Source organism: Calditerrivibrio sp., assembly GCA_026415135.1.
In the GTDB taxonomy this organism is placed as follows: Bacteria; Chrysiogenota; Deferribacteres; order Deferribacterales; family Calditerrivibrionaceae; genus Calditerrivibrio.
Genome location: JAOAHS010000026.1, coordinates 1 through 57671, shown reverse-complemented (window position 1 = coordinate 57671; position 57671 = coordinate 1). Strand labels below are relative to the sequence as shown.

Sequence of the window (57671 nt, the reverse complement as noted above, 5' to 3'; positions counted from 1 at the left end):
TGCCGATTGTCTCGTAACCAGCAATCACACTGTCGATATAGTGCAATGCAGTATCACTACTTTCGTAATACGAAGCAGCAAAACCATTTTTTAGTAATGCACTGACAGTCTTTTCTGCTAAAATGCTGTTATGCCAACGTCTAATATCATTCATACATACCTCCAATAGTTTAGATATAGTACATTCCCACAATATAGTCAAAAAAATTTCTCTTGAAATACCAGATATTATGAATTATAATTTAAAAAAGTTACTAAATCAACAAGAGGAGCATATGAGCAAAAAACTTAATATCCAGGATGTTTTTTTGAATTTTGTTAGAAAAAAAAGGATACCTGTAACCATCTATCTGATGAATGGTGTCAAAATGGAAGGGGTGGTAAAAGGCTTTGACAACTTTGTTGTAGTGATCAAAGACGATTCCCAAAAGATGATCTATAAACATGCCATCTCCACAATAGCACCTAATGAAGAGATTCAGGATATAACCAGTTTAGAATAAAATGGTGTTTGGCGGCGGGGCAAGAAGACCCCGTAATGTTATATTGTTTAATGCAGTAATGTACAATTCAGCACTGGGGGATCATTTAGAAAAGTTAAAAGATATTTTTGGGGAGATTATAGATCAAACAGATCATTTCTCCTTTGATCATACAGACTATTATAACAAAGAATTTGGGGAAGATCTCAGAAAGTTTTTTGTTCTTCATAGATTATTTATCCAACCAGACAGAATTGTAGAAATGAAGTTAAAAGCTATACAGCTTGAAGAGCAATACAAAAAAGAAGGCAGAAGAACGATAAATATCGATCCGGGTTATGTTGCCATCGAAAAAGTCGTAGCAGCCAGCACAAAAAATTTTACCCATAGAATTTACATGGGCAAAGGCATCTATGCAGATCTTCAACTTTCAAGAAGAGGCAATAGATACGAGCCACATTCATGGACCTTTGAGGATTACAAAAAAAAAGATGTCTTAGAACTATTTGAAAGAGCAAGAAAACTACTTATGGAAGGTGCCCTATGAACACAAAAACAGTCGCCAACACAATAGGTCTTATTGTTATCGAGGCTATAAAAGACATCAGAAGTAAAAAAATCCCCCTCACTGCCAATACCCTTGCTAACTCTTTGAAAGAAAATGAGGAGTTTAACAAACTTTTTTTAAACTTTTCTGATAGTGAGATATTAGAGGAGATAAAATACTTCCTCATCGATAAATGTACATTCTTTTACTCAGTGCTTAACATACAGGATTTTTTACAGCTCAAGGAAAACCTTGAAAAGGATAAAAACACTGAAAACATAAAAAATTATACTATAAAAACAATATCCCTTGTAGCCGAATACTTAGATAAAGCTATAAACATTCAAAGTAGACTGAAAAGTATTATCGACGAAATAGTGATAAGGTTTGATAAAACTTCTATAACATTAAACAACATTTTAGAAGAAAACAGCACGGTTCTAAAGAAAGACATAGAGGATGATCAAAAGATAGCATCAGAACTTACCACTGTTAATGACCTGATCATAAACGAATCCTCCCTGGAGATACTAAAAGAGATGGTTCTAAGCAGGGTAGATAAATTGTCAAAAGATATCTCCAAAAAGATCGAATTTAAAAATGACGCTCTACAAAATATAGAACAGAAAAGAGCCACCGTTAATAAAGAGCTGTCTGAATACAAAAACAAAGAGCAGGAACTGGTCAAACTAAAAAAAGAAGTTGAAAAATACAAAATGGAATCTGTCACTGACTCCTTGACAGGCTTATTCAATAGAAAGTTTATGAACAAAAGATTAGCAGAAGAGGTAGAAAGAACAAAAAGATACAATACCACCTTTTCTTTAGTTTTTACAGATATCGATGATTTTAAGAAGATCAATGACTTTTATGGTCACATTGTCGGTGATTTTGTACTAAAATACCTTGCTGATATAATCAAATCTGAGCTTAGAAAAGTTGATTATGCTTTCAGATATGGCGGGGAAGAGATGGTTATTCTACTAACAGAAGCAAACCTTGAAAACGCCATCAAGTTTGCCAATAGGCTTCTTGAAACAGTGAGAAACACTGTTTTTAGGTATAAAAATGAGGAGCTAAAAATCACTATAAGTATAGGTGTAGCTGAATATAAAAAAGGTGAATCGATAGAACAACTCATAGAAAGGGCTGATTTAGCTATGCTCAAAGCCAAAAGAGAAGGTAAAAACAGAGTCATAGGTGGTTAACTTGGACAACTTAGCTTTTTCGAAAGAGGCCACCAGTTTTCTAAAACTTTTGAAATTAGATCAGATAACTGAAGAACATCTTGATATATTGGAAAAACATGGTATCGTAAACTTCATAACCAAAGAGCTTCTTTTGAGAAAAAGCTCCGATGAGCAGGTAAAAATGATTCTTTCAGGGGGATTACCAATAGCCCCAAAGGATCTACCCATCGTAACATTTCTTTTGGTAAAAAACTACCAGCACCTTTTTCAGGATATTTTTCAATTCATCATAAAACTGGATAGCACTTCTAAAAAAAATATAGCAAGCTTCCCTCTTTTCGAGGGTGGATATTTGACTTTTTTATGCAAGCTCCTTAAAAATGATCCTTTATTTGTTTCCCATCTGATCTCCTTAAACAAGATCGACTTAGAAATAGTTGATATACTGGCAAACTCAAACGAACCAGAAGTTCTGTACCGCATATCCCACATGAGGCATATTATCCAACATGATCTAAATATAGTAAAAAAGCTTTTGTCCAACCCTTACACCCCTGATGAAGCTTTGACTTATCTTAGACAACTGTATGTAGAACTAAACTACCAAGAAACTGAGGAAGAAGAAAAAGTCGAAACCCATGAAACTGAATCGAAAGAAGAGAACCAAGATATCAAAACCCTTTTTAAAGAGACCCAACATCTACCAAGTAACCTAAAGAGGGAATTAGAAGAAAACTTAGCTCAAAGAATCTCAAAAATGACAACACCTGAAAAGATTAAACTTGCCCTTAAAGGTAACAAATCTGCAAGGATGTATCTTATAAGGGATCCAAACAAACAGATTTCACTTTCCGTTCTTGAAAACCCAAAGATCACAGAAGATGAGATACTCTTCCTTGTTAAGAGCAAATCTACACCTGATCATATCATACGAGAGATAGCCAAAAACAACAATTGGTCTAACAACTACAGTGTGGTAAGAGATATGATATTTAATCCCAAAACACCCCTTGATATCTCTATGAATCTAATAGGAAAGATATCCACTGCAGATTTAGAAAAACTGTCCAAGTCTAAAGAGATTCCAAGTGCACTAAAGAACCAGGCACTGAGGATTTTCCTAGTAAAAACTGGTAAAAAACAATGAGACATCTTATATTCTTATTGATAGTTGCTGGCCTTGTGTTTTATCTTTTGTTTGCAACAAACGGTCTTATACAATATAAGGAATTGATAAATATAAGAGAAAAGTACAGAAAAGAGTCGATGGAGTACGATAAAAAGATATCCCAACTTAAAGAAGAAATTGAACTCTTAAAAAAGAACAGAGACTATCTAGAAATGTATATCAGAAAAGAGTTAAACTATAAAAAAAATGAAGAGGACCTTTATATCATAATCAACCATGATGACAGCTTACACAGTAAAAGAGATAACAAAAAGAATTAAAGACTTGATTGAAAAAAACTTTAATACCCAAATCACCGTTGTAGGTGAGGTATCTAATTTATCTGAATCTCCTAGCAAACACATATATTTTAATCTCAAAGACGATTCTGCACAAATCAAAGTTGTTTTTTTTAAAATGTACAGAAATCCAAGAGAAAATTATGAGCCCAAAAATGGTGATAAAGTTTATGTAACTGGGGACATTACTGTTTATGAAAAGGAAGGTAATTACCAGATAATAGCCAAAAAAATTGAATATGATGCTATAGGGGACTTTTATAAAAAATTTATAAACACTAAAACACTGCTTGAAAAGGAAGGGTTATTCGATCATAAAAAGAAAAAAGATCTACCAAATTTTATCAAGAAGATAGCAGTATTGACATCCCCTCAGGGTGCAGCAATAACAGATTTTCTAAAAATACTCCACGCAAACAAGATAAATATAGAAATAGATCTTTGGGGGGTTAGAGTTCAGGGGAATGAAGCCTTATATGAGATAGTAAATGCACTAAATCAAGCAGGCAAAAATTCAGAGTACGACCTTTTAATCCTTATGAGGGGTGGTGGTTCCCTTGATGAATTGTCGGTATTTAATGAAGAGTCTATAGCAAGAGCTCTTTTTAATTGTGACATCCCCACAATAACAGCCATTGGCCATGAAAGAGATACAACTATAGCTGATCTTGTTGCTGATGTAAGAGCATCTACCCCTACAGATGCAGCAAATAAAATTGTGGAGATATTTAAGAGAATAATTGAAACCTTAGAAAAAAAATCTGAAAAATTAACTAACATTATAAATAACAGTTTATTCAAAAACTCTCAATATCTGGATAACCTGTACACTATTATATTAAAAAACTCCCCCCAGATGAAACTAAATCGCCTTAAGGATTTGATATCCCAATCCCACAAGAATATTCAATACCTTATTAAAGCCAAGATATATTCATTCTCTACCAAGATAGAACAATTAGAAACATTACTACTGAAAAACAATCCATCGATTAAAATCCAACAGTTAAAAAAGGAGATAATATTTCTTGAGAATAAATTACATAGATTGCCAACCAACAGAATAGAAAAGCTTCATCTAAAGATAAACTCTTTAGAATCCATACTTAGAAACCTTGACCCAGACAACATAATAAAAAAAGGTTACTGTATCATAACAAAAGATAAAAAAGTTATTGTTGATGTGCGCGATGTGGCTTTAGAAGATACACTTGAAATAAAAATGAAAAACGGGTATATTCAAAGTTTTGTAACGGGTAAAAAGATATTGGAGGACAAACGTGGATAGAATTCCCATAACACCTGAAGGTTTTGAAAAGATAAAAAAAGAACTGGAGAGATTAAAAACCGTAGAAAGAAAAGAGGTTATAGAGGCTATCAAAGAGGCAAGGGCCCATGGAGATCTCAGTGAAAATGCAGAGTATGACGCAGCTAAGGAAAGACAGGGTCTGATAGAAGCCAAAATAGCGGAGCTTGAGTCAAAAATTGGTCGTTTTGAGGTTATTGATCCCTCAAATTTTAGCGGTGACAAAGTTGTATTTGGAGCTTATGTAGAAATCGAAAATATAGAAACTGGTGAAACAAAAAGGTATAGAATAGTAGGTCCCGATGAAGCAGATATATCAAAGGGGTATATATCGGTCCTTTCACCTATCGCAAAAGCATTGATGGGGAAATCTGTTGGTGATACAGTATTGGTTAAAGCACCTGGTGGTGATAAGGAATATGAAATACTTGATATTTCTATAAAATAAATAATATGCCAACAATACTTATTGTTGATGACGAAAAATCTTTTCGTGAAGTATTAGAGATACTTTTTACTGCTGAGGGCTTTAGCGTTTTGCTTGCTAAAAATATATCAGAGGCAAAAAATATTTTAGATAGGTTTGAGGTAGATATAGTGCTTTCTGACCTCGTCATAGGTAAAGAAAGTGGTCTGGATCTTGCGCGATATGCTAAGGATAAGAATATGAGCATACCTTTTCTTCTTATAACTGCTTACGCTAGTCCTGATACAGCTATGGAATCTGTAAAACTTGGTGTCATAGACTATATATCAAAACCCTTTGATAATGATAAACTCATAAAAATAGTTAAAGACCTTGTCCAAAAGGACAACGAAGATGAAACCATAGAAGAGCTCAACGACATCATTGGCAACAGCCCATTTATAAAAGATTTAAAAAAGAAGATAAAAGATATTGCGAAAGGAGATTCCTCTGTACTTATAACAGGCGAATCTGGGACAGGAAAAGAGCTTGTAGCAAGAGCTATCCATAATCTAAGCAATAGAAAGGTTGCGCCATTTGTCCCCATAAACTGTGGTGCAATACCTTCAGAACTTGTGGAAGCAGAGCTCTTTGGTTACAAAAAAGGGGCTTTTACAGGTGCATATACAGATAAGAGAGGTTTATTCGAAATAGCATCAGGGGGAACAGTTTTCTTAGATGAAATCACAGAACTACCTCTAAATCTGCAGGTAAAGTTATTAAGAGTACTTCAAGACAAAAAAGTAATGAAAGTAGGTTCCACTGAAGAGCTCCCTATAGACATCAGGGTGATATCTGCCACAAATAAAAACATCGCTTTAGAGGTTGAAAAAGGTAATTTTAGAAGTGATCTGTACTATAGGATAAATGTTGTAAATATTGATCTAAAGCCCCTCAGGGAGAGAGTAGAAGATATAGAACCCCTTTCAAGATTCTTTTTAAAGAAGTTTTCTGAAAAGATGAATAAAAGTGTTAAAGAAATCTCTTACCCGGTGCTTGAAATATTAAAATCTTACGATTACAAAGGTAATGTAAGGGAACTACAAAATATCATAGAAAGAGGTGTTGCCCTGGAGAAATCTGACCGTCTTTTACCTGCAAGTATCCTCGAATACTTTTCCCAGAAAACCACCGAACATTCACCACTTCTACCAGAACTAAGACTTGATGCCCCTATTAATTTGGAAAAGATCGTGGACTCCATAGAAAAGAGATACATAAGCTGTGCCTTACAGCTCACCGGTCATAACCAGAGTAAATCAGCAAAACTCCTCGGTATAAGCTTGAGGATGTTGAGATACAAAATGGATAAACATGGTCTTACTTGAGGAATTATGTTATTTGATAAGAGTTTTTTAAATTTACCAAATCAGCTGACAGTTTTAAGGGTAATAATAATCCCATTTTTTATTATATTTCTCTACATGGACAAAGGGGTTACAAACATCATAGCAACAATCCTGTTCGTATTAGCATCCATAACCGACTACGCAGACGGATACCTGGCTCGAAGGTACAAAATCATAACAGATTTTGGTAAAATTCTGGATCCTATAGCAGATAAAATCCTTGTTGCTGCCAGTATGATTGTATTGGTGGAATTAAATAGACTCGCCGGATGGATCGTAATATTGATGCTTGCAAGGGATTTTGCTATAGGTGCACTAAGGAATTTTGCTGCCAGTAAAGGAGTTGTGATTGCAGCTGGGTTTTCTGGCAAACTTAAAACTGTTTTACAAATGATAGGGATAGGATGTCTTATCTTTAAACAGCCTCTTTTGGGGCTCGATATATTTTTTATAGGCATTATATTTATATATGCAGCACTATTTACATCCTTGTACTCCTGTGTAATCTATTATATAAAATTTTTCAAAGATATAAAAAATATTGAGCATGGGGACACCGGCGTATGATCTTTTACTTGGTATCAGCCATAATCGTATATCTGCTCGGGGCAATACCTTTTTCCTATTTACTAGTCAAAATGGTAAAAGGGGTAGATATCAGAACTGTAGGCAGTGGTAATGTAGGTGCCACTAACGCTGGTAGAGTATTGGGTTTTTGGGGTTTTGTCGTTGCTTTTTTGCTTGATATGTTAAAAAGTTTTGTTCCTCTTATCTTACTAAAGCACGTATACAGCGTAAATCAAGAACTTCTACTTATTTTTGGAATGATTTCTATTTTAGGTCATTCCTTTACCATTTTTTTAAATTTTAAAGGTGGTAAAGGGGTAGCAACTGCAGTTGGAGTTTATCTTGCTGTAAGCCCAATAAGTTTGTTTATAGCTTTTTTGGTTTTTATCCTGGTCGCATGGATATTCAAAATGGTTTCTCTAAGTTCCATAATTGCTGCCATATCACTTCTTGTATCAATACTTTTCATCGAACATTCCATAGTCGTTAAAACCGTGACTTTTACAATTGTTATATTTGTTATATACAAACATAAAGATAACATTAAAAGGATTATGAACGGTACAGAAAAGAAGATAGGAGAAAAAATTGGTTAACCCTTTACTGATCTTTGACGAAGCAATACAGTTAGCCTTAATGGGAAAAGGATACACTGGAACAAACCCAGTTGTGGGAGCAATTGTAGTTAAAAATGGCAAAATAATCGGAAGAGGATACCATAAAGCTTTTGGTATGCCCCACGCTGAGATCGAAGCACTCAAAGATTGTGAAGAGTCACCGGAGGGTGCTGATCTTTATGTTACCCTTGAGCCTTGTTCCACTTACGGCAAGACACCTCCATGTACCGAGGCTATAATTAAAAGTGGTATAAAAAGGGTCTTTATAGGCGTTGTAGATCCAAACCCCGATCATAGTGGTAAAGCTGTTGATATTCTAAAAGAATCTGGCGTAGAAGTTTTCATTGGATACAACGAAAAAGTATGTGCAGAGATCATAGAGGATTTTACCAAATTCATACTACTTAAAAAACCATATTTTATTTTAAAAGCAGCCACCACTTTGGATGGTAAATTAGCTACTGTTACTGGAGACTCTAAATGGATCACCAACGAATCCTCACGAATCTACGTCCAGTACCTAAGAACCATTTCTGATGCCATACTTGTGGGTATCAACACTGTACACAAAGATGATCCCATGCTTAACGTTAGAAGCTTTGGAAGGGATAAAGAGCCAATAAAAATAGTTGTTGATTCTCATCTATCCATAGATGAAAACTCAAAACTAGTAAAAGAATTTGGAAGACATCTACTCATAGCCACAACCAATAGAGATGAAATAAAAATATCGAAACTACAAAAATATGGTGTCAAAATCCTTTTATGTGCCAATAAAGATGGAAGAGTAGACCTATCAGATCTTTCAGACAAACTTATAAATATGAACCTACTAAACATATTAGTGGAAGGTGGTAGTAGAATCTTTGGCTCATTTTTAAAAAATGGGCTTGCTGACAAACTCTATCATTTCATTGCACCAAAAGTAATAGGAGGAGATGGTATATCGATGTTTGATACTTTAGGTATAGAGAATATAGAAGGTGCTATTAGTTGTAGTTTGTTATACACAAAAAGATTTGAAGAGGATATCTTAAATGTATATAAATTTTATGATTATACAAAACATACCCTTGAGTTAACAGAAAAAGTACGAAATAGGTGTAAACACAAATGTTCACAGGAATAATAGAAGAGATAGGTACAGTCAAATATATACTCAAAAAAGGGAATAGTGCCGAGATCTCAATCAATTGTTTTAAGGTGCTCGAAGATGCAATGATCGGGGACTCCATAGCTGTAGATGGAGTGTGCTTAACTGTAAAAAACTTTGATAAAAGTAGTTTTTCCGCAGATATCTCCTATGAAACCCTTAATAAAACTACGTTAAGTAGATTGGTACCAGATGATAAAGTGAATCTCGAAAGAGCTCTAACACTTCAGACGAGATTAGGTGGACATATTGTCTTAGGCCACGTGGATTGTGTTGGAATCATAAAGCAGATAAGAAATATAGGTAACAGCATTGAACTCTACATCTCAGATTTTAATCCCATAAAACAGTATATAGCTAACAAAGGCTCAATAGCATTAAACGGTATTAGCCTAACAGTAGCAGAGATAAAAGAGAACATCTTCACTGTTGCAATTATCCCCCATACTTTTGAGATGACAAACCTAAAATACAAACAGGTGGGTGATAGAGTAAACCTCGAAGCTGATATAGTAGCAAGATACTTAGAAAGGTTATTGCAAAATAAAGATAATAATAGTAAATTAATTGATATGCTTAGAAATATTGAACTTTAAAAAATTTCAAGGATAGCTTGATGACAGAAAATGTAAGAATAGGTATTGAAGAAGCAATCCAAGAGCTTAAACAAGGCAAGATGATCATCCTTGTAGACGACGAAGATAGGGAGAACGAAGGGGATCTTGTCATAGCTGCGGACTTTGTAACCCCCGAAGCGATAAACTTCATGGCCAAGTACGGTAGAGGTTTGATCTGTCTGAGTCTAACAGCTAAAAGGTGTGAAGAACTTGGACTAAACCTTATGGTATCAGAAATGGGTAACTCAGCAAGGTTTGGTACCGCCTTTACAGTATCCATTGAAGCCAAAGAGGGTGTCACCACTGGTATATCAGCTTACGATAGAGCAAGAACAATAAAAGTAGCCATAGACCCCAAAACAAAACCATCTGATCTGGTAAAACCAGGGCATGTTTTTCCACTAAGGGCAAGAGACGGGGGTGTTCTTGTACGAGCAGGTCAGACAGAAGGTTCTGTAGATCTTTGCAAATTAGCTGGACTAACCCCAGCAGCAGTTATCTGTGAAATTATGAAAGATGATGGAACAATGGCTCGCATGCCAGATCTCGAAATATTTGCAAAAGAACATGGAATAAAAATAGTCACAATAGCAGATCTGATTGCATATCGATTAAAGAACGAAACAGTAGTCGAAGAATCTGCCACAGCAAATTTACCTACCATTTTTGGCAAGTTTATAATAAAAGGGTTTAGAAATATCATCGATGAACAGGAAGCAATAGCTTTGATCAAAGGGGATATAAAAGCTGACGATCCAGTACTCGTTAGAGTACACTCCCAATGCTTAACCGGAGATGTTTTCGGTTCTTTGAGATGTGATTGCAGATCTCAACTTCATTGTGCCATGCAGATGATAGAAAAAGAAGGTAAAGGTATACTCCTTTATATGTTTCAAGAAGGAAGAGGAATAGGGATATTAAATAAAATAAAAGCCTACGATCTTCAAGATCACGGTTTTGATACAGTAGAAGCAAACCTTCATCTGGGTTTTAAAGATGACCTCAGGGATTATGGATTTGGTGCACAGATACTTAGGTTTCTTGGCGTAAACAAAATGAAGCTCATAACAAACAACCCCAGAAAAATAAAAGCTTTATCTGGTTATGGGATCGATGTAGTAGATAGAGTTCCAATAGTTTGCGAAATAACTCCAGAAAATATAAACTATCTGAAAACCAAAGAGGAAAAATTAGGGCATAAATTAAACATAAAAAAGATAGTAAAAAAATAGGAGAACATTATGGCTGTAAAGGTATTGGAAGGTAAATATGATGGTAAAGGATTAAAATTTGCAATCGTGGCCTCAAGATTTAACGATTTTATCGTAAAAAGCCTTATCTCCGGTGCTGTCGATGCTTTAATCAGGCACAATGTCGACGAAAAGGATATAGATGTTTTTAAAACACCTGGAGCTTTTGAAATCCCACTGCTTTGCAAAAAACTTGCTAAAACTGGAAAGTACGATGCTGTAATTGCCTTGGGAGCTGTTATAAGGGGATCTACACCCCATTTCGATTATGTTGCTGCTGAAGTATCAAAAGGTGTAGCCAAAGCCAGTTACGATACAGAGATACCCGTTATCTTTGGAGTTCTTACCACAGACACCATAGAACAAGCCATCGAAAGAGCAGGAACAAAATCTGGGAACAAAGGAGCAGAAGCTGCAATGGGTGCTTTGGAAATAGTAAATCTTATAAAGGATCAAAATATTTGATGTCTAGTAAAAAACAAAAAAAGATGCGAAAGTATGCCCTCGATCTATACTATATCCATAACCAAACTGGTGATCTTATGGAATATGTTGCTGAAAATCTTATAAAATTTCAAAATTATAACAAAGATATACTAACTAAAAGTATAGGCCTATTAAAGGAAGCCATGAGCAATGTTGATTTTACAGATGATCTGATAGAAAAATATCTAAAAAAAGACTGGTCCATAGACAGACTACCTGTCTTAGATCTTTTAATACTAAGACTAGCCATTTTTGAATTGTTCAGATCAGATGATGTAATAGAGGTAATAGATGATTACGTTTCGCTTGCCAGTAAATATTCAGATCATACAAGCCCTTTTTACATAAATGGCATTTTAGAAAAAATAAAAAACGATTTTGGATTAAATAAAAAATGACCAAACATATCTCTTTACCATATCCCAATGAAAACAGCGAAAAAGGTTTTGACCTCTTTCCAATATTCTTGGATTTTGATTTTCAAAACTTTTTGCCAAGAGGTATAACTGCCAAGATCGATCTACTAAATCCTGGCAAAATGTATAGTTGTATAAGCAAAATAAAAAAACCAAAAGAGATAATATACGTTCTTAAACACGATCTATGCTTTGAGAAAGGTTTTTTTTTAATCGACTTTTTAAAGTTATCCATAGAAAACGATAAATACATAACGTTGCTCAAAGACTTTGAGCACCACTATCTTTACTTTGAAAAATCAAACATTATAGATTTTAAGGAATTATCAGATAGACTGAATAAACATATCTTTGTTGTGGAGTTTTTGTGATGGATAAAACCGTGAAAATCAAATTTATTGCAAATCAAAAACAGATCCTATATATAAATAGTATTTTAGACTCCTATGATGGTATAGGTATAATGAGAACAATAGACAAATCCAAAGGGCAGATAGCAATATACTCCACTCAATCGCAATATGAAAAGGTTTTAAAACTCTTGAAAGCACTTAAAAAAGAGGGTACACACATAGAAAGTATAACATGGGAGTTTAGTGAAAATGTTGATAGTTGGTGATATTATATGGAAATGAATATTAACAAAAAATATTTAATTCTTGAGATCTCAAAAAGTACTACAAAGGATAACAGACCCTACTTTAGGACTGTATTTATCGATAAAGAGGGTTCCCAAATGCATGGGATCATGTTTGATAGCAACAAGCTAAAGTTTGAACCTGAAAAAGGTGATGTGGTCTATGTTCAAGGATCTATCCAAAGCTACAACGGTCAATTTCAGATCAAGATCAGCAACATGGAAAAACTCCCCTCTGAAGAAGCCGCTGACTTCCTTCCCAAAGGAAATTTTGATGAAAATCTGTTATTCGATGAATTTGTTTCCTATGTTGACCATCATCTAAAAGATAAATTCATTAAAGAGCTCTTTAGTCAATTTAAATCAGATAAAGAGATAATACAAAAGTTTAAGAAGATTCCTGCAGCTAAAAATGTTCATCACGCATACATCGGTGGTCTATTAGAACATACCTTTTCTGTGGTAAAATTAGCTGTCATGATGGCCAAATTCTATAAAGTTAACAGAGATCTTCTTATAGCAGGTGCCATTTTTCACGATATTGGTAAAGTTTTTGAACTGGATATATCCAAAGGGTTTGATTACACAGATAGTGGTAAATTGATCGGACATCTATTGCTTGGTATAGAGTTGGTAAACAATTATTGTCTTAAGATAAAAGATTTTCCAGACAACTACAGATACTTAATAAACCATATGGTGGCAAGTCATCATGGAATGTTGGAATATGGTTCACCTAAGAAACCTAAAACATTAGAAGCTATCATACTGCACCACATAGATGATATGGACGCAAAAGTCAATACATTCAGATCTATATTTATAAAAGACAGTGTGGCCGATGGGGGATGGAGTAATTATGATCGCCTATTGGAAAGACAGCTCTATAATCACAATATAGTTTCGGAGGACATAGATGAATGAAGGCTTAGGTATTAGAAAAATTTTATTAGGTATCCAGTTTTTATTTGTTGCCTTTGGTGCACTTGTTTTGGTTCCTCTATTAACTGGTTTGGATCCTTCTATCGCTTTATTCACTGCCGGTATAGGAACTCTCCTTTTCCAGCTGATAACAAGATCAACTGTTCCTGTTTTTTTGGCCAGTTCCTTTGCCTTTATAGCACCTATTCAATACTCTATAAAAAATTTTGGTGTTGGTGAAACATTTGGTGCTTTAGCTGCTGCTGGCATTGCATACTTTTTATTGGCATTTCTTGTTTACAAAGGTGGCATAAAATCCATTGAGAGATTCCTTCCACCCGTGGTTACAGGCCCTGTGATCATGGTTATTGGATTAAATTTAGCTCCCGTTGCAATAAAGATGGCAAAGAGTTTTGATGGATCAGGTAACTTCGATGGTAGAGCCATGATTATATCTTTCATATCTTTGGTCACAGCTATTTTGGTGGTAATGTATGGTAAAAGGATTTTAAACCTTATACCAATTATCATGGGGGTCATCGTAGGGTATATTGTTTCTTTACTCATGGGTGTAGTTGATATGTCCCCCATATCAAAGGCTGATTGGTTCGTCATCCCTTGGATAGAAGCAATAAACAATAAAAGCTACGCTTTACCTGTATTTGATCTAAATGCAATCCTTTTTATATTACCTGTTGCCATAGCACCTGCCATTGAGCATGTGGGTGATATACTCGCCATTTCATCGGTTACCGGCAAAAACTATCTTGAAAAACCTGGACTCCATAAAACGCTGTTAGGTGACGGTCTTGCAACATCTATTGCAAGTCTGTTGGGTGGTCCACCTAATACCACCTATTCAGAAGTAACAGGCGCTGTTGCCCTTACAAAAGCAACTGATGTTGTCTATATGCGTATTGCAGCATTTACAGCCATCATATTAGCCTTTTTCGGAAAGCTCAATGCAGTCCTTAAAACAATTCCTGTACCAGTTATGGGCGGTATTTTGATCCTACTTTTTGGTATGATAGCAGCAATCGGTGTAGGTACATTGGTGAGGAACAGAGTCGATATGGCAAAATCAAAAAACCTTGTCATCGTATCTGTGGTTCTTGTAATAGGAATAGGTAACCTTGTAATCAGCTTAGGCCCAATCACTCTTGGAGGGATAGGTCTTGCTGGTATCGTTGGTATTGTTTTAAATTTTATATTACCAGAAGGAAAATAACCATGAACTACGAAAATTTTATCCTTGTTAAACACCCATTGATTAGTCATAAACTCACATTTATAAGAGATGAAAAAACTTCTAAAAAAGAATTTAAAGAACTAGTGGACGAAGTAGCCATGCTCATGGCTTATGAAATTACAAGGGATTTCCCCTTAGAAGAAGTTATAATCAAAACACCCATAGCTGAAGCAAAATCCTACATCCTATCAGGGAAAAAAGTAGCCTTAGTGCCGATTTTAAGAGCTGGACTTGGGATGGTGGATGGAATTTTAAAGCTCATACCCTCAGCGAGAGTCGGACACATTGGTCTTTACAGAGATGAAAAAACATTAAAGCCTGTAAGCTACTATTTTAAAATACCTTCAGACACAGACAATAGGGATTTTATCCTAATTGACCCAATGCTTGCCACAGGGGGCTCTGCAGTAGCTGCAGTCGATATGCTTAAAAGATCTGGAGCCAAAAGCATAAAATTTATGTGCCTTATAGCCGCCCCTGAAGGTGTGAAAAAGCTATGTACTTCTCATCCAGATGTAAAAGTCTATGCTGCTGCATTGGATGAAAGATTAAACGAAAATGGATATATTGTACCAGGTTTGGGGGACGCAGGTGACAGACTTTTTGGAACAAAATGAAAAAAAACAGACTTTTTTACACAAATTAAGAAATATTTTTATCACTGGACTTTTTGCTCTACTTCCTCTGGTGGTCACTTACTATTTCCTGTCATTTCTTTTAAACAGTATGACAGGCTTTCTGTTACCATATTTTGATCTTATCGATGAAAGATACAGCCTAAACATACCACTTTTCATAAAAAAAGTGGTCTCGTTTATCGTATTCATATTTATAATACTAATAACAGGCCTTTTTACCAGAAACTATTTTGGCAAAAGGGTGATCGTTAGAATAGAAAGATTCGTGGATAAAATTCCACTGGTTAAAACTACATATAATGCAACAAAACAGATTATTGCGACATTCCAGTCCACCAAAACAGACACTTTTAAAAAGGTAGTTCTGGTTGAATACCCCCGCAAAGGTGTCTACTCTGTGGGCTTTGTTACTAACAACAAAAGTATTTTATTCGATGGAAATGAGGAACAGTTTTATTCAATATTTATAGTGACCACTCCAAACCCAACTTCTGGTTTTGTGGTGATTGTGCCTAAAAATGAGGTTATTGTTCTGGATATTTCTATACAATCAGCCTTTAAATATATCATGTCTGCAGGTGTTTTGTTACCACCAGAAAAGGTTTACCAAATAAAAAATGACGATGAAAACCTTTAGAAACTTCGCTCTGATAGGAAAGCCTTTAAAACATTCATTATCACCCATAATACATACGACTTTTCTATATAAAAACAGAATAAATGGCGGTTACTGCTGTTTTGAAGTGGAAGCAGATGAAATATCTGAACTTTTAGATTTTTTCAGGTCCCACAGTTTTTACGGTTTTAATGTTACCCTACCCTACAAAGAAACAGTAATAAAGTTCTTAGATGATATAGATGAAGATGCAGAAAAAATTAGATCTGTTAATACAGTTTTAATAAAAGACAACAGACTCTTAGGTTACAATACTGATATAAAGGGTATTCAAGACACATTCAAATTTTACAACATTGATACATCAACAAAGGAGATTTTGGTAATAGGTGCAGGTGGAGCAACTAGAGGTCTATTATATCAGCTAAAAAAATCTGGCTATAAACATATAACAATCACCAGTAGAACACTGGACAAGGCAAAAAAACTTATAGAGGAATTCTCCATAGAAAAATGTGATATAAAACCATTAAATACATTTGATAAAAAGAAAAAGTATGATATAATAATAAATAGTAGTAGTATAGGAATAACATCGATCGAAGACTCAGATTACTTAAGAAACCTTAGATCTGAGTTTGTATTTGACATGCAGTACAAGATCGATGGTAAAACATTTTTTTTAGATCATACAGAGTATGAAGTAGGAGTAGATGGTTTGATTATGCTGATAGGACAGGCTTTTGAGGCTTTCAAGATATGGAATAATATCGAGTTTGATATTGACTATAATGAGATAATTAACATCATCGGGAGTATAAAATGATTTCCACCAAAATTGGAGCCATTCTTCTCAGTGAAAATCTAATAACCCAAGAACAGCTCAACAAAGCCATTGAGATCCAGAAAAAAGAGGGTGGTAGGCTCGGATCTATTTTAGTAAAATTAGGTTTTATAGACGAAAAAAAGATCGCGGAGTTTTTGAGTCAACAGTACAATGTTCCATACGTGGATTTAAAAAGCAAAGAGTTAGATCCAAAGATAGTCTCTTTAATACCAAAAGATCTTTGTAGAAAATATCTTGTTGTTCCCTTTGATAGAGTGGGCAATACATTGCATGTTGCCATTGCAGATCCTTCAAACGCATACGCCCTCGAAGATCTAAGATTTATAACAGGTTATTCCATCAAACCTTACGTCGCTGTGGAATCATCAATTAGTAAAATACTCGAAACAGATAGTGTAAACGAACTCGCTACAATATCAACAGTAGAAGACACCTTTGAACTTGATGAACTGGAATTTGAAGATGTCTCTGAAAAAGAGGTTTCTGTAGATGCCCTTAAGAAAGAGGTAGAAGATACCCCTATCGTAAAACTGGTAAACTATATACTCCACGAAGCCATCAAAAGAGGTGCTTCCGATATTCATGTGGAACCCTATGAAAAAGAGTTTAGGGTTAGACTTAGGGTAGATGGAGTCCTTTACGACTTAATCAAGCCCCCAAAAAGTGTTAAAGATGCTGTTATCTCCAGATTAAAAATATTAGCCGAGTTAGATATTGCAGAGAAAAGGTTACCTCAAGATGGTAGAATAAAATTGAAACTCCAAAACAAAACTGTAGACATGAGGGTCTCCACTTTGCCTGTTTTATTCGGTGAAAAAGTGGTATTGAGGCTATTAGACAAGAGTAATCTCCAATTGGATCTTGAAAAATTAGGTTTTGAGCCATCATCTTTAGAAAGGTTTATTGCAGGTATAGAAAGCCCCTATGGGATGGTACTTGTTACCGGTCCAACAGGTAGCGGTAAATCCACCACACTATATTCAGCTTTGAGTCGTCTTAACAAAGTTGATGTGAACATCATGACAGCAGAAGACCCTGTAGAGTACAACCTATTTGGTATCAATCAGGTACAGATAAAAGACGAAATAGGCTTAAACTTTGCTGCAGCTTTAAGATCTTTTTTAAGACAGGACCCAGATATTATAATGGTTGGTGAAATTAGGGATTACGAAACAGCAGAAATAGCCATCAAAGCAGCTCTTACCGGTCACCTTGTACTTTCTACTCTTCACACCAATGATGCCCCAAGCACAATAAACAGGCTACTCAATATGGGAATAGAACCCTTTTTAGTTGCATCCTCTACTGTTGTAATTTTAGCCCAAAGACTTGCCAGAAAGATATGCTCAAAATGTTCAGAAAAAGTAAAAATACCCGCTGAAGCACTGTTATCAATTGGTTTCAGAAAAGATGAACTAAACAGTTTCGTACCAATGAAAGGGAAAGGATGTGATGAATGTGGAGGTACAGGATACAAAGGTAGGGTGGCTCTATATGAAGTAATGAGTATTACCGAAGGTATTAGAGAACTGATACTCAGAGGTGCAAACACCAATGAGCTCAAAAAAGCTGCAATTGAAGAAGGTATGATTACCCTTAGACGCAGTGGGCTGGAGAAGATAAAAAAAGGTATTACCACATTAGAAGAAGTCGTAAGGGTGACTTTTGCCGATTAAAGGGGGAATATATGCCAGAGATAAATGAAACAAGTGATACAAAATACTCATTACAAGAACTACTACAAAAAATGATCGAATTAGACGCTACAGATCTACACCTCACCGTTGGTACACCACCCATTTATAGAATTAATGGTGACTTAGTAAGAATAGGCACAGAGATTTTATTACCCAACGATACCAAAAAGATCTGTTATGGCATAATGACCGAAGCCCAGAAAAAAAGATTTGAAGAGGATCAGGAACTTGATTGCTCATTTGGAATAAAAGGGGTCAGCCGCTTTAGAGCCAACTTTTTTATGCAAAGGGGTGCAGTTGCTGCCGCCATAAGAAGGATACCTTATAGAGTATTGGGTTTTGAAGAGTTGGGGCTTCCACCTATTTTAAAAACATTATGCGATAAACCAAGAGGATTGGTCCTTGTAACAGGCCCTACAGGTAGTGGTAAATCAACAACCCTTGCAGCTATGATAGATAAAATCAACTCAGAACAAAAAGTTCATATCATTACCATAGAAGACCCCATAGAGTATCTACATCAGCACAAAGAGGCAATGGTAAACCAAAGGGAAGTAAACGCCGATACTAAATCCTTTGCAAAAGCTTTAAAATATATACTAAGACAAGACCCGGACGTTGTACTTATAGGGGAGATGAGAGATCTGGAAACTATTGAAGCAGCCCTAACTGTAGCAGAGACAGGTCACCTCACATTTGGAACTCTTCACACTAATAGTGCCATACAAACAATAAATAGGATTATAGATGTATTCCCACCTCATCAGCAATCCCAAGTAAGAGCCCAACTATCTTTTGTTTTAGAGGGTGTCGTCTGTCAACAATTGCTTCAAAGAGCTGATGGTAAAGGTAGAGTAATGGTATGTGAAGTACTCATTCCAAACCCAGGTATCCGAAACCTTATACGTGAAGATAAACTACATCAGATATATTCAATGATGCAATCAGGACAAGCAGAACATGGTATGATCACTATGAGCCAATCGCTGTTTAATGCTTATGCTAGAGGATTGATCACCTATGATGAGGCAATAAATAGAGCCATTTATCCTGAAGAGGTAAAACAGATGATAGAGCGTTCAGGGATAAGAAGAAGATAGATTTATTACTATAGCTGGAGGTCAACGTGGCTAAGTTCAATTATATAGCTGTAGATGCCACAGGTAATGAAGTAAAAGGGGTTATAGAAGGTAAAAATAAAGAAGACGTAATAAAGTCTCTAAAAATGCGAAAAATGACCGTTAAAGAGGTCAAAAGAGACTGGAAAAGTATAGAATTGTCTTTTGGTAAAAATATCACAGAAGAAGATATAGTTATTATTACTCGCCAATTGGCCACCATGATCAGTGCAGGTTTACCGATAATGAAAGCACTGGATATCATCGCAAACCAAGCTAGCAAGAAGAGCGTCAAAGAGATGTTTGAGGATATAAAAACTCAAATAGAACAAGGATCACAATTTAGTAAAGGTTTAGAGCGTTATAGAGATATTTTTGGTGATCTCTATATAAACATGGTTAGAGCTGGTGAAGCAGGCGGTTTATTGGATACAATCTTAGATAGATTGGCTGGTTACATGGAAAAAGCCATATCACTAAAAAGAAAAGTAAAATCTGCCATGATGTATCCATCTGTAGTTTTGATTGTAGCTGTAGTAGTTGTTTGGGGATTAATGGTTTTTATTATACCAAAGTTTAAGGAGATGTATGAAGGCTTTGGTGGTTCGTTACCAGCTCTAACTCAGTTTACTATCAATTTGAGCAATTTTTTATCCAGCTGGTATGGTGGTGGACTTATCTTTGCTTTTTTAGTAGCATTATCGATAACAATAAGACTGGTATATAAAAAATCTGAACGGGGGCGTTATGCCATAGATCAATTTTTACTTAAAATACCCAAGATAGGAGACCTACTGAGAAAAGTATCAGTATCAAAATTCTCTAGGACTTTGGGTACCCTATTAAGCAGTGGCGTACCGATTCTGGAATCCCTTGAGATAGTAGCCAAAACAAGTGGTAATAAAGTAATAGAGAAGCATTTATTAAAGAGTAAAATCGATATTGAGGCAGGCAAAACTGTCGTTTACCCCCTTGAAAAAGCCGGTGTATTTCCACCTATGGTTACTCAAATGATAGCGGTTGGTGAAGAAACCGGTGCATTGGATCAAATGTTAACCAAAATAGCAGATTTTTATGATGATGAAGTTGACAGAGCCGTTGAAGGATTAACAAAGCTTGTGGAGCCAATGCTGATGATATTTGTTGGTGGAGCTGTTGGTTTCGTTATAATCGCCATGTATCTACCTATTTTCAAAATGGGAAGCGTTGTGGGTGGATGATTAATCATAAAACCAATTACATCATAATATCCATAAGATTATTCATATATGTAACAACATTTCTCTTTAGCAACATTTTGGCAGAATTCTTCAAAAATGAACTGGATATCTTGCTTTTTACAAATATCGGCATAATGGTAGTTTTCTTCTCCCTTATTTCCGTTTTTTTATCCAAGTTCTTATCACCTATATATATTTTTTATATACAGGCCATATTCGATCTTATTATCACTTCATTTCTTATCTCAAACACCGGCTATCTTGACAGTCCCTATATACTTTTTTATGCAATAATTATCATCTATATGAGTTTTTACGACGGTTTTAATGGTGGCATAAGTGGTGTTTTATCTGTATTAATAATATTTTCTGGTATGGCAATCATGAAAAATGATATCTTCATAACAAGATATTACAACTTTAAGTACCTTCTGATCTTCACCGAGTACCTATTATCTTTTCTTTTAATAGTATTTCTCGTAAGTCTGCTCAATAAAAAATATAAAAAACAGGTTTTGGAAAGCGAATCTTATAAAAATAAATTACTTGAGTTAGCCAATATCCACAGCGCAATCTTAGAAAATATCGATTTCGGCGTAATACTCATAGACCCAAACGGAATAATCTTATCAGCTAATAGTTATAGTAGAAAGATCCTCGAAGTTGATGAGCTAATAGGCAACAATTTAAAAAATATCTTCAACATTGACAAAAAAAGTAACCTTATCAACTTTAAAAATAAATATATAGGTTTTAAATTTACTCCATTTAAAGATCCAAACGGTGTAATAAATGGTGAACTCCTCATCTTCCAAGATGTTTCAGAAAGGGAACAACTTAAACAAAAATTAGAAGAAGAAAGAAGACTCGCAGATTTAGGTCGTTTTTCTTCTGTTTTGGCCCATGAAATAAAAAACCCTTTGGGAGCAATCAAAGGAGCTTTACAGATCCAGTTTAAAAATTTTTCACCTGACAATAAATTAGTTCAGATAATCTTTAGAGAAATAAGTCGCCTTGAGCTATTTCTGGGTAACATGCTTATTATCACAAAAGGTAGAAGTGATAAAAATAACCCTCTAAAAATAAAACATATCCTGGACGATTTTATCTTTTACATAAAAACAAGCGGCATATTCGAAAACCTCTCTTTCAACATTCAGATAGACGATAACTTTACATTGATAATAGATGAAAACGAATTCAAACAGATCATCTGGAACCTGCTTTTGAACAGCTACGAAATAAAACATGATGCGACAATAACCATTTACACCATTGGCAATCTCCTCATTTACCAAGACAACGGCCCAGGTATTGACAGATCGATATTGCACAGCATAGGCAAACCTTTTTTTACTACAAAATCTAGTGGCACTGGATTAGGTTTTTATGCTATAATTAAAATATGTGAAAAAAACAATCTAAGATACAAAGTATACTCTAATGATGAGTTTTCCGGTTTTAAGATAGAATTCAGTCCAACAAAGGAGTAGTTATGAAATTACCTATACTTTTTGGCATACACTGCCACCAACCTGTTGATAATTTTAGTAATATAGTGGATGAAATAATACAAAAAAGCTACCTCCCCTTTGCCCAGATTGCATCACGATACAAAAACTTCAAATTTGCAATCCATTACAGTGGCTGGCTATTTGAGTACATCAAAAACAAAAACCCTCAACTCTTTTCACTTTTCAAAAAACTTTTAGATCAAGGACAAATAGAGATATTTACTGGTGGTTACTACGAACCTATTCTATCTGCCATACCTAAAAGAGATAGGATATTGCAAATTAAAAAGCTGAACAGTTTTATATATGAGAACTTTGGTGTCTCACCTAAAGGTTTATGGCTTACAGAAAGAGTCTGGGATCCTTCAATCATACCTGATGTGGTGGAATGTGGCATTGAGTATCTTGTTGTTGATGATTACCACTTTATCTCAATGGGTTTCCATAAAGATAATCTCTACGGATATTTTATTTCTGAACAGGATGGTTTAGCAATAAAAATCTTTCCGATAGACCAAACATTGAGATACTTTATCCCCTTCAAAGAACTAAATGAAATAGATCAATATCTAAAAGAAATTATCCACAAAGGGGGCAAAGGGGCTATTTTGTTTGATGATGGGGAAAAATTCGGTGTCTGGCCAAAAACCTATGAATGGGTATACGAAAAAGGGTGGCTTGAAAAATTTTTAGATCTATTTACCAGCTCTAAAGATTTTCAGTTTATGCACTATTATGACTTTGTTGAGAAGAATCCACCAATGGGTCTCGCCTATCTACCCCTTACCTCTTACTACGAAATGGGTGAATGGTCTCTTTTTGCCGACAAATTCATTGAGATGGAAAGATTATCCAGCTTTCTTAAAAAAACAGAATTTCAAAATATCTATAAAACCTATTTAAAAGGTGCCCACTGGAAGAACTTCTTTATAAAATATCCTGAAAGCAATCATATCCACAAAAGGTTGCTTGCAATATCGAAAAAAGCTTACACATTAAATGACCCATTATTGAATGAGTACCTTTTCAAAGGGGAATGCAACGATGTCCTGTGGCATGGTATATTTGGAGGTATATATTTGCCAAATCTGAGGGATAACACCTTTAAATACATCATAAAAGCTGAAAAAAGGATTACAGCATTAGAAGGGGATGAAAAGATAAAAATCAGTGATCTTTTGTTTGATGGCTATGGGTGTTGTACATTGAGAAATAGGAATTTGGCAACACTATGGACGATCAAACATGGAGGGCAGCTAAAGTCTCTTGATCTGTTGGAAAGTGAAATAAATCTGTGCAATACCCTCTCAAGAAGGTGGGAAGGTTATCACGATACCCTTCTGAGATCAAAAGAGGAGAGTACTGAAGCCACTACTGGAATAACCACTATCCATGAAATGAATATCACTCTTTCCGAAGAGGTTAAAAACAAAATCGCCTTCGATTGGTACGATAGAAACTCCTTTGTAGATCACATCGTGGAAAATTATACCCCCGAAGAGATAGCTTATACGAGATACAAGGAGATAGGGGATTTCACAAACCAACCCTTTGAACTAATCCCAAAAGATGATCAGATAATATTTGAAAGAAAAGGTGGTATCTATCTCGATAAGATGTATAAGACCAACTTAAAAAAGAGTTTTTCACTAAAAGACAAGGGTATCTCTTTTGAAATAGAAATAAATTCATCATTTACTAAAAATCTTTACTATATTCTTGAATTTAATTTTCACTTTTTCAACTACAATAAACTAAAAGTAAACGGTAAAAAAGTTGGTGACATATTATCGAACAAAAACAATCTCTTTATTATAGATGCCGGTGATACGATGTTAGAAATCAATTTGGATAAAAAAACTGAAGCAATAGTATATTTAGTTAATACAGCCCATCAAAGTGAACAGGGGGTAGATTTTACTACACAAGGAGTATGTGTCGCATTACCATTTAAATTTAGAAAAGAGCTAACAGTTTCAGGTTTTATCAAAGTAATGTAGGGAGAGTGATAATGTCCTTCAGATTCGATCCTATTAGAAAGAGATGGATTATTTTTGCCCCAGAAAGAGGTGAACGGGGAGACTATATTGTATTCCACAAGGAAAAGGAGGACCCAGCTGAATACTGCCCTTTTTGCCCCGGTAATGAGAACTACACAGCAAATAGCCTTTATGAGGAAACAGAGCTAATTGACGGGAAAAAAAGCTGGCATCTTAGGGTCATCCCAAACAAATACCCTATAATGAAAGTCGAGGAGCAATATACAATCAAACAATACGGTCCCTATGCAGCCAGTACAAGACTTGGTGCCCACGAGGTCATTATAGATACAAGAGACCATAATAAAAAGATCTTCGATTACTCAAAAGAGGATATTGTAAGACTAATAAACGCTGCCTCTATCAGAATAGAAGACCTAAAAAGAGATATAAGACTTAAATATATAACCATGATAAAAAATAGTGGCAAAGGTGCTGGTGCTACCATGTCTCACCCCCATTCCCAGATACTGGCTTTCCCATTTATTCCAAATGACATAAAACATATATGGCAAAACCTGTATAATTATTACTTTAGCAATAACAGATGTCTGATATGTGATATCATCCATTTCGAAATGGAAAAAAATGAGCGAATCATTCTCAAAAACGACTTCTTTGTAGCCATATCACCTTTTGCTTCGAAACATTCTTTTGAAGTAGATATCATACCGCTTAAACATACAAACGACTTTTTAAAGATGAGTCAAGTGGAAAAGAATGCCCTTTCTGATATATTAAAAGATATATTCCAAAGGTACAAGACAGCCCTTGATCAACCACCTTTTAATATGAACCTACTAAACACATGTCACAATATAGATAGCCCAGATATGGAGTATTCAAAATATGCCGATAGATTTTTCCATTGGTACGTGGAATTAATACCAAGAATAAACCGTATTGGGGGCATTGAAAAAGGAACAGGGGTATATATAAACCCATTTTTGCCTGAAAGATGTGCAGATATCTTAAAAAATGCACTTTAAACAGACAGATTAAACAGATTTACAAGAATATAGACTGGTAAATTTTTTGCTAAATTCTTATAAAAATATGGTAAAAAAAATAATATATGCTATAATATATATGTAAACAAAATGGAGTGGGAAGAATGAGATCTTTAGAAAATCTAAGTAAAAATGAACTCTACGAGCTTGCCAAAAGCAAAAATATCAAGGGAAGGTCCAAAATGTCAAAAGAAGAATTAATCAATTCTCTAAAACAGGAAATAAATATGGAACAGTTAGTAGAGCAATCTAAGTTTGATCCTGTACCTGATTCTAATATTGGATACGAGTATAAGGAACAGAAGACACCTGTCGTTACTCCCAAAGCAGAAGACTACCCCCTGCCTCAGACCTATGATTACGACATGATTATGTTTTTACCAATCGATGCCAAACGCGCCTACGTATGCTGGGAATTAACCCGAGCAAAGCTTGAAGAATTTATAGGTGGAGATAATATAAACAACCTCAAACTCACCTTAAGATTGGTCACTAAAAACATTGGTGAACTATCTAAGGTAAAAGTAGGCCTTTTTGGCAATTATTTTTTTGTAAACCATTTATTAGAAGATCAGGAGGCGTGGACAGAGATTGGCATTGAGAATCAGGATGGTTTTAAGCCGATATTGGTATCCAATAGTTTTAAAATGCCTTGTGAAAGGATTTCTGATAAAGATGACATTGTGTACATGACAGTAAAATCCCATATTGAGAAGATTATTCATCTATCCCTTTCAGGTTTTGATGGACATTACAGCAGTCTTGACATATACAAAAGATTAGAAAAACAAATTAGTTCCACAAATAACAGTCAGTGGAGATAAAAATGCATGGTTATTGGTTATTAGTACTTCATTCCCATTTACCTTTCGTAAAACACCCTGAGTATGATTATTTTTTAGAGGAGCATTGGCTTTTTGAAGCTATTACAGAATGTTATGTACCCCTTTTAAAATACTTAAGACAACTTGAAGCAAACAAAATAGATTTCAGACTAACAATAAGTATGACACCGCCTCTATGTGAAATGCTAAGAGACCCCATTTTGATAGAGAAATATCAAAAACATTTAGATAGAATGATAGAACTTAGTTCCAAAGAGATAAAAAGAACAAGCTATGATTATCAGTTGAATAAATTATCCTTATTTTACAGGGACCTTTTCCAGTTTACCAAACATTTTCTGGAAGATCTTAATTGGGATATCCTTAAGGAATACAAGCGTTTTAAAGAGCTCGGTTTTATAGAGATAACCACATGTGGTGCCACACATGGTTTTCTACCCTTTATGAGTTTTAACGAAAAAGCAGTTCGTGCCCAGATAGAGATTGCCGTAAACAACTACAACAAACACTTCGGCTGTAAACCTGAAGGTATCTGGTTACCTGAGTGCGCCTATTACAAAGGTTTAGACAAAATACTTGATGAATATGGTATAAGATACTTTTTTACAGATACCCACGGGGTAATCTTTGGCAAACCTAAACCCAGATATGGTGTATATGCACCTGTTTATACTGAATCGGGGGTTGCAGTATTTGCTAGAGACTTTAGTTCCTCTAAGCAGGTTTGGAGCTCTAAAGAAGGGTATCCAGGAGACTTCGATTATAGGGATTTTTACAGGGATATAGGGTTTGATCTGGAATACGACTATATCAAACCTTACATATGTCCGGATGGAACAAGGGTATTCACTGGTATCAAATACCACAGGGTAACAGGAACAAGTGATTATAAAGAATATTACATACGGGAACACGCTTTAGCCAAAGTAGAACAACATGCTAAACATTTCCTAAAAGAAAGAGAAAAGCAGGTATTAGAACTTACAAACTATATGGATAGAAAACCCCTTGTAGTTTCTCCTTATGATGCAGAGCTTTTTGGTCACTGGTGGTTTGAAGGACCAGAATTTTTGTACAACCTGTTCAGATTTATGAGTAAGAGTAATGTTGTAAAAGCCATCACGCCTATGGAATATTTAAATGAATACAACACAAACCAGGTTTTAGAAATAAATCCCTCATCCTGGGGTGATAAAGGGTACTATGGTGTCTGGCTTAATGAGGGGAATGAGTGGATATACAAACATCTGAAAATTATAGCCGATAAAATGGTGGATTATGCTACAAGATTCAAACATTCTTCGGACCCTAATATTCAAAGAGTCTTGAACCAGATGGCAAGAGAACTATTACTGGCACAAAGTAGCGACTGGGCATTTCTAATGACAACCCGAACAGCCACTGAATATGCCACACTGAGGGAAAAGGAACATATTTTTAACTTTCTCAAACTTGAAAACATGTTAAACACCGAAATAGACTTTGAATATCTCACAAAACTGGAACATAAAAATAGTATTTTTCAGGAGATGGACTTCAGAATATACAGCAAATAAGACAATCATACAAGAAATCGTTGATTCTTTTTCAGGAATTTTGTATAATTTTAAAAAATAAAGTGGTGAATTATGTCTAGTGAAATAAATGTACTTGTTGTAGATGATGAAGACTATATAAGGGATAGTGTCAGGCTTATTCTGGAAGAGGAGAAATATGGTTTTTTAGAAGCCTCAAATGGATTTGAAGCACTAGCAATCTTAGACAATAAAGCAGATTCAATAGACGTAATCCTTACAGATATAAAAATGCCTGACATGGATGGCATAACACTTCTAAAACTGATAAAAGATAAGTATCCAGAAAAGATTGTAATCATCATCACTGGATATCCAAGCCTTGAAACAGCAATAGAATCCCTCAGAATGGGAGCCGACGATTACATTACAAAACCTTTTAATGTAAATGACGTAAACTCCAAAATCAGCAGAGCACTCGAATCGAAAAAATTAAAAAAAGAAGTGGCGCTTCTACAGGATGTGATTTCTATATATGAATCTGCCAAATTTCTCTCTTCCACCTTATCCCAAGAGGAGATACTACTTGAAATCCATAAAAAACTGATTGGTGAATTTAACCTTGAAGGTTTTTATATAAAGCTCTTCCATAGAAAAATCAGTTTTCAAAATGCTGACCCTAAAATAATCGAATATATCGATGAAGAGCTTTATGCAAAAAAAGCACTTTTGATATTTAGTACATCTAGTAGTTACGAGTTTATAATTAAAAGAGATACAGGCGGCTTCTATACTGCTATTGTATTTCCGATGTATGCAAAGCAAGGTTTATGGGGTATATTCACAGTATACTTTGACGCAAAGAAAAAATTTAGCAACATCAAAAAACATCTACTAAACACCTATGTGGGACAGGTCTCTTTAGCTCTGCAAAATTCATTATCGTTTCTGGATCTATCTGATGGTTACCTTCAAACAATCCTATCACTATCTAATGCCGTCGATGCAAAGGATAGTTACACCAGGGGACACTCGGAAAATGTCAAGCGTTATAGTATGATGATAGTAGAAGAGATGAAGTTTAACAGCGAGTTTGCAAAATATATGACTTATGCAGGTCTTCTCCACGATATTGGTAAAATAGGAGTAGATACATATATAATTGTAAAACCAGATAAGCTGTCTAGTTCAGAATTTGAGGAAATAAAAAAGCACTCCATATACGGAAAAGAGATCCTTGAGCCCATTAAATTTTTGGGTGATGTTCCTTACTATGTTTTGTTTCATCATGAAAAACTTGACGGGACTGGTTACCCATATGGTCTTACCGACAAAGAGATCCCAATAGGGGCAAAGATCTTAGCTGTAGCTGACTCCTATGACGCCATGACCACAGATAGAAGCTATAGACCCAAAAGGACACCAATACAAGCCATAGAAGAGCTGGATAGGTGCACAGGTACCCAGTTTGATAAAGAGATTGTATTAGCCTTTAAAAGCTCACTTAAAAGGACAAAGATCATATGAAGTCCCTTTTTAAAGAGGAGCTAACCCCTTTAGGCCAAAAAGCATATCAAATAAAAAAGGGGCTTTGGGGTGATAAGGTCTTTTATATCAAAAACATACACATAAACTATACAAATATATGTTTAAATAAATGTAAGTTTTGCGCTTTTGCAAGGGATGATTTTGATGCAGACGCTTATGAGTTTTCCCTCCAGGAGATTGTGGATTACATCAGATCCATCGATATCGATCTTAGAGAGGTCCATATAGTAGGAGGTCTTCACCCAAAGTTAAAATTCGATTACTACTGTATGATGCTTAAGACTATCAAAGAAAACTTTCCTAATATCTCCATAAAGGCTTTTAGTGCAGTAGAGATTGATTACTTCACACAGCTAACTGGTTTTACTACTGAAAAAGTACTCAAAAGATTAAGAGATCATGGGCTGGATATGCTTCCGGGTGGAGGAGCAGAGATATTTGCCGAAGACAAAAGGAAGATTATCTGCCCTGAAAAGATCTCTTCCCAAAGGTGGCTTGAGATTATGGAGATTGCCCATAATATCGGTATAAAAACAAATGCCACAATGCTTTATGGTCATATCGAATCCGAAGATGATATCATCGATCATCTCACAAGGATAAAAAAACTACAACATAAAACAAACGGTTTCAATGCTTTCATCCCTCTATCCTTTCATCCTGAAAATACTTTTCTATCAAATATTAAAAAGTCAACAGGTGTAGAGGACCTAAAAATCACAGCCATTTCCCGTATCTTACTTGATAATATACCCCATATAAAATCTTATTGGGTGATGCTTGGAGAAAGAACGTCCCAAATTGCCCTTTATTTTGGAGCCGATGATCTTGACGGTACAATCGTAAAAGAGAGAATAACTCATTCCGCAGGAGCCACATCTAAAGAGGGATTGACAGAACAGGATCTCATAGATATGATAAAATCTGCAGGTTTCACTCCAGTAGAGAGGGACTCTTTTTATAATGAAATTAGATACATTTGAGGAAATAGTTTTTGTAAACCCTAGTGTAAATCTTAACAAAATTGCTTCTTATGTAGAAAATTATGGCTACAATATAAAACGTGTAAAAACTAACATAAACTTTAAAACAATAGGTAACCGTTTGGTATATAAAGATAACGAGTCTTATACCGTCTTTAGATTCGATATGCTCTCTACTATCCCCCCAGATATATTCTACAGATATTCCGATAATTTTCTAAACAGACTCCTGTATAAAAACTTTTTAAAAAAAAATAATATCACCTCTGCTTTAGATTATTTGATAAAAAACAGATTCCCCCTTTCTGAACCAGCTTTGATATATTATAAAGAAGAGTTAGACAACCTCAGGTATCTTAACAATAAAAAACTATACCTCACCTCTTATCTAACAGATAGAGATATTCCAGATTTAAAATTTAACAAAATTATACATGTTTATAAACTTGCCGATAATCTACAAAAATTTATTGGAACCGATTATGCAATAGTCAAATATGAAAACAGTACTATAGAGTTTTTTATAAATGAAGAAAACCTTTTTCTTATTTCTGAAAAGGGAAAATATCTCGAACATATAATAACCAAGACTTTCCTAAAGAATGTAAAAATGGAGTTAGTGGATAAAATCAAACTCTTCACAAACAATTCCCCAATGATAAAAAAAATAAAAAACAATCTCTATCTTATAAACGATTTTAGTTTCTTTAATATTTCAATAAATCTTGGTAAGAAATGGTTCGAATCAATAGGGGGTTATATATGTACAGGGAAGCTGTAGTAAAAAACTATTTTTACCCCTCTGACCCCAAAAAATTAGCCAATATGTTTACAAATTGGCAAAGGGGTTCTTCAAAAAAAGATGTTGCAATTTGCATTGTTCCCCATGCAGGTTACGTGTTTTCTGGTGAAGTAGCTTTTCAGACACTTTCGAACATCTCATTAAAAAAAAGGATCATATTGATGGGACCAAACCATACAGGTTTCGGTCAAAGGGTATCCATCTATCCTGCAGGTAGCTGGGAGACCCCTTTCGGTAATATTGATACTGATACAGAAATAATAGAACGACTCATATCAAAAGGATTTAAAACAGATACCCTTGCACATCTCAAGGAGCATTCCTTAGAAGTAATCACCCCTATGCTAAAATACCTTAGAAACGATATAACAATAACACCTATCACCATTGCACACCTTAGCCTTGAAGAATGTAAAACTGTAGCCGAAAAGATATATGAGGCCATAGAGGATATCCTTAATGAAATCACCTTTGTTATCAGTTCTGATTTCAATCATTTCGAAGATGAAAAAACAACTATTCAAAAGGACAACCTTGCTATCAAAGAGATTCTCAATTTAGCTCCAGAAAATCTTTACAATACTATTAAATCCAATGAGATAAGTATGTGTGGCTTTATACCAACAACTATAGCCTTATACATAGCAAAGAAACTCAACATTACCAATGCAGAACTACTAAAACACACAACAAGTGCCGCTGTTAGCGGAGACTATGATAGGGTCGTTGGTTATGCTGGAATCATTCTAAAATACTCTTGAGGTGATGGATGAAGATAAGAAAAGCAGTTTTTCCAGTTGCAGGTTTTGGTACAAGGATGCTACCAGCTACAAAAGCAATACCAAAAGAGATGATAACCCTCATCGACAAACCATTGATTCAATACGCCGTTGAGGAGGCTGTAGAAGCAGGTGTAGAAGAGATAATATTTATAACAGGGAGGTTTAAAAGAGCCATAGAAGATCACTTTGATAAGTCCATCGAACTTGAAATAGCTCTTAAGGAGTCTAAAAAAGAGAGGGAATACGAAATATTATCTAAAATAAGTGAAATGTGTGATTTCATAACAGTTAGGCAAAAAGAACAAAAAGGGCTTGGCCATGCCATCTATTGCGCAAGGGATGTTCTCGGTGATGACCCTTTTGTTGTTATTTTGCCAGATGATATCATAAGCTACAGGAGATCCGTTACAGCCCAGCTCATCGAAAAGTTTGAAGAGATCAAAGCACCTGTTTTAGCCATAACAGAGGTTCCTCCATCAGAGACATATAAATACGGTATTGTGGATATAGCTGAAAAAATAGATGAGAGGTTTTTTAGACTAAAAGGTATGGTGGAAAAACCCAAAGCAAACCCACCATCAAACTATGCCATCATTGGACGATACATACTAACCAAAGAAGTATTGAAATCGATCGCCGAATGTGATATGACTCATGGTGAAATTCAGTTAACCGATGCGATAAAAAAAGTTACCGAAAAATCAGGTAGCTATGGATATATTTATGAAGGAACAAGATTTGACTGTGGCAATAAATTGGGTTACTTGGAAGCCACAGTACATTTTGCCCTAAATAGAGAAGATATTAAAGAGGATTTTAAAAAGATTTTAAGTAAATACTGTTGAGGTTCATATGGACGAGCTTTCCTCTATAGAAAAGATTGTTCTTATTCATGGTCTTGCAAATGAAGTAACAAAATTTACTAAAAGAACAAAAGAGCTTTTAGAACATGGCCATTTCCCTCCTGTGGATATTAGTCTTAGAAACGATTCTGTAGTCGTCTGGGTGGAGCTTGCTGGTGTAAAAAGGGAAAATGTCAAAATATATTTATACGAGGACTTGTTGGTATTAGAAGGGATAGTTCGTCCCCCAAAAGCCGACAACTATAACTATTTAAGGGTTGAAAGGAACTCAAACCCCTTTAGAAGAATAGTAAAGTTACCTGTAAAAGTTGATACCAAGCATATTGAAGCATCGTTCGAAGATGGTGTTTTTAAAGTCATTTTCAAACGTCTACCTAAAGAGTTTGTCTATATAACACTAACAGAAGACGGAGGGAGATAGTGGAACAGCAAATTGAAAACGAATTAAATATCCCGGATATTCTACCCCTTTTACCAGTTAGGGATATAGTAGTATTTCCATACATGGTAGTCCCCCTATTCATAGGTAGGGAATCGAGCATAGCAGCAGTAGATGAAGCTCTAAATTCCAAAAGAATGATTTTCCTGGCTACCCAAAAAGACCCTATGATAGAAGATCCCCAAAAGGATGATATTTATACCACCGGTGTAGTAGCCATGATCCTTAGGATGCTAAAACTACCTGATGGCAGAGTTAAGATACTTGTGCAGGGGATAAAAAGAGCTATTTTAGAGGATTACACCCAAGAAACACCTTTTTACAAGGTAAAGATAAAGCCTGTGGATGAAGAGGAAGAGCCTTCATCAGACCTAAAGGTAGAAGCCCTTATCAGATATGTGAAAGAGCAGCTTGCAAAAGCTGTCAATCTTGGTAAACCAATGCTACCTGATCTTCTTGCAGTCATTGAAACCATAAACGTACCAGGTAAATTGGCAGATATCATAGTAGCAAACCTTGGTCTAAAAACTAACGAAGCACAAGAGATACTAGAAAAACTCGATTTCATAGAAAGGTTGAACAGAGTAAGCCAGTTTTTGACAAGAGAGATATCTATTTTAGAGGTACAAAACAAAATCTTAAACGATGCCCGTGGTGAAATCGATAAAAGTCAAAGGGAATACTTTCTAAAAGAGCAGTTAAAAGCGATTAGAAAAGAGTTAGGTGATGAGGATGACCTCTCTAAAGAGATCGAAGAGTTTGAAGAAAAACTAAAAAAACTCAAAATGCCCAAAGAGGTAAAAGAGGAAGCCACAAAACAGCTCAAGAGACTATCAAGAATGCACTCCGACTCTGCAGAAGCAACAGTAGTAAGAACATTCTTAGAATGGATTGTGGAACTTCCATGGGGTAAATACACAAAGGACAATCTGGATATAGATAATGCTAAAAAGGTACTGGAAGAGGATCATTATGGCCTTGAAGAGGTTAAAGATAGAATCTTAGACTTTTTGGCGGTTAGAAAGCTCAATTCTAAGATGAAAAGCCCTATTCTCTGTTTTGTAGGCCCCCCAGGTGTGGGTAAGACATCGCTTGGAAGATCTATAGCAAGGGCTATGGGTAGAAAGTTTATTAGGATATCCTTAGGTGGTTTAAGGGATGAAGCAGAAATAAGGGGGCATAGAAGGACCTATATAGGTGCTTTACCCGGAAAGATAATACAGGGGTTGAGAAATGCTGGTAGTAGTAATCCAGTTTTCATGCTGGATGAAATAGACAAGCTTGGTAGCGACTTTAGGGGTGATCCCGCATCTGCTCTGTTGGAAGTACTGGATCCAGAGCAGAACAATGCCTTTGTAGATCACTATTTAGGTGTACCGTATGATCTTTCAAAGATAATGTTTATAACTACAGCAAATTATCTTGATCCAATTCCACCAGCTCTCAAAGACAGAATGGAGATCATACATATTCCAGGTTACATTGAAGAGGAGAAGATAAATATCGCAAAAAGGTACCTGGTGCCACGTCAGATCCAAGAAAATGGCCTGAAGGAAAACCAGATTATAATACCTGATAAAATAATATCTTTTATTATTTCTGGATACACAAGGGAGTCTGGCCTGAGGAATCTTGAAAGACTCATAGGCACCGTTTGTAGAAAAATTGCAAGAAAGGTAGCCACCGGTGAAGATAAGTGTTTTAAAATAACCAAAAACAATATCCTAAAATTTTTAGGACCAATAAAATATTTCGAAGAGGATGAGTTAAAGGAAAATGAGGTAGGGATTGTAACAGGCCTTGCTTGGACCCCTTATGGTGGTGATGTACTATTCATAGAATCGGCTAAATACAAAGGTAAAGGGAATCTGATCCTAACAGGACAATTGGGTGATGTTATGAAAGAATCTGCCAGAGCAGCCCTAACCTTTGTAAGATCGATTGCAGAAAAGTACTCCATCGATCCAAAGGAATTTGATGATAAAGACATTCATTTACATGTCCCTGCTGGTGCAATACCAAAGGATGGTCCATCGGCAGGTATTACTATGGCTACCGCTATATTCTCTCTTTTCAGCGGAAAAAAGGTCAAAAAAGATGTAGCCATGACCGGTGAAATAACCATCACTGGCAAGGTTCTTCCTATCGGTGGACTAAAAGAAAAACTGCTTGCCGCCAAAAGAATAGGCATTAAAACGGTAATTATACCAAAGAAAAATGAAAATGATCTTATAAAACTTCCTAAAGAGATGAAAAAGGGTATAAAAGTGCTCCCCGTTGAACGTTTTGAGGAAGTACTAAGAATAGCCATTGAGGATTTATGATAACTAAGATCAGGGAAGGTTTGAAGTATGTATTAAATATTAATGCACCTGCCCACAAAATAGCTCTAAGCAGTGCCTTAGGCATGGTGATTGGTTTTAGCCCCTATTTAGGGTTTCATACCCTATTGGCTACTGTTACCAGTATTGGATTGAGACTCCCTATTTATCCTTTGATGATTGGAGCTTACATAACAAACCCGATAACAGTACCACCTATATACGCATTTTTATATAAAGTTGGTACCATTTTGACCGATACAAATGAAAAGGAGATCATATGGAGTATTAAAAACTTTAATGATCTTATATCGCTTGCTAAATCTATCTTATGGCCAGTATTTGTAGGGTGCCATGTAGTTGGTTTGATACTTGGAGTGATTACATATTTTGTAGTAAAATATTTACTAATGAGATACAGGGGTTATTAAGGGAATGTCAGAGATTATTTCCGTGGCAAGTGGCAAGGGTGGTGTTGGTAAAAGCTTTTTTGCCGCAAATCTTGCCATGTCCATGAAAAGAGTCTATGATGATATTCTCCTAGTGGATGGAGATCTAGGTGGGGCAAACCTTCATACCTTTGTAGGTCTTAAAGCCCAGGGCAAAGGTATCTATAATTTTTTAAAAGAAAACTTTAGGATGGAAGATGTCATCCTAAAAACACCTGCAAATGTTGATTTTATAGGCGGTTCCAGTGATATATTAGGGATGGCCCACATTAACAACTTTGAAAAACTAAAGATCCTCAATAACCTAAAGAGATCTAATTATAGATACATAATTATGGACTTAGGTGCTGGGACAAGTTACAACATGATAGATTTTTTCAATTTCTCTGATAAAAAAATCCTTATTATGAACAGTGAACCCACATCAATAGAAAACTCATACGGTTTTTTGAAAATAGCGCTGTATAGAAAGATAGAAAGACACCTTTTTAAAGACCCAAGATTAGAAACTATTTGCAACAAATTACGAAGTAGAAGTATGAACTATCAGATGGTCGATGATATCCTTAATGAGCTAAACAAAATCGATCCACGACTTTCTGAAGAAGTTATAAATATAGTGGATAACTATAAGGTGGGTCTTATACTGAATATGCTAAAGTTTAAAAAAGAACTAAATATCTTTTATGGCTTCGAAAATGTATCCAAAAAATATTTAAGAATTTCTGTTGAAAAATTAGGTTTTTTACCTTATGATCTATATGTAAGTGAAAGTGTGAAAAAACTTGAGCCTTACTATGAAAATACAAATGATACCAATAGAGAGCTTTTTAACGAAATCAGAGACCTAATTTTGAAAAAACTTTAGAGGTGTAACATGAACGCTCAACAAGTCTATATCGAAGATTTAAAAGAAGTAAAAGACGAAGATCTTCTACAACTTGTTGGTTTTAAGCTCGGCGAAGAAGAGTATGCCATAGATGTTTTAAAGATTCAGGAGATAATTAGACTTGTTGAAATAACATCCGTACCAAGAACGGAAAACTATATTATGGGTGTAATGAACCTGAGGGGTAAAGTTATTCCTGTGGTTGATCTCAGGGTAAGATTCAATCTTGATAAATCTGATTTTGATAAGAAAACAAGAATAATTGTCGTTCGTTTTGAAAAGGAAAATATAGGATTTGTCGTTGATGAAGTTACACAGGTAATCAGAATAAATAAAACCCTCATCGAACCAACACCACCTTTAGTGGGATCGATTGGACAGGAGTATATACTGGGTATTTGCAAATACAATGAAAGGCTTATTATTCTTCTTGATATAGATTCCTTGATTTATGATGATAAAAACTATGAAAGTGACCTTAAGAAAAAGTTTACTGGGTCTAAAGGTGGATCTTCTGGTAATACAACAGAACTTACACCAGAAAGGGAAAGATTTGAGCCCGAATACCATGTACCCACTTCATCTTCCCTTGAGGAAGATATTGAAGAGAAAGATGCATTAGAAACAAAACAAATATCTAAACAGGAATTAAAAAGTCCCACTAAAACTATTATCGAAGAGATCAAGGAAGAAAAACAATTTACTGACACTACAGATACCACTGAAGATATAGATGCTTTAATAGCTATGGAACTTGCCAAAAGGGAAAAAGAAACTGAGGAGATAAATAAAAAGAAAAAATCTGTTCAGCAGGAGAGTTTAGAGGATATTCTAAACGATGCAGTCAAACAAGCTGAGGAAAAGATAAACCACGAGGCTGTTCATGTAGATCAAAACGACCTTGATGCTCTCATAGCCATGGAACTTGCTAAAAGGGAAAAAGAAACCGAGGAGATGATCCGGAGGAAAAAAGAGGCGGAAAAAAAAAATGAAACAGCCATAGAAGAAGAAAAAAAAAGTGAGTCAGTCGAACACCAAACATTAAGCATAGAGATTGATGCCATCTCAGAGATAAAAGAGATAGCCCGCAAAATCATACATGGAGAAGCCAAAGATATCTCCATAGATGTAAAAGGTGAGTTAGGTGAGATAATAAAATTGATCCTTAACACCAAAGAAAAGATAGATAACATAGAAAACTCCTCAGAAAAAGTCCCAGCTGTAGCCAAAAACCTCGAATTTATAAATGAGACCACTGAAAAAGCCACATCGAATCTTTTACAACACTCAGATGACCTTTCCTCTATATATACCGAGATAAGCGATGCCCTGAGGGATGTGGAAAGATTTATTGAGTCAAGGGACACCTCTTCTGCGATGAAAAAGATAGAGCACATTGAAGAGCTTGTTCAAAAAGCGGAGGAACTTGGCTTCGATATACTACAAGCCTTGGAGTTTCAGGACATCACAGAACAAAAGATAAATAAGGTGATAAAAAACATAGAGGAAATAGGAGCAAGACTCGGATCCATACTTGGATACGTAGTAACATCATCCACAGATGAAGATAGCCCAGTAGCTTCCCAGGAGGATATAGACAAGCTCTTAAGCGATTTTGGACTAAACTAACCTTTGTTTTGAGCTTTAAGCAACCTATTGTATAAAAATGTTCCCCATAAAGCAAAAACTAATATGATGATATAAATTGTTGCAAAAATATTGCTTTGCCATATAGGGATCAATCTAAAATATGCTCCTCCTAATATATACATAATAAATGTATTTATCACTGCAATCCTCGAATTTTTATATATCCCAAAACCTAAAACACCCCAGAGCACCAAATCAAGAAAACCCAAAAATAGAAAATCAGGTATAACAGTCACACAATGTACAAAAGATACAACCCCCATCATACCAGTCATAATAGCAGCTGGCAAAGACATTTTGTGTGCTTGTTCTAATGTTTCTAACTTTAAACCAAAAAATCTAAAACTATTCAATGTTTTATTCATCTTCCACCTCTTAATTATGTATAATATAAAATGATGTTTTATGCAAGAGGTTTTATGTAATCTGACACAAATCGATGTCAACTCAAATTCCCCTTGCTTTTGCATAACCCAGATGTTAAAATAAAATATCAATTTGTATCGGAGGCGGATATGTTTGAGGTTGTGGAGATGGAGAAAAAGGTTGAAAAGGATTATTACGAAAAGAAGATAGCCGAACTCCGTCAAAGGCTCTTTTTTGCCCAATTAGAAGCAAAAAAGCTAAAAATCCCCATCATAATTCTTATAGCAGGTGTAGATGGAGCAGGAAGAGGCGAAATAATAAACCTTATCACCGAATTCATGGATACAAGATTCTTAAAAACATATACCTTCTGGGCAGAAACCGAAGAAGAACGGGAAAGACCACCTTTTTGGAGATACTGGAGATCTCTGCCTGCTGCAGGTACTACCTCATTACTCTTTGGTGGGTGGTATGAAAATACTTTTTTGGACTTAGCGTATGGTAGAATCGACATCGATAGGTTTGATAGAAGAATGCAACGCAGGATCCGCTTTGAAAGATCACTATTTAACAACGGTACATATATTGTCAAATTCTGGCTTCATCTGTCAGAAGATGGTCAAAAGAAAAAGGTAAAAAAGATAAAAAAAGAGTACAGTGAAGATATAGCAAAGTTTAGGATAAACAACAAAAATGTAAAGCACTACAAAGAGATAGTAGATGCAGCTTCGAGGGCAATAAGGGTAACTGACAGGGTAGAAGCCCCATGGGTATTGATCGATGCTTATGATCCTCGAAACAGAAACCTCACCGTTATAGAAACCCTTGTCAATCTGTATGAAGGGGCAATAAAACAGAAAAAAGAGCAGACCCACAAACATGAAACAACTAACATCAACATCTCATACAACTACCCTTCTATTTTAGACAATGTGGACCTAAATGTTTCTATAAATAAAAAAGACTATGATAAAGAGCTCGAAAAGTTCCAGTTAAAGCTTTGGGGGCTTACATGGAAGGCCCATCAGAAAAAGGTATCCACGATCATCCTTTTTGAAGGCTGGGACGCTGCCGGCAAAGGTGGGTGTATTCGAAGGATAACAAAAGGTATAGACTCAAGGCTCTACCAGGTTATACAAGTGGCAGCTCCCACAGATGAAGAAAAAGCTCATCACTACCTCTGGAGATTCTGGAGACATGTGCCCCGATTTGGTTTTGTCACAATCTACGACAGATCTTGGTACGGCAGGGTATTGGTAGAAAGGGTGGAAAACTTTGCCACCCCAGAAGAATGGGGCAGATCATACTCAGAGATAAATGACTTTGAAGAACAACTCACCCAGTATGGAAAAATCCTCCTTTTTAAATTTTGGCTTCACATATCAAAAGAAGAACAGTTAAAAAGGTTCAAAGAACGCGAATCAAACCCTCTTAAGCAATACAAGATAACAGAAGAAGACTGGAGGAACAGGGAAAAATGGGATCTTTATAAAGATGCTGTGGATGATATGGTGGCAAAGACAAGTACAGATATAGCCCCCTGGTATATTATCCCGGCAAACGACAAAAAGTACGCCCGCATAGAAGTATTAAAAATAATCTGCACCAAGCTGGAGGAACATCTAAAAAACTTTGATTAAAAATGATATGTACTATTATAAAGTAGCTCCTGCCGTCCCCTATATTGATCTTTTGACGTATAGATATAATTGTAAGTTGAATGCAGGCACCCTCGTAAAAATCGAGGTTGGTAGGAGAATCGTAGAGGGTATCGTATTTGAAACAAGTTCAAATGATCAACTAAGTAAGATAAAAGATATAATTTCAGTAAACGAACATATCACATTTCCAGAACAATACCTTAAATTTATTAGGAAACTCAGCCAGTATTACAGCTATCCTTTAGGTACAGTGATCCATAAGATTGTCCCTACCAGATATATAGATAGATTCTTTGGTAACGTCAAAGAAAAGAAACATACCTATACAGCCATAACATTAAATGATGAACAACAAGTTGCATACGAAGAGATATCAAAACAATTAAGCCAGTTTGGTGTTTTCTTGATATACGGTGTAACAGGAAGTGGCAAAACAGAAGTGTATTGTAAGCTTATAAACGATATAATCCATGCAGGTGGTCAGGTACTCTACATAGTTCCAGAAATAGCCCTCACATCTCAACTCTACGAACGCCTAAGCAACAGACTCATAGATGAAGTAGCCGTTTATCACAGTAAGATAGCCGATAAAAAAAGGGAACAAATCCTCTCAAATTTTAACAATGGTAACCTTAAAGTACTATTAGGAGCAAGAAGCTCCCTATTTGTCCCAGGTAAAAACATCAAGATGATCATCATCGATGAAGAACATGACAGCAGCTTCAAACAAGAGGATATCCCCCATTATCATACAAGGGATATGGCCATCTTATATGCTAAAATCCTCAACATCCCCATTGTCTTAGGTTCAGCAACTCCATCCCTTGAGTCTTATCAAAATGCCATCTCTGGAAAGTACCACTTACTCAGACTAAACCAGAAATTCTATCCTAAAAGCACCACCGACATTGTTCTTTTGGATATGAAAAAAGAGGAATTGATAGAAGAATTCTTCAGTAAAAAACTCTATGATGAAATCCACCAACGTTTAAAAAACAACGAACAGACCCTCCTGTTGATCAACAAAAAAGGCTATGCCAGCAATATAATATGTAATCACTGTGGCAGTATATTTAGATGCCCAAACTGTGACGTATCCCTTACCTACTACAAAAAGAATAATCATGGCAGGTGTCATTACTGCGATGAAAAGATCACCTTTTTTATATGTTCAAACTGCAACCAAAAGGATTTTAAAATCATCGGCACAGGTTCAGAAAAGATATATGAGCTACTTAACGATCTTTTTCCCGATGAAGTTATAAGACTTGATCAGGATACACTCACCTCAGCAACAAGAATAGATAATATACTAAAAGAGTTTGAATCAAAAAAGAAAAAGATTTTGGTGGGGACCCAGATTATAGCAAAGGGGTTAAATTACCCCGACATAACACTCATAGGTGTGATAAATATAGATAATATGTTTACAATACCAGATTTCAGAATTGAGGAAAAAAGTATTCAAATTCTTACCCAGTTTTTAGGACGGGGTGGTAGATTTGAAAAACCTTGTAAAATGCTAATCCAGACTTATAACCCTGAAAACTATATTTTCGAGATCCTAAAGATGGGTGATCTGGACACTTTCTATAAAGTTATGTTGCAAAAACGGAAAGCCTTAAACTATCCACCATTCTGCAGGCTCATCAGAGTACTGTTCGAAGGTCCAAAGTTAAACGAACTCATGTTGGTCACCCAAGAGATCGCAAGAATTTTGAAAAGTAATATTCGTTTATCAGACACCATGTTAGGCCCATCCATAGCACCAATTTCAAAAATAAAAAATAGATATAGAGTACAGGTTATAATAAAAATAAAATCTGTATCCACCATACCCTTTTACAAAGAAAAAATAGATAGTCTATTTAATACCATAAAAAAAGGGAATATGACATTTACATTAGATGTTGACCCTTATAATTTTATGTGAGAATATATAGAATTATATTCACGGGAGATACAATGCTAAAATATGGAGACAAAGTAATATTGACAGACCATAAAAAAAATAAACACACCATTACCCTAAAAGAAGGGGCAAAATTTTCCACAAACTACGGCTTTATAGAACATGACAAAATAATTGAAACTGGTGATGGCGGTATCGTGTTAAGTAGCAAAAATATAAAATACACTGTACTAAAGCCCACTTACATAGACTACGTTATGCACCTGAAAAGAAATGCCCAGATCATATATCCAAAAGATACCGCAGCAATGCTCATGGAAGGGGATGTCTATCCGGGTCTTGAGATTTTGGAATCAGGTATCGGTCAAGGAGCTTTATCCATAGCACTTCTTAGAGCGTTAGCTGGTCAAGGCAAACTAATTACTTACGAAATAAGAGAAGACTTTGCAGAGCAATCAAAAAGATTTATAAAAGACTTCTTAGGGGAACAACCAAACCATGAAATAATAATAGGCAACATCTATCAAGGATTTCAAGGGGAATATGATAGGGTCTTTCTTGATCTACCAGAACCCTGGCATGTTTTAAAATACCTTGAGACAGGTCTTAGAGCTGGTGGCATAGTGGTAGCTTATATACCCACCGTTTTACAGCTTAAAACTTATGTTGACACACTAAAAGAGTTAGCTTTCTTCACAGATATAGAGTCATTCGAATTGATCAAGCGACCGTGGAAAGTGGATGGTCTTTCAGTAAGACCTGAGATGTGGATATACAACCATAGCGCATTTATCTGTAAAGCAAGAAAGATGAAGGTGACGTGAAGATGGCAGAGAAGTATCCAGTCACACCAGCTACAAGGTTTTTAAACAGTCAAAAAATACCTTACGAGCCCTACTTATACGAATACGAAGAAAAAGGTGGTACGAGGGTCTCAGCGCAAAAACTTGGCGTAGATGAACACATGGTTATAAAAACGATTGTCTTAGAAGATGAAAATAAAAAGCCCCTTATCGTTCTTATGCATGGTGATCTTGAGATATCCACTAAAAATTTAGCAAGGTTTCTTGGGGTAAAAACCATTACCCCATGCTCTCCAGAAACCGTCACAAAACATACAGGTTACATTGTGGGAGGTACATCCCCTTTTGGTACAAAAAAACAGTTGCCTATTTACATGGAAAAGACTATTTTAGAATTAGATAAAATTTATATAAATGGTGGCAAAAGGGGGTTTTTAGTTTCTTTGGACCCAAAACATCTAATAAAACTATTAAACCCAACATTGGTAGAGGTTGGATACAGATGAAGGATAATCTGATCATATTTGATATGGACGGTACCCTAATAGACAGCAGCGAAGATATAACCATATCAGTTAACCACGTTAGATCCCATTTTGGGTTGCCCCCTCTTTCCAAAACATCGGTAGTGGACGTGATAAACGGGGACAGAAGCAAACTAGCCTTTGGTCTTTATGGTATCGAAGAATACACTAAAGAACATAGAGATATTTTCGAAACCCACTACTATGAGCAATGTATCAAGAATACCTACCTTTACGATGGTATTCCAGACCTTTTAGCCAAATTAAAAGCCAAAGGTTTTAAAATGGCTGTAGCTACAAACGCCTACACAAAATTTGCTGAAAAAATGCTTTCCCATTTGGGTATTGACAGATATTTTGTGGATATAGTTGGCTCATGCAGGGTAAACAGGCCTAAACCAGAGCCTGATATGATCCATCATATAATGAATAACCACAACCCATTAAATAGAACAGTAATGGTAGGTGACAATCATACAGATGTCTTCGCAGCATTGAATGCAGAAATAGAAATGATTTTTGCAGGCTGGGGCTTTGGAAAAATATCCGACTATAATAAAGTCCATTTTGTTGCTAAAACCCCATACGATATATACAATTTTTTAGTTTACTAAAGTCAAAAATAAAACAGGTTTATTTTAAAAACATTGTTTAATCATATATTGACTTTTTAACTATTGATTATATTTTACTCTTCGGAGGTGCAATATGGACAGATTTTACGCTGGAGACCTTTTTGAGGTTGAATCAAAAATGTACACAACTGCTAAAATATTAGTTTTAGCCAGATCCATTATTACAAAAGAACACTTTTATCTCATCAGCATTGGCTCTTTCGAACCATGGAACGAAAGAGTAATAACCGTTGATAATAGGTTTGAAAGGGCATGGATCACCCCTGAAGAGTTATACTATTTAGCTGAGACAGACAATGTCACTTATCTCGGGAATATAAATAGTTATAAGGAGAGCATCGCCCGAGTGTTAAGCCCCAAATCAAAAGTAGCTTAAAACTTCACAATAGTAGCCACAGCCAGTGCAGCTATACCCTCTTCTCTACCAGTAAAACCCATTTTTTCTGTGGTTGTGGCTTTTATTGTTATATCATCCAGATCCAACACTAAGACCTCAGACAGAACAGATCTCATAAGGGGTATATAATCTTTGAGTTTAGGTTTCTCGGCAATGACTGTAACATCGATATTTGATATTTTATATCCCATATCTAAGACCATCTTTCTCGATTCTCTAAGTAGGATTTTCGAGTCTATACCCTTGTACCTATCATCGCTGTCAGGGAAAAGGTTACCTATATCCTTGCCGAGAGCCGGCCCCACGATAGCATCCACTATGGCATGAATTACTACATCAGCATCGCTGTGCCCCAAAAGCCCATACTTATAAGGTATTTCAACACCCCCTAAGATCAGCTTTCTGTCCTCTACAAATCTATGGGCATCAAAACCTACGCCTGTCTTAATTTTCATCTTTTTTACTCTTTAGATCAGGATCTTTTTCATCATTACAAGGAATATCCAAAGTGACATCAAAGGAAAAATCCAGACATTTTGAAGGATCTTTTATGGAAAACTTCTTATTACACGTTCCTCTCCAGGCACAAATGGAACAAGATGGCTTTATATTTCTATTCATGTTGCCTCCTCTGTTTATTTATGATATAATTGATATAGAAAAATGTCAATGAAAAGAGGTCACGTATGGATATAGCGGTAATAGGTGGAGGTATTTCAGGTATTTCCACTGCATTTTTATTAAAAAAGTTAAAAGATACACAAGGGTTGGACCTAAACATTACTCTGTTAGAAAAAAATCTAAGATGGGGCGGATCAATAGAAACCTCAAGAGAGGATGGATTTATCATAGAAGCAGGACCAAACGGATTTTTAGATAGCAAACCCCATACCTTAGAGCTACTAAACCTTGCAGGTCTGAATCCAAACATAATCAGAAGCAACGATTTGGCAAGGAAAAGATATATTATGCGAAATGGAACATTACACCGATTACCAGAAAATCCACCGATGTTCTTCAGCTCTGGTCTTTTATCATTTGGAGCGAAAATGAGAATCATCTCAGAGTTTTTCATATCAAAAAAAGAATTGGAAGATGAAACCGTCGCAGATTTTGCTAGAAGAAGACTTGGAAAAGAAGCCCTTGAATATCTCATAGGTCCTATGGTATCTGGTATCTTCGCTGGTGATCCTGAAAAGATGAGTCTTAGGTCCTGTTTCCCTGTGATAAGGGATTTAGAGATTAACTATGGAGGACTTTTTAAAGGTATGTTTAAGAAAAAAGGGAAAAAAAGTGGTCCAGCTGGCCCTGGAGGGATTTTAACATCTTACAAAAACGGGTTAGAACAGATGATAATAGACCTCCTTGATCAAATGATGGATATAAATAAATTGGCAAACTGCGAAGCCTGCTCAATTACGAAAGAAGGTAAAAGATACATTATCTCTACTACCTCTGGGGATCTCATCGCTGACAAGGTCTTCATAAACACCCCATCTTACACCACTTCAAAACTGATAAAGGGTCTTGATGAAAATATTGCCATATCCCTTGAAAAGATAACCTATGCCCCTGCCTTTGTCATCGGCTTTGTATTTAAATCAGAGGATTTAAAGGACCAATTGGATGGTTTTGGTTACCTCATCCCCCACTCAGAAAAAAAGAGGATCTTGGGAGTACTCTACGACTCATCGATATTTCCTGATAGAACAAGAAATGGTTACAAAATTATTCGTGTTATCATGGGGGGAGACAAAAATCGTTGGATTATAGAAAAACAAGACGACGATTTAATCCGTATGGCATACGACGATATAAAAGAAACACTCCAGATCAAAAATACCCCATACAGGATAAAAACGTTTAGATGGCATAAAGCAATACCCCAATATTATCTGGGTCATCACAAAGTTGTAGAAGCTGTGGAAGAGTTTTGTAACAAAAATCCCAATATCTTCATCGGAGGAAATATTTTATACGGTGTAGGGCTAAATGACTGCACCAGGACAAGTTTTATGAACGTGGAAAGATTAAAAAAACTTCTTGAGTCTACATAATGATCTTTCAATATAAAAAATAGGAGGTAGATTATGTCAAAACCAAAAGTTGCGGTAGTTTTGAGCGGATGCGGAGTTTATGATGGTAGCGAAATCCACGAAGCTGTACTTACCATGTACTTCTTAGACAAATATGGTGCAGAGCTTGTCATGGCAGCGCCAGACATACCCCAATACCATGTAGTTAACCATCTCACCGGTGAAGAGGCAAAAGGTGAAAAAAGAAATGTTCTTGTGGAGTCCGCCAGAATTGCAAGGGGCAAAATTATCGACCTTAAAAATCTTAATATTTCAGACGTGGACGCTGTGGTTTTCCCGGGTGGATTTGGAGCGGCTAAAAACTTGACCACCTTTGCCTTTGAAGGATCCAATTGCAGTATAAATCCAGAAGTAAAAAGAGTAGTACAAGAAGCTGTAAAAGCCAAAAAGCCAGTTGCAGCTGTCTGTATTGCTCCAGTGCTGCTTGCCAAAGCACTGACCGATGTAAAAATAGACCCAAAACTCACCATAGGTAACGATGAAGGGGTAGCCTCAGCTATAGGGCAATTAGGTGGTAAGCACATAAACTGCCCTGTAAAAGAAGCAGTGGTTGATAAAGAGAATAAAATTGTTACCACCCCAGCCTATATGCTTGGTAAAAGTATCTCAGAGATTGCCGAAGGGATAGAAGATATGGTTAAAAAGCTTTTTGAGCTTTTAAAATAAAAAAACTCCCCGAAATGCATCCAATGTCATTTCGGGGAGTCATGATTTATTGGGCTTGTTAGCATCCATAGGCTTACCTTATGATTTCTTATCAAAAAGTAAGCCTATCATCTCTTTTATATTTTTACTTATCCTGAGGGCATCCTCCGAAGGTATCTGTCTTATTACTTCCTGTTTTTCAGTATCCAGTATCTTCACCACTACTACACCAACATCCTTGTCTATGACAAACTGCCTTGCTATGTTCATCCCCTTGAAAGCTTCGTTTATATCTTTCAAAGCACTCTCCAAATCTTTCTCATGAACATTCTTCGCTTTAAGCTCATCATTTTTTATCAACTCAACCTGCTTTTTTGATTGCACCGACGATAATTGTGGATCTTTTACGGTATCCACAGCAACAGATTTGAGAGCATCTATCATATACCATCACCTGCCTTTTAAGAGTAGAAGGTGGGGTTAACCCACCCTCTATTTTAAGCTAAATGTTATCTCAATAACTGAAGCGCCAGTTGTGGAAGTTGATTAGCCTGAGCCAGCATTGCAGTACCAGACTGGTTAAGTATTTGCCACCTAGTAAATGTAGCCATCTCGGCAGCTACATCAAGGTCACGTATCCTGGATTCAGCAGCTACCAAGTTCTCTCTTGTAACATTCAGGTTGCTGATAGCATACTCAAGTCTGTTCACCTGAGCACCTATTGTCGCTCTTGATGCAGATACAAGTTCTATAGCCCTATCTATCTTCGTGATAGATTTTTGAGCAAGCTCTTGACTTACCACATAAGCATCATCAAGGCCAAGAGATGTAGTATCCATCTGACCAATATTGGCTTCAATAGTCTGACCTTCGTTTGCACCTATCTGAAGCTCAGTGGCATTGTCCACAAGGTGAAGCTTGATATCAACACTTCCACTCTTGCTGCTGAAATCCAATTTCTTAGTTGTGTTATTCCAAGTAGCAGAGATATCAACGGTACTATCGATTTTAACATCAACACCCTTGATAATATTTTTCAAAGTATAGTCATTTACCACATCAGAACCGATAACTTCACCAGTGTGGGCGTTTGAAACTTTCACTGTGAGCTCGGAGTTTCTACCTTGTTGTATAGTCGCAAGAGACAATCCATCTATAAGCGCCTGATCACCGATGAAGGACAGTCTACTATCTTCACCCAATAGTGCAGACTGTATCACAAACGTACCTGCAACAGCCTGTGGTGAATTGGATGTAGCAACCTTTACATAATCCACAAGATGATCATTTACGCTTGAAACATCGCTACCCATACCCAAACCATCTTTTATAGCATTTGTAAGCTTCTCCTCAAAATCCTTCAACGTGTCACTACCCTCAAGGTATATTGTAGTCTGCTTACCATTTCCAAAAATTGTTAAAGCCTGGGTGTTATCAAAAATGTTTCTACCATCAGCATTGATAAACCTTGCAATATCGGATAGCTTAGCAAACTCTGCTGCCCTATCACCAGGTCCCGCTACCTCAAATCGCAATGTTCCTGTCTGAGCTGGTAAAACTTTACCCATCTCAAGCTTAAATGAACCCATATTCACAGAACCAGTAGCGGTATTTATCTCAGCTATATAAAAAGTAGTAGTTTTATACTCGGTAGAAGATACAAATTTATCTCTTTCTATCCTTATATTATTTTTATTATAGGAGTCTTTTATTCTTATCTGCGCAGCACCAGTAGTACTTGCATTGGCAGAAACGTTTAAAGCTCCTACATTAGATACCCAAAACAATATTTTGTCTCCACTTCTAACACGAGCACCACCAGCAGCACCCAAATTCAGAACTGCTGTATTACCTCCAATGGAAATGCTGTTTGTAAACATAGTTGATCCACCTGAAGATACAGTAACATTTACATTAACCCAATCTGACAACGATCCATTTTCAGCATTATAAAATCTTACTTTAACAGCAGATCCTACTGTGTATGCTGTAGTACTTGAACTAAAATTTGCAAGTGCTTCAATCTCGTAATATCCAGATTTGTTAATTGCACTTGAACCTGAAACTAACACAACATCATTATTGGCAATAGTAGATGATGTTTGAGAATTATAAATACCTACAACTCCAGAGTAGTTTGTTGCTGAAGAACTATTTATGTTATTAGTATAAACTTCAACTGTATAAACACTGGTATTATTAATTGTACTCCTCAAGCCACTTACATCAGTAATCTTTCTTGCAGAAATACCATTTTGACCTTCCACAAATTCAGCAGCATAGGCGCCATCCTTCATTGTCATCACATCTGTTTTGTAGATAAAGTTTTGCCCTGGATTTGCATCGATGTTTATATTGTAGTTACCTTCAGCTACTCTGCCCCTTATTATGGTATTTATCTTGTTGCTATCAGCTGACCAGAGGGCAGTAGAATCACCGTTTAACAATTTTTTGGTGTTAAACTCAGTGGAGGCAGAAATACGATTGATCTCAGCCTTTAATTGATCCATTTCATCCTGAATATACTTGCGGTCGTTTGTAGTATAAATACCGTTTGAAGCCTGAACAGCAAGTTCCCTCATTCTCTGGAGTATGCTGTGTACTTCGCCCATTGCTCCTTCAGCTGTTTGTAGCATGGAGATACCATCTTGGGCGTTCATAGCTGCTCTTTTAAGGCCGCTTATCTGGCCCCTTAATTTTTCAGAAATAGCAAGCCCTGACGCATCATCTGATGCATGGTTGATCCTCAAACCTGAGGAAAGTTTTTCAAGAGATTTTGCTAAATTAGAATTGGATACTCCAACGTATCTTTGAGCTGTCAAAGATGGTATGTTGTTGTAAATTATCATTGGCATAATATACCTCCGTGTTATTATTTATTTGGGCTTCCCTGCCCAGTGTTCTAACTTTTACTTTAAAATTAGGTTACCAAACTCCACATCTTACATAAGACCTTAGGTTTAATTTGTAATTCTTACTACCTTTCCTTTTTTGCACCTCCTGTATCTATCTTTTTACCCGGATTCTATCCGTAGTGTATAAAAACCTTTGACCAACAAAAAAGGCCGATGAAGGTATTACTACCAACATCGGCCTGATTGTCTCAGTACCCTTTAAAGCAGCCCTTTTTATCCTGTCTGCTTTACTTATTCATCTTTCTTAACCTAACTATCGAACGAATATAAAAAAACTTTAGCATTTTTTTAATAAATATTCACATAGATATCTGTAAACAGATCCAGGAACCAGATCAGAAATATCTTCACCCGCTAAAAGCCGCCTTCTCACCTCGGTACCTGTGGTTAAACGTTCCTCCATACTTCTTCGCCACAACACTTCTGTTTTGAAGCCATAGTTATTTAATATATCAACCTTGGATTCACCCCATTGATCATAAATGGTCACATATATCGTTGCTTCTAATGGTATATAATATTTTATCAGCCATGGTTTATGTATTGGAAAAGGCGTTATATCAAATTTTGCTGTATCTACACCATATTCCAACATAGATAGTTTTATCATCTGCATCCTTTCGTAAAATGTAAAAGGATAAATAGGATTATCTAATCTCATAGGAGTTTTTGAAATCTTATCAATATCTTCAAAATGAGAATAATCAAAATACGATAAAGAAGGATCCATATCGGAAATACCAATCAAAAGATAATCACATCTTTTATATGATTCAATCAAATACTCCATATGACCGTAATGAATGATATGAAATCTCCCCTGGGCAACTCCAATTTTCATAATACCAACCTTTTGTCAGAAATCATTAAACTTGTACTCTCATCTCTTTCCAAATTCTCTTCAAAAAACTTCTTTATCATTTCAACAACATACTCCACGTCTCTTTCCGTCATATGTTCACCTATTGGCAAACTCAAAATTCTTCTGCAATTTGCTTTAGCTTTATAACAATTTTCGTGGGGAAATCTTCTAAAAGGTTCTAATTCTGGTAATGAGACTGGATAGTGGATCCCAGTTTCTACACATTTCTCTTTAAGATATTTCTGTAGTTTATCTCTACTATCTGTCTTTATCACGTACAAATGATACGCATGAAAAATGTTCTCTTTAACAAGAGGTGGCGTTATATAATCAACTTCACTTAAGAGATTCGTATAATAAGCACCTAACTGATTTCTTATATTGTTCCAGATATCTAAATATTTGAGCTTGACAGACAGTACCGCGGCTTGCAAACCATCTATTCTAGAATTTCTACCAATCATAATATGTTCATACTTGGACACTCTACCATGATTTGCAATCAATCTACCTTTTTTAGCAATAACTTCATCATTTGTCACTATAGCACCTGCATCTCCGTAAGCTCCAAGATTTTTTCCAGGATAAAAACTAAATGTTGCAGCAATACCAAAGCTACCAACTTTCCTACCTTTATAAGCAGCTCCATGAGCTTGAGCACAGTCTTCAATTATAATCGAACCTTTTTTCTTTGAAAAATCCAAGATATCATCCATATCGCAAGGTTGGCCGTAAAGATGAACTGGTATAACTATATCAATATCATGAGATATTCTTTTCAAAGCTTCCACTGATAAAAGATAATAATCATCGCAATCACAAAAAACAGGATTATAACCTACTCTAACTACCGACTCTGCTGTAGCAACAAAAGTGTTAGCCGGTACTATAGCATTTGCACCTTTGTATAGATCTAAAGACTCCAAAACAATCTCTAATGCATCAGTGCCATTTCCGACACCTATACAGTATTTGGTCCCAATATATGCAGCAAACTCCTCCTCAAATTTCTCCACATATTTGCCTCCAACAAAAGATGAGGTGATCAACACTTCTTCAATCTTTCTGTCGATCTCTTCTTTGATCTCAAAGTATTGTTTTTTTAAGTCTAAAAATTTTACCATTTATCTCACTCACTTATAATCACCAAAGTTTTGATCATATCCATCTATCAGCAATAATCTTTTCCTTATACAAAATTTGACAAAAAGATACAAAATTTTTACCATAATTATACTGAACTATTTTTAAATACAATCCATCCCTCTATAAAATTTATTTAATTACTATTCCAATATTGCAAACAATTAACATATTAACATTGGCATCATAATATTTATCAATTCTCCTCTTCCAACCCCCATAACCGATCAGAACTACATTCATAGTTTTCTTAATAGCCTTGCAGGATTTCCTGCATATATGCCAGAAGTAACAATATCCTTTGTTACAACACTTCCAGCACCAATAACAACATTTGAACAGATTTTAATAGGTAGAATAGTAGCATTCGAACCAATACTCACATTATCTCCTATAAAAGTATCTTTCCATTTACTCTTATCACCAGATGCCGGCTTTCCCTCTTCAAACAGATCGTTTACAAACATAACACCATGTGCTATAAAACAATTTCTACCAATAGTAACCAACTCACAAATAAAAGTGTGGCTTTGTATTCTTGTATTATCACCTATTATTACCCCCCTTTGTATCTCACAGAAAGGACCAACAAAAACATTATCTCCTAATGTACATTCATAAAGATTTACAGGTTCCACAACAACACAGTTTCTCCCAAAAACAACATCTCTTATCATAACTTTTTTAATCGTAGGTATATAACTAAGTTCCATTTTTAACTCCCAATTTGCATCTTTTAGGCCTAAACTTCAGAAAAACTTCCTTACCCGTCTCTATAGACTCATACAATGCTGTAATTAGCTCAATATTTTTCCTACCTTCCAAACCATCTATAAGTTGTTTTTTATTATTATTTATACAGTCAACTACATGTTCATAAAATTTTATATGACCGAATCCATACACATCTGGAGGATTTTCCGAATATTTACTGAAAACTTCTTCATCTTCTGTAATCTTTTCCACAAACTCCCATTGTTCTATTTTATTGACAGCAAAACCACCTATAACAACAGATCCTTTTTCTCCCAAAATAGATATCGATCCTTCTAAATCTTTTGGTCTCGTAGCAGTTGTTGCCTCTATGACCCCTAAAGCTCCACTACTAAATTTTATAGTAGCTATAGCTGTATTCTCTGTCTCTATGTTTACCGAAGTAGTGGATGCTTTTGCAAAAACTGATTCTACATCACCAGCTAGCCACTGAAGTAAATCGATATGATGACTTGCTTGATTAGCTAACACACCACCATCCATAGCCCATGTCCCCCTCCATGCATCCATGTCATAATATTCCTGTGTTCTACACCACCTCACTCTTGCAGTGGCTAAGAAAATCTTTCCAAATCTACCTTTATCAATAGCTTCTTTTAGTTTCAATACAGGCAGATTAAATCTATTCTGTTTGACTACAAAAAGTCTACAGCCATGTTTATCGCATGCTTCAATTATACTATCAGCATCATCTAAGGTAAGACACATGGGCTTTTCAACAACAATATTTTTTACATACTTACAAATATCTATCGTATGTTTTGCATGATTACCACTCTCGGTTAGGATCGAAACAATATCACATTTTATCTTACTTAACATTTGAAAATAATCTAAAAAATAAGGGACATTAAAACTATTTCCGAATTCCTTAGCTCTTAATGGATTAATATCACAAACTCCTACCAACTCTAAACCTTTTATCATCCCTTTTGAAATTATCTGACAATGCTTAAACCCAATTCTTCCACATCCTACAATGGCAACCTTTAACGACGACATCTTATCCCTTCTATTATTTTAAAAATCTCATCAATTAGCTTTTCTACAGCATTAGGATCTTTTATAAAGTAATCTCTGTTGTCAAATTTTTTACCAATATTTTTATCGACAATATTTAAAATCTCTTTAATATCATGTGACCAATACATGATATTATTTTTAATTAGATATTGATCATGATATAACCAAATTGACCTTGTGGATATCGTTGGTATTCCTAAATAACATGCCTCAAGATTCATTGTTCCTCCACCACCAATAATCATATCCACGTAAGGATAAAACTCATGGGGCAAAACTTTTTCTTCAAGGACATAAGCTATATCACCAAAATTGCTCTTTAACGATTCTTTGTCATATCTTGGCATAATCACAACGTTAACATCAAATTCTTTTAAAAAAGGTATTACCTTATAAATAATATCTATTTTCTCTTTTACATAGTTTGCCTTATATTCCTCTTCCCGTAATAATATTGTGGGTTTGTGTTTAGGAATTCCAAATTTTGTTCTGAAATCATCACCTCTTTTTCCTCCATATATTTCATTCATCCAAAGATGTACATCTATGAAATCATAAGAATGCAAAACATTTTCATCAACTACAATTCCTCTATAGATCTCCTTAGGCAAAACAAATGGATAAAAAATATAGTTAGATATTGGCAATGTCAATTTAGATACAGCAGTAAAGTTTTTCGGAACACCAAAGTAACCAACCACATCATATGATGGCGTATCAGAAAAATTTATCACCGGTATTCCCACCCCAAAACTAAACTGTATAGAATCAACTACGCAACCGCAAAAACAACACAAAGGCATACCTATATTATCAAATAATTCTAAAAAACCGTATTGTCTTTCTAATCTCGATTTAAACTTACCATATGGTGTATTCCCACCGTAAGAACCGATTATCTTATGCTCTATACCAAAAAGATCTAACAAGGCAACAACCTCAGTGTAGTCTTCGCTATATCTTGAAGTAACTACTATATTGATACCTTTTCGTTCTAAAAGCTTTATTATCTTTGAGAAAAAAACTGCATATTTAGGAGTAGCAATATCAAACCAAATAAATTCTGCCATTTAACGGGATCTCCTTTTTTGTGCAAATTTTTTTATTGTATCATCAAGAATTTTAAAAATCAATAGTCTGATATCTACATCATCTGCTTCTTGTACATTAAAACACTCCATTATTTTTTTGTTAGGTGCCTCAAAGCCTATTTTATTTAACCTAAAAGCAACATCCTTCAAACCATATTTTTCGATTAGCTTTCTTAAAATAAACTTAGTGTAACCATCTTTCATCTTGTAAACAAGTGGTAGTTTAAGAGCAAACTCAACTATTCTATAATCAGTAAAAGGCGTTCTACTCTCAACAGAAAATCGCATTGAGTTACGATCTTCATATCTTAATAAGGTAGGCAATATAAATTTAGTTGTATCAAAATATAAAGCCCTCTCCAAATTGAACTCAAATTTTTCTAACAAAATATCATAATTTGGTTCATATTCTTTAATTACCTTTCGAATTTTAGCAACAAATTTTTGATTGTATTCAAAAAAGAATTCTCTACCCTTTAACATACTCATACCAAGCTCTATTTCTTTTAGTACCCCATCCCCATATAGTATCCTTCTTTTCAATAAAAACTCATCATCAACTACTATATAGCGAGCAACATGATGATAATACCCTCCAAAAAGTTCATCAGAACCTTGACCACTTATAGAAACTTTGACTTTTTTCGATAATTCTCTGAAAACACAGTATTGAGCATAAATGGAAAAATTTCTAATTATATCAAAATGTGTCTTGACCAAATCTTTTATATCATCATCTACATCCTCATACGGAACAATAAGCTTATTAACAAGTATATTCAAAAAATCAGATACTTTTTCCACATAACATGTTTCATCTATCTCTTTGAAATCAGGAAACAATGCACTATAAAAATCCACATTATAACATAATTTTTTTACTATTATAGCAATCAAAGTGCTATCTATACCTCCAGATAACAATACACCTATCGGTACTTCTGACCTAAACCTCAATTTTATAGAATTGATGATTAAATTTTCAAACTCTTCTAAATAATCATTAAATTTTCTTTCGGAAAATTTTTCAGAATGAACAGCACCATTGTCTATGTTTACATTCCAATATCTTTTAGTTACAATTCTTTGATTATTTGTATCCAAAAAACCATAATGGGCTTGTGGAAAATTAAGAATGTCCTTGAATATAGTTTTAGAAGAATAGTCATTTATATTAAACAAAATTGCATCACCTAAAGCCTGTATATCATACTCAAAATCAATAAATTCACCAAAAACTTTTATTTCCGAGGCAAAAATAAATGTCCCATTTTTCAAATAATAATAAAGAGGCTTATTACCTAATCTATCCCTCGCCAGAAAAAAAAACTTAGATTTTATATCGTAAATACAAAAAGCAAAGTCACCATTCAAATAATCTAAAATCTTTTCACCATATCTAATGTAACCCTTTAACAACACCTCTGTATCAGAATTAGATGTAAAACTTATGCCTTCATCCAAAAGTATCTTTCTGATTTCTATATAGTTGTAAATTTCTCCGTTATAAACAATTACCTTATCTCCAACTCTCATAGGTTGATGAGCTGAAACAGAAAGATCTATAATAGATAATCTCGTATGAACCAAAGTCACATATTCATCTCTATAAAAACCATTATCATCTGGACCTCTATGATAAAGGAATCTTTTTACCTCATTTATGATTCTATCATCAAGAAAATAATTTATACCAAAAATCCCACACATTTATATCTCTTTTATAACTCTTTCAAACTAATAAACAAAAATTATCATTGATAAAAAAATATTTCAATAGTCAATATCATAAATTTTAAAATTGTAATTTATTGCAAAATTAGTATAAATTATGTAAAATTACTAATGAGGCATCTATGAAAAAACTACCCATAGGTATTCAGACATTTACAGACATAAGAAGTGATAACTATGTATATGTAGATAAAACTCCATTAGCTTATGATCTCATAAACAACTACAGATATGTTTTTTTATCAAGACCAAGAAGGTTTGGTAAATCCCTTTTTCTTGATACACTAAGAAACATCTTTGAAGGAAACAAAGAGCTCTTTATAAATCTATATATCTACGACAAATGGGACTGGGGAAAGAAATACCCTGTGATCAAACTAACCTTTGGTGGATCCAGAAATACTCAAGAATTAAACAAAATGATTACACCACTTCTTGAAAACATTGAAGAAAAGCTATCTGTTAGATGCAAATACAGGGATGATATTGCACTATTTTTCAAAGATCTTATAAAACAGGCTTCAGAAAAATACAATCAAAAGGTCGTAATATTAATCGATGAATACGACAAACCGATTTTGGATAA

At 35.3% G+C, this 57671-nt stretch carries 60 protein-coding genes and 2 pseudogenes (1 of these 62 running past the window's edge); 49 read left to right on the top strand and 13 right to left on the bottom strand.

Translation table 11 applies throughout. The features are described 5' to 3' along the window. Nucleotides 1-154, bottom strand: the 5' portion of a protein-coding gene (locus N3C60_04520) for a lactate utilization protein (protein MCX8084166.1). 491 nt of this gene lie to the left of the window's left edge; the window shows 154 of its 645 coding nt (coding positions 1-154); its start codon is at nt 152-154; the stop codon falls past the left edge of the window. A gap of 121 nt (nt 155-275) precedes the next feature. Between N3C60_04520 and hfq the strand changes: the two genes are divergently transcribed. The 40 genes from hfq (at nt 276) to N3C60_04320 (ending at nt 38483) form a co-directional block, all read left to right on the top strand. After that, on the top strand, nt 276-503 hold the full coding sequence (gene hfq, locus N3C60_04515) for an RNA chaperone Hfq (protein MCX8084165.1): 228 nt from the start codon (nt 276-278) through the stop codon (nt 501-503). Between the two features lies 1 nt (nt 504). Next, nucleotides 505-1029, top strand: coding sequence for a DUF4416 family protein (locus N3C60_04510; protein ID MCX8084164.1), 525 nt, complete (start codon nt 505-507; stop codon nt 1027-1029). After that, nucleotides 1026-2237 carry a GGDEF domain-containing protein gene (locus tag N3C60_04505; protein MCX8084163.1) on the top strand — a complete coding sequence of 404 codons (1212 nt, stop codon included), beginning with the start codon at nt 1026-1028 and terminating at the stop codon, nt 2235-2237. The genes N3C60_04510 and N3C60_04505 overlap by 4 nt, the downstream gene beginning before the upstream one ends. Before the next feature lies 1 nt (nt 2238). Next, on the top strand, nt 2239-3366 hold the full coding sequence (locus tag N3C60_04500) for a hypothetical protein (GenBank protein MCX8084162.1): 1128 nt from the start codon (nt 2239-2241) through the stop codon (nt 3364-3366). Next, on the top strand, nt 3363-3668 hold the full coding sequence (locus N3C60_04495; protein ID MCX8084161.1) for a septum formation initiator family protein: 306 nt from the start codon (nt 3363-3365) through the stop codon (nt 3666-3668). The genes N3C60_04500 and N3C60_04495 overlap by 4 nt, the downstream gene beginning before the upstream one ends. Beyond that, the gene (xseA, locus tag N3C60_04490) at nt 3625-4974 is read left to right on the top strand and encodes an exodeoxyribonuclease VII large subunit (GenBank protein MCX8084160.1); all 1350 of its coding nucleotides are present in this window, start codon (nt 3625-3627) and stop codon (nt 4972-4974) included. The genes N3C60_04495 and xseA overlap by 44 nt, the downstream gene beginning before the upstream one ends. After that, the gene (greA, locus tag N3C60_04485) at nt 4967-5440 is read left to right on the top strand and encodes a transcription elongation factor GreA (GenBank protein ID MCX8084159.1); all 474 of its coding nucleotides are present in this window, start codon (nt 4967-4969) and stop codon (nt 5438-5440) included. Before xseA ends, greA begins: the two co-directional genes overlap by 8 nt. 5 nt (nt 5441-5445) lie before the next feature. Then, nucleotides 5446-6786 (top strand): sigma-54 dependent transcriptional regulator, encoded by a 1341-nt coding sequence (locus N3C60_04480; GenBank protein MCX8084158.1) that lies wholly within the window; start codon nt 5446-5448, stop codon nt 6784-6786. Between the two features lie 6 nt (nt 6787-6792). Further along, entirely contained in the window at nt 6793-7374 is a 582-nt protein-coding gene (gene pgsA / locus N3C60_04475; protein MCX8084157.1) for a CDP-diacylglycerol--glycerol-3-phosphate 3-phosphatidyltransferase, read from the top strand. Next, the gene (plsY, locus tag N3C60_04470; GenBank protein ID MCX8084156.1) at nt 7371-7970 is read left to right on the top strand and encodes a glycerol-3-phosphate 1-O-acyltransferase PlsY; all 600 of its coding nucleotides are present in this window, start codon (nt 7371-7373) and stop codon (nt 7968-7970) included. The genes pgsA and plsY overlap by 4 nt, the downstream gene beginning before the upstream one ends. Then, the gene (ribD, locus tag N3C60_04465; protein MCX8084155.1) at nt 7963-9120 is read left to right on the top strand and encodes a bifunctional diaminohydroxyphosphoribosylaminopyrimidine deaminase/5-amino-6-(5-phosphoribosylamino)uracil reductase RibD; all 1158 of its coding nucleotides are present in this window, start codon (nt 7963-7965) and stop codon (nt 9118-9120) included. The genes plsY and ribD overlap by 8 nt, the downstream gene beginning before the upstream one ends. Next, nucleotides 9105-9740 carry a riboflavin synthase gene (locus N3C60_04460; protein MCX8084154.1) on the top strand — a complete coding sequence of 212 codons (636 nt, stop codon included), beginning with the start codon at nt 9105-9107 and terminating at the stop codon, nt 9738-9740. Before ribD ends, N3C60_04460 begins: the two co-directional genes overlap by 16 nt. Nucleotides 9741-9760: 20 nt before the next feature. Next, nucleotides 9761-10993 (top strand): bifunctional 3,4-dihydroxy-2-butanone-4-phosphate synthase/GTP cyclohydrolase II, encoded by a 1233-nt coding sequence (locus tag N3C60_04455; protein MCX8084153.1) that lies wholly within the window; start codon nt 9761-9763, stop codon nt 10991-10993. Nucleotides 10994-11002: 9 nt separating this feature from the next. Next, on the top strand, nt 11003-11476 hold the full coding sequence (gene ribE / locus N3C60_04450) for a 6,7-dimethyl-8-ribityllumazine synthase (GenBank protein ID MCX8084152.1): 474 nt from the start codon (nt 11003-11005) through the stop codon (nt 11474-11476). Further along, nucleotides 11476-11895 (top strand): transcription antitermination protein NusB, encoded by a 420-nt coding sequence (locus N3C60_04445; protein ID MCX8084151.1) that lies wholly within the window; start codon nt 11476-11478, stop codon nt 11893-11895. The genes ribE and N3C60_04445 overlap by 1 nt, the downstream gene beginning before the upstream one ends. After that, nucleotides 11892-12284, top strand: coding sequence for a hypothetical protein (locus tag N3C60_04440; GenBank protein ID MCX8084150.1), 393 nt, complete (start codon nt 11892-11894; stop codon nt 12282-12284). The genes N3C60_04445 and N3C60_04440 overlap by 4 nt, the downstream gene beginning before the upstream one ends. Continuing rightward, nucleotides 12284-12532: a DUF4911 domain-containing protein gene (locus N3C60_04435; GenBank protein ID MCX8084149.1), complete on the top strand. Its 249-nt coding sequence runs from the start codon at nt 12284-12286 to the stop codon at nt 12530-12532. Before N3C60_04440 ends, N3C60_04435 begins: the two co-directional genes overlap by 1 nt. A 6-nt stretch (nt 12533-12538) precedes the next feature. Then, the gene (locus N3C60_04430) at nt 12539-13474 is read left to right on the top strand and encodes an HD domain-containing protein (protein MCX8084148.1); all 936 of its coding nucleotides are present in this window, start codon (nt 12539-12541) and stop codon (nt 13472-13474) included. Beyond that, nucleotides 13467-14699 (top strand): uracil-xanthine permease family protein, encoded by a 1233-nt coding sequence (locus N3C60_04425; protein ID MCX8084147.1) that lies wholly within the window; start codon nt 13467-13469, stop codon nt 14697-14699. Before N3C60_04430 ends, N3C60_04425 begins: the two co-directional genes overlap by 8 nt. 2 nt (nt 14700-14701) lie before the next feature. Next, entirely contained in the window at nt 14702-15337 is a 636-nt protein-coding gene (gene upp, locus N3C60_04420) for a uracil phosphoribosyltransferase (GenBank protein ID MCX8084146.1), read from the top strand. Further along, complete coding sequence (locus N3C60_04415) at nt 15312-15995, top strand: DUF502 domain-containing protein (protein ID MCX8084145.1); 684 nt, start codon at nt 15312-15314, stop codon at nt 15993-15995. Before upp ends, N3C60_04415 begins: the two co-directional genes overlap by 26 nt. Then, nucleotides 15976-16800, top strand: a complete 825-nt coding sequence (gene aroE / locus N3C60_04410) for a shikimate dehydrogenase (protein ID MCX8084144.1) — start codon at nt 15976-15978, stop codon at nt 16798-16800. The genes N3C60_04415 and aroE overlap by 20 nt, the downstream gene beginning before the upstream one ends. Beyond that, a complete protein-coding gene (gene pilB / locus N3C60_04405; protein ID MCX8084143.1) occupies nt 16797-18497 on the top strand; it encodes a type IV-A pilus assembly ATPase PilB in 1701 nt (566 codons plus the stop codon). The genes aroE and pilB overlap by 4 nt, the downstream gene beginning before the upstream one ends. Before the next feature lie 11 nt (nt 18498-18508). Further along, entirely contained in the window at nt 18509-19618 is a 1110-nt protein-coding gene (locus N3C60_04400; protein MCX8084142.1) for a type IV pilus twitching motility protein PilT, read from the top strand. Between the two features lie 26 nt (nt 19619-19644). After that, nucleotides 19645-20856 (top strand): type II secretion system F family protein, encoded by a 1212-nt coding sequence (locus N3C60_04395; protein ID MCX8084141.1) that lies wholly within the window; start codon nt 19645-19647, stop codon nt 20854-20856. Further along, a complete protein-coding gene (locus tag N3C60_04390; protein ID MCX8084140.1) occupies nt 20853-22349 on the top strand; it encodes an ATP-binding protein in 1497 nt (498 codons plus the stop codon). The genes N3C60_04395 and N3C60_04390 overlap by 4 nt, the downstream gene beginning before the upstream one ends. Nucleotides 22350-22351: 2 nt before the next feature. Next, nucleotides 22352-24370: a DUF1926 domain-containing protein gene (locus N3C60_04385; GenBank protein MCX8084139.1), complete on the top strand. Its 2019-nt coding sequence runs from the start codon at nt 22352-22354 to the stop codon at nt 24368-24370. A gap of 11 nt (nt 24371-24381) precedes the next feature. Beyond that, nucleotides 24382-25398, top strand: a complete 1017-nt coding sequence (locus tag N3C60_04380) for a DUF4931 domain-containing protein (protein MCX8084138.1) — start codon at nt 24382-24384, stop codon at nt 25396-25398. Nucleotides 25399-25523: 125 nt separating this feature from the next. After that, nucleotides 25524-26243, top strand: a complete 720-nt coding sequence (locus N3C60_04375) for a DUF4912 domain-containing protein (GenBank protein MCX8084137.1) — start codon at nt 25524-25526, stop codon at nt 26241-26243. 2 nt (nt 26244-26245) lie between these two features. Next, nucleotides 26246-27820: a DUF1957 domain-containing protein gene (locus N3C60_04370; protein ID MCX8084136.1), complete on the top strand. Its 1575-nt coding sequence runs from the start codon at nt 26246-26248 to the stop codon at nt 27818-27820. 72 nt (nt 27821-27892) lie between these two features. After that, nucleotides 27893-29305, top strand: a complete 1413-nt coding sequence (locus N3C60_04365; GenBank protein MCX8084135.1) for a response regulator — start codon at nt 27893-27895, stop codon at nt 29303-29305. Next, nucleotides 29302-30309, top strand: a complete 1008-nt coding sequence (gene mqnE, locus N3C60_04360; protein MCX8084134.1) for an aminofutalosine synthase MqnE — start codon at nt 29302-29304, stop codon at nt 30307-30309. Before N3C60_04365 ends, mqnE begins: the two co-directional genes overlap by 4 nt. Continuing rightward, nucleotides 30290-31090 carry a hypothetical protein gene (locus tag N3C60_04355; GenBank protein MCX8084133.1) on the top strand — a complete coding sequence of 267 codons (801 nt, stop codon included), beginning with the start codon at nt 30290-30292 and terminating at the stop codon, nt 31088-31090. The genes mqnE and N3C60_04355 overlap by 20 nt, the downstream gene beginning before the upstream one ends. Beyond that, entirely contained in the window at nt 31072-31872 is an 801-nt protein-coding gene (gene amrB / locus N3C60_04350; GenBank protein ID MCX8084132.1) for an AmmeMemoRadiSam system protein B, read from the top strand. Before N3C60_04355 ends, amrB begins: the two co-directional genes overlap by 19 nt. Before the next feature lie 8 nt (nt 31873-31880). Then, complete coding sequence (gene galU / locus N3C60_04345; GenBank protein MCX8084131.1) at nt 31881-32738, top strand: UTP--glucose-1-phosphate uridylyltransferase GalU; 858 nt, start codon at nt 31881-31883, stop codon at nt 32736-32738. Between the two features lie 7 nt (nt 32739-32745). Beyond that, nucleotides 32746-33177, top strand: coding sequence for an Hsp20/alpha crystallin family protein (locus N3C60_04340; protein ID MCX8084130.1), 432 nt, complete (start codon nt 32746-32748; stop codon nt 33175-33177). Next, complete coding sequence (gene lon / locus N3C60_04335; protein ID MCX8084129.1) at nt 33177-35519, top strand: endopeptidase La; 2343 nt, start codon at nt 33177-33179, stop codon at nt 35517-35519. The genes N3C60_04340 and lon overlap by 1 nt, the downstream gene beginning before the upstream one ends. Next, complete coding sequence (locus tag N3C60_04330; protein MCX8084128.1) at nt 35516-35947, top strand: DUF2062 domain-containing protein; 432 nt, start codon at nt 35516-35518, stop codon at nt 35945-35947. Before lon ends, N3C60_04330 begins: the two co-directional genes overlap by 4 nt. 4 nt (nt 35948-35951) lie before the next feature. Next, a complete protein-coding gene (locus N3C60_04325; GenBank protein ID MCX8084127.1) occupies nt 35952-36833 on the top strand; it encodes a P-loop NTPase in 882 nt (293 codons plus the stop codon). Nucleotides 36834-36842: 9 nt separating this feature from the next. Then, on the top strand, nt 36843-38483 hold the full coding sequence (locus tag N3C60_04320) for a chemotaxis protein CheW (GenBank protein ID MCX8084126.1): 1641 nt from the start codon (nt 36843-36845) through the stop codon (nt 38481-38483). Here the strand turns inward: N3C60_04320 and N3C60_04315 are convergent. Beyond that, nucleotides 38480-38869, bottom strand: a complete 390-nt coding sequence (locus tag N3C60_04315; protein MCX8084125.1) for a hypothetical protein — start codon at nt 38867-38869, stop codon at nt 38480-38482. The genes N3C60_04320 and N3C60_04315 overlap by 4 nt on opposite strands. A 150-nt stretch (nt 38870-39019) precedes the next feature. On the opposite strand from N3C60_04315, the gene pap reads away from it, so the two are divergent. The 6 genes from pap to N3C60_04285 all read left to right on the top strand — a co-directional run bounded on the left by pap (nt 39020) and on the right by N3C60_04285 (nt 44781). After that, entirely contained in the window at nt 39020-40510 is a 1491-nt protein-coding gene (pap, locus tag N3C60_04310; protein MCX8084124.1) for a polyphosphate:AMP phosphotransferase, read from the top strand. A gap of 7 nt (nt 40511-40517) precedes the next feature. Next, nucleotides 40518-42464, top strand: a complete 1947-nt coding sequence (gene priA, locus N3C60_04305) for a primosomal protein N' (GenBank protein ID MCX8084123.1) — start codon at nt 40518-40520, stop codon at nt 42462-42464. A gap of 32 nt (nt 42465-42496) precedes the next feature. Further along, nucleotides 42497-43267, top strand: a complete 771-nt coding sequence (locus tag N3C60_04300) for a tRNA (adenine-N1)-methyltransferase (protein ID MCX8084122.1) — start codon at nt 42497-42499, stop codon at nt 43265-43267. A 2-nt stretch (nt 43268-43269) separates the two neighbouring features. Further along, a complete protein-coding gene (gene ybaK, locus N3C60_04295; GenBank protein ID MCX8084121.1) occupies nt 43270-43752 on the top strand; it encodes a Cys-tRNA(Pro) deacylase in 483 nt (160 codons plus the stop codon). Further along, nucleotides 43749-44384, top strand: coding sequence for an HAD-IA family hydrolase (locus N3C60_04290; protein ID MCX8084120.1), 636 nt, complete (start codon nt 43749-43751; stop codon nt 44382-44384). The genes ybaK and N3C60_04290 overlap by 4 nt, the downstream gene beginning before the upstream one ends. Before the next feature lie 94 nt (nt 44385-44478). Next, the gene (locus tag N3C60_04285) at nt 44479-44781 is read left to right on the top strand and encodes a hypothetical protein (protein ID MCX8084119.1); all 303 of its coding nucleotides are present in this window, start codon (nt 44479-44481) and stop codon (nt 44779-44781) included. Here N3C60_04285 and ispF read toward each other — a convergent pair. Beyond that, the gene (ispF, locus tag N3C60_04280) at nt 44778-45257 is read right to left on the bottom strand and encodes a 2-C-methyl-D-erythritol 2,4-cyclodiphosphate synthase (protein MCX8084118.1); all 480 of its coding nucleotides are present in this window, start codon (nt 45255-45257) and stop codon (nt 44778-44780) included. The two genes, N3C60_04285 and ispF, sit on opposite strands and share 4 nt — an antisense overlap. Next, a complete protein-coding gene (locus N3C60_04275; protein MCX8084117.1) occupies nt 45247-45423 on the bottom strand; it encodes a hypothetical protein in 177 nt (58 codons plus the stop codon). Before N3C60_04275 ends, ispF begins: the two co-directional genes overlap by 11 nt. 65 nt (nt 45424-45488) lie before the next feature. On the opposite strand from N3C60_04275, the gene hemG reads away from it, so the two are divergent. Both hemG and elbB read left to right on the top strand, forming a co-directional pair. Beyond that, the gene (gene hemG / locus N3C60_04270; protein ID MCX8084116.1) at nt 45489-46859 is read left to right on the top strand and encodes a protoporphyrinogen oxidase; all 1371 of its coding nucleotides are present in this window, start codon (nt 45489-45491) and stop codon (nt 46857-46859) included. Nucleotides 46860-46892: 33 nt separating this feature from the next. Next, nucleotides 46893-47564 (top strand): isoprenoid biosynthesis glyoxalase ElbB, encoded by a 672-nt coding sequence (gene elbB, locus N3C60_04265; GenBank protein ID MCX8084115.1) that lies wholly within the window; start codon nt 46893-46895, stop codon nt 47562-47564. A 78-nt stretch (nt 47565-47642) separates the two neighbouring features. Here the strand turns inward: elbB and N3C60_04260 are convergent, their stop codons facing one another. The 9 genes and pseudogenes from N3C60_04260 to asnB all read right to left on the bottom strand — a co-directional run bounded on the left by N3C60_04260 (nt 47643) and on the right by asnB (nt 57061). Further along, nucleotides 47643-47987 (bottom strand): flagellar protein FlaG, encoded by a 345-nt coding sequence (locus N3C60_04260; protein ID MCX8084114.1) that lies wholly within the window; start codon nt 47985-47987, stop codon nt 47643-47645. Nucleotides 47988-48052: 65 nt separating this feature from the next. Continuing rightward, nucleotides 48053-48307 (bottom strand): annotated as a pseudogene (locus tag N3C60_04255) (flagellin). A 1674-nt stretch (nt 48308-49981) separates the two neighbouring features. Next, nucleotides 49982-50392: pseudogene (locus N3C60_04250) on the bottom strand (flagellin). Nucleotides 50393-50735: 343 nt separating this feature from the next. Beyond that, nucleotides 50736-51299, bottom strand: a complete 564-nt coding sequence (locus tag N3C60_04245; protein ID MCX8084113.1) for a hypothetical protein — start codon at nt 51297-51299, stop codon at nt 50736-50738. Continuing rightward, entirely contained in the window at nt 51296-52444 is a 1149-nt protein-coding gene (locus N3C60_04240; protein MCX8084112.1) for a DegT/DnrJ/EryC1/StrS family aminotransferase, read from the bottom strand. Before N3C60_04240 ends, N3C60_04245 begins: the two co-directional genes overlap by 4 nt. A 258-nt stretch (nt 52445-52702) precedes the next feature. Continuing rightward, complete coding sequence (locus N3C60_04235; GenBank protein MCX8084111.1) at nt 52703-53176, bottom strand: N-acetyltransferase; 474 nt, start codon at nt 53174-53176, stop codon at nt 52703-52705. Then, complete coding sequence (locus N3C60_04230) at nt 53166-54239, bottom strand: Gfo/Idh/MocA family oxidoreductase (GenBank protein MCX8084110.1); 1074 nt, start codon at nt 54237-54239, stop codon at nt 53166-53168. Before N3C60_04230 ends, N3C60_04235 begins: the two co-directional genes overlap by 11 nt. Then, the gene (locus tag N3C60_04225) at nt 54227-55330 is read right to left on the bottom strand and encodes a DUF354 domain-containing protein (protein ID MCX8084109.1); all 1104 of its coding nucleotides are present in this window, start codon (nt 55328-55330) and stop codon (nt 54227-54229) included. The genes N3C60_04230 and N3C60_04225 overlap by 13 nt, the downstream gene beginning before the upstream one ends. After that, on the bottom strand, nt 55331-57061 hold the full coding sequence (asnB, locus tag N3C60_04220; GenBank protein ID MCX8084108.1) for an asparagine synthase (glutamine-hydrolyzing): 1731 nt from the start codon (nt 57059-57061) through the stop codon (nt 55331-55333). Nucleotides 57062-57207: 146 nt separating this feature from the next. Here asnB and N3C60_04215 point away from each other — a divergent pair. Then, a partial coding sequence (locus tag N3C60_04215; protein ID MCX8084107.1) for an AAA family ATPase occupies nt 57208-57671 on the top strand: 464 nt, incomplete at its 3' end.

Excerpts from the sequence above, each read along its gene's own strand:
- hfq (MCX8084165.1), top strand. The coding sequence starts at position 276 with ATGAGCAAAAAACTTAATATCCAGGATGTTTTTTTGAATTTTGTTAGA.
- N3C60_04510 (MCX8084164.1), top strand. The coding sequence starts at position 505 with ATGGTGTTTGGCGGCGGGGCAAGAAGACCCCGTAATGTTATATTGTTT.
- N3C60_04505 (MCX8084163.1), top strand. The coding sequence starts at position 1,026 with ATGAACACAAAAACAGTCGCCAACACAATAGGTCTTATTGTTATCGAG.
- N3C60_04495 (MCX8084161.1), top strand. The coding sequence starts at position 3,363 with ATGAGACATCTTATATTCTTATTGATAGTTGCTGGCCTTGTGTTTTAT.
- xseA (MCX8084160.1), top strand. The coding sequence starts at position 3,625 with ATGATGACAGCTTACACAGTAAAAGAGATAACAAAAAGAATTAAAGAC.
- N3C60_04480 (MCX8084158.1), top strand. The coding sequence starts at position 5,446 with ATGCCAACAATACTTATTGTTGATGACGAAAAATCTTTTCGTGAAGTA.
- pgsA (MCX8084157.1), top strand. The coding sequence starts at position 6,793 with ATGTTATTTGATAAGAGTTTTTTAAATTTACCAAATCAGCTGACAGTT.
- plsY (MCX8084156.1), top strand. The coding sequence starts at position 7,371 with ATGATCTTTTACTTGGTATCAGCCATAATCGTATATCTGCTCGGGGCA.
- N3C60_04460 (MCX8084154.1), top strand. The coding sequence starts at position 9,105 with ATGTTCACAGGAATAATAGAAGAGATAGGTACAGTCAAATATATACTC.
- N3C60_04455 (MCX8084153.1), top strand. The coding sequence starts at position 9,761 with ATGACAGAAAATGTAAGAATAGGTATTGAAGAAGCAATCCAAGAGCTT.
- ribE (MCX8084152.1), top strand. The coding sequence starts at position 11,003 with ATGGCTGTAAAGGTATTGGAAGGTAAATATGATGGTAAAGGATTAAAA.
- N3C60_04445 (MCX8084151.1), top strand. The coding sequence starts at position 11,476 with ATGTCTAGTAAAAAACAAAAAAAGATGCGAAAGTATGCCCTCGATCTA.
- N3C60_04440 (MCX8084150.1), top strand. The coding sequence starts at position 11,892 with ATGACCAAACATATCTCTTTACCATATCCCAATGAAAACAGCGAAAAA.
- N3C60_04435 (MCX8084149.1), top strand. The coding sequence starts at position 12,284 with ATGGATAAAACCGTGAAAATCAAATTTATTGCAAATCAAAAACAGATC.
- N3C60_04430 (MCX8084148.1), top strand. The coding sequence starts at position 12,539 with ATGGAAATGAATATTAACAAAAAATATTTAATTCTTGAGATCTCAAAA.
- N3C60_04425 (MCX8084147.1), top strand. The coding sequence starts at position 13,467 with ATGAATGAAGGCTTAGGTATTAGAAAAATTTTATTAGGTATCCAGTTT.
- upp (MCX8084146.1), top strand. The coding sequence starts at position 14,702 with ATGAACTACGAAAATTTTATCCTTGTTAAACACCCATTGATTAGTCAT.
- aroE (MCX8084144.1), top strand. The coding sequence starts at position 15,976 with ATGACGATGAAAACCTTTAGAAACTTCGCTCTGATAGGAAAGCCTTTA.
- pilB (MCX8084143.1), top strand. The coding sequence starts at position 16,797 with ATGATTTCCACCAAAATTGGAGCCATTCTTCTCAGTGAAAATCTAATA.
- N3C60_04400 (MCX8084142.1), top strand. The coding sequence starts at position 18,509 with ATGCCAGAGATAAATGAAACAAGTGATACAAAATACTCATTACAAGAA.
- N3C60_04390 (MCX8084140.1), top strand. The coding sequence starts at position 20,853 with ATGATTAATCATAAAACCAATTACATCATAATATCCATAAGATTATTC.
- N3C60_04385 (MCX8084139.1), top strand. The coding sequence starts at position 22,352 with ATGAAATTACCTATACTTTTTGGCATACACTGCCACCAACCTGTTGAT.
- N3C60_04380 (MCX8084138.1), top strand. The coding sequence starts at position 24,382 with ATGTCCTTCAGATTCGATCCTATTAGAAAGAGATGGATTATTTTTGCC.
- N3C60_04375 (MCX8084137.1), top strand. The coding sequence starts at position 25,524 with ATGAGATCTTTAGAAAATCTAAGTAAAAATGAACTCTACGAGCTTGCC.
- N3C60_04370 (MCX8084136.1), top strand. The coding sequence starts at position 26,246 with ATGCATGGTTATTGGTTATTAGTACTTCATTCCCATTTACCTTTCGTA.
- N3C60_04365 (MCX8084135.1), top strand. The coding sequence starts at position 27,893 with ATGTCTAGTGAAATAAATGTACTTGTTGTAGATGATGAAGACTATATA.
- mqnE (MCX8084134.1), top strand. The coding sequence starts at position 29,302 with ATGAAGTCCCTTTTTAAAGAGGAGCTAACCCCTTTAGGCCAAAAAGCA.
- N3C60_04355 (MCX8084133.1), top strand. The coding sequence starts at position 30,290 with ATGAAATTAGATACATTTGAGGAAATAGTTTTTGTAAACCCTAGTGTA.
- amrB (MCX8084132.1), top strand. The coding sequence starts at position 31,072 with ATGTACAGGGAAGCTGTAGTAAAAAACTATTTTTACCCCTCTGACCCC.
- galU (MCX8084131.1), top strand. The coding sequence starts at position 31,881 with ATGAAGATAAGAAAAGCAGTTTTTCCAGTTGCAGGTTTTGGTACAAGG.
- N3C60_04340 (MCX8084130.1), top strand. The coding sequence starts at position 32,746 with ATGGACGAGCTTTCCTCTATAGAAAAGATTGTTCTTATTCATGGTCTT.
- N3C60_04330 (MCX8084128.1), top strand. The coding sequence starts at position 35,516 with ATGATAACTAAGATCAGGGAAGGTTTGAAGTATGTATTAAATATTAAT.
- N3C60_04325 (MCX8084127.1), top strand. The coding sequence starts at position 35,952 with ATGTCAGAGATTATTTCCGTGGCAAGTGGCAAGGGTGGTGTTGGTAAA.
- N3C60_04320 (MCX8084126.1), top strand. The coding sequence starts at position 36,843 with ATGAACGCTCAACAAGTCTATATCGAAGATTTAAAAGAAGTAAAAGAC.
- N3C60_04315 (MCX8084125.1), bottom strand. The coding sequence starts at position 38,869 with ATGAATAAAACATTGAATAGTTTTAGATTTTTTGGTTTAAAGTTAGAA.
- pap (MCX8084124.1), top strand. The coding sequence starts at position 39,020 with ATGTTTGAGGTTGTGGAGATGGAGAAAAAGGTTGAAAAGGATTATTAC.
- priA (MCX8084123.1), top strand. The coding sequence starts at position 40,518 with ATGTACTATTATAAAGTAGCTCCTGCCGTCCCCTATATTGATCTTTTG.
- N3C60_04300 (MCX8084122.1), top strand. The coding sequence starts at position 42,497 with ATGCTAAAATATGGAGACAAAGTAATATTGACAGACCATAAAAAAAAT.
- ybaK (MCX8084121.1), top strand. The coding sequence starts at position 43,270 with ATGGCAGAGAAGTATCCAGTCACACCAGCTACAAGGTTTTTAAACAGT.
- N3C60_04290 (MCX8084120.1), top strand. The coding sequence starts at position 43,749 with ATGAAGGATAATCTGATCATATTTGATATGGACGGTACCCTAATAGAC.
- N3C60_04285 (MCX8084119.1), top strand. The coding sequence starts at position 44,479 with ATGGACAGATTTTACGCTGGAGACCTTTTTGAGGTTGAATCAAAAATG.
- ispF (MCX8084118.1), bottom strand. The coding sequence starts at position 45,257 with ATGAAAATTAAGACAGGCGTAGGTTTTGATGCCCATAGATTTGTAGAG.
- N3C60_04275 (MCX8084117.1), bottom strand. The coding sequence starts at position 45,423 with ATGAATAGAAATATAAAGCCATCTTGTTCCATTTGTGCCTGGAGAGGA.
- hemG (MCX8084116.1), top strand. The coding sequence starts at position 45,489 with ATGGATATAGCGGTAATAGGTGGAGGTATTTCAGGTATTTCCACTGCA.
- elbB (MCX8084115.1), top strand. The coding sequence starts at position 46,893 with ATGTCAAAACCAAAAGTTGCGGTAGTTTTGAGCGGATGCGGAGTTTAT.
- N3C60_04260 (MCX8084114.1), bottom strand. The coding sequence starts at position 47,987 with ATGATAGATGCTCTCAAATCTGTTGCTGTGGATACCGTAAAAGATCCA.
- N3C60_04245 (MCX8084113.1), bottom strand. The coding sequence starts at position 51,299 with ATGAAAATTGGAGTTGCCCAGGGGAGATTTCATATCATTCATTACGGT.
- N3C60_04240 (MCX8084112.1), bottom strand. The coding sequence starts at position 52,444 with ATGGTAAAATTTTTAGACTTAAAAAAACAATACTTTGAGATCAAAGAA.
- N3C60_04235 (MCX8084111.1), bottom strand. The coding sequence starts at position 53,176 with ATGGAACTTAGTTATATACCTACGATTAAAAAAGTTATGATAAGAGAT.
- N3C60_04230 (MCX8084110.1), bottom strand. The coding sequence starts at position 54,239 with ATGTCGTCGTTAAAGGTTGCCATTGTAGGATGTGGAAGAATTGGGTTT.
- N3C60_04225 (MCX8084109.1), bottom strand. The coding sequence starts at position 55,330 with ATGGCAGAATTTATTTGGTTTGATATTGCTACTCCTAAATATGCAGTT.
- asnB (MCX8084108.1), bottom strand. The coding sequence starts at position 57,061 with ATGTGTGGGATTTTTGGTATAAATTATTTTCTTGATGATAGAATCATA.